The organism is Mesocryomonas fontinalis, assembly GCF_055730125.2.
The window spans coordinates 788,914-845,022 of record NZ_JBUZWG020000001.1 but is presented as its reverse complement, the minus strand read 5'-3'; the positions used below and the strand labels follow the sequence as shown (position 1 = coordinate 845,022).

Here is a 56,109-nt window from a genome sequence, read left to right as displayed (position 1 = left end):
GGTGCCGGAGATGACGCGCTGACGAAGCGGAGGCATGAACGCCTGTAGGTGCGACGAGAAGACCGCCGATGCAGACCGGTCCGAACTGTGCCATTCTGACGGCAGTGCCATCGTTGCTCAGCGTCGCTTCCGCTCCGGTTCGGTTCGCATCTGCCCGCAAATCGGAATTACAAACGATGCGATTCGCATGGGATCCTGGCAAGGCTCAGCGCAACCTTGCCAAGCACCACGTGTCCTTCGCCCTGGCGGAGCGCGTGTTCGACGATCCTTTGCATATGGTCGCATTCGACCGTGTCGTCGACGGCGAGGAGCGCTGGCATGCGATTGGCATCGTCGGCAGCGTTCTTGTCCTCCTCGTCGTTCATACATACCCTGATGGCGACGACGGAAATTCTGTCAGGATCATCGGCGCACGAAAGGCCACACCGCAGGAAAGGAGGATGTATGAGCAAGGATCTAACTGAGGGCGAGCGTGCCGAGATCGATGCGCTCAAAGCGCTCCCCGATGAGGAGATCGACACGCACGACATCCCGGAAACACTGTCGGAGAATTGGCTTCTAGGTCGGCGCTCCCCCACCGGGCATGCGCCTCAGCAGACGGTGATGATTCAGCTCGAACCCGATATCGTCGCCTGGTTCCGCGCCCATGCCTCCAAGGGGGGATACCAAGCCGAAATCAGCCGCGTGCTCCGCGGCTATGTCGATGAAGCCACGAAGCGGTAGAGAGCGAGGCTCTCGATTGTATCCAATCCCTGGATACAATCTCACCAGCGTCCCAACTCACCGGCGCCCCAGCGCCTCGCCGAACCGCACCGCCTCGCCGGTGCCGGCGGCGGTGATTTCCCCCTCCCACATCACCCGCCGCCCGCGGACCACGGTGCCGACCGGCCAGCCGGTGACGGTCTTGCCGTCATAGGGCGTCCACTGCGACTTCGAGCCGATCCAGGCGTTCTCGATGGTCTGCTGGCGCTTCAGGTCGACGACGGTGAAGTCGGCGTCGTAGCCGCAGGCGATCCGGCCTTTGTTGGCGATGCCGAAGATGCGCTGCGGGCCGGCGGAGGTGAGGTCGACGAAGCGCTGCAGCGACAGGCGGCCGTTGGCGACGTGGTCGAGCATGATCGGCACCAGCGTCTGCACGCCGGTCATGCCCGACGGCGAGGCCGGATAGGGCTTGGCCTTTTCCTCAAGCGTATGCGGTGCGTGGTCGGAGCCGAGGACGTCGATCACGCCCTGTACGATGCCATGCCAGATGCGGTCGCGGTGCTCGGCGGAACGCACCGGCGGGTTCATCTGCAGGAGGGTGCCGAGCCGGGCATAGTCGTCGGCGGTCATCGTGAGGTGGTGCGGCGTCGCCTCGGCGGTGGCGACGTCCTTGTGCGTCTGCAGGTAGTCGATCTCCGCGGCGGTCGAGATGTGGAGGACGTGGATGCGCGCGCCGACTTCCTCGGCGATCCCGACGAGGCGCTGCGTGCAGAGGAGCGCCGCCTCGGCGTCGCGCCAGACCGGGTGCGAGGACGGGTCGCCGGGAACCCGGAAATCCATCCGCTCGCGCAGCCGGAACTCGTCCTCGGAGTGGAAGGCGGCGCGCCGGCGGGTGCGCTTCAGGATCTCGCGCACGCCCGAATCGTCCTCGACCAGCAGCGAGCCGGTGGAGGAGCCCATGAACACCTTGATGCCGGCAGCGCCAGGCAGGCGCTCGAGCTCGGCGACATCCTTCGCGTTCTCCCGCGTGCCGCCGACCCAGAAGGCGAAGTCGCAGTGCATGCGGTGATGGCCCCGCGCCACCTTGTCGGCGAGCGCTGCCTCGCTCGTCGTCAGCGGGTCGGTGTTCGGCATCTCGAACACGGCTGTGACGCCGCCGAGCACGGCCGCGCGCGAGCCCGATCCGAGATCTTCCTTGTGGGTCGGGCCGGGCTCGCGGAAATGTACCTGGCTGTCGATGACGCCGGGCAGAATGTGCAGACCGGTGCAGTCGACGACCTCGCCGGCCGAGGCGGCGTCGATCGACCCGATGAAGGCGATGCGGCCGGCGGTGACGCCGACGTCTCTGATGCCTTCGCCGTCCTGGTTGACGACGGTGCCGCCCTTGAGAACGAGATCGTAGAGGGGGGTGGTGGACAAGAGGCGGCTCCTCGCTTGTTCCTGCATGGCTTGCGGCTTACGTAACCCTGACGCCCCTGACAAGCGACCGAAAGCGAACGGCATGTCCTATATCAGCCTGACCGACCGGTCCGTCCTCGACGTGACGGGCGAGGACGCCGAGAGCTTTCTGCAGAACCTCGTCACCTCCGACCTCGATCTGCTCGGCCCCGGCGAGGCGCGCCCTTCCGCCCTGTTGACGCCGCAGGGGAAGATCCTGTTCGATTTCCTCGTCAGCCGCATCGAGGGCGGCCTCCGGCTCGACGTGTCGGCCGCGGCCCGCGATGCCCTCGCCAAGCGACTGGCGCTCTACAAGCTGCGGGCCAAGGTGACGGTCACCGCCAGTCCGGACCGGGTCTTCGCCGTCGTCGATCGCCATCTCGAGAGTGATTTGCCGATCGACCGGCGGTTTTCCGACGGGACCGTCGGCCGGGCCTATGGCGCGCCGCCGCCCGGCAGCGAGGAGGCGCCCGCCGCGGCCTTCGAGGGGCTGCGGATCCGCGCCGGCATCGCCGAGGCGGAGAAGGACTTTCCGGCCTCGGACGTTTTCCCGCACGACGTGCTGCTGGACCAGAACGGCGGCGTCTCGTTCAAGAAGGGCTGCTATGTCGGCCAGGAGGTCGTCTCGCGCATGCAGCACCGCGGCACAGCGCGGCGGCGCATCGTGCTGGTGCAGGCGGACGGACACCTCTCGCCGGGCGCGACCCTGATGGCCGGCGACAAGCTGCTCGGCACCGTGCTGTCGGCGATTCCGGGCCTTGCCGGCGACGGTGGCGACGGCATGGCGCTGGTGCGGATCGACCGGCTGGCCCTCGCCCTTGCCCAGGATACCGTGCTGTCGGTCGACGGGGTGCCGGTGGACGTTACCATCCCCGCCTGGGCCGGCTACGCGCTGCCCGAGGTCACGGCGGTGGCGGAGGACGGCGAATGAGCCGCACCAAGGCGGCCGCACCGCCGCGCGTCTGGCAGCGGATGCTGTCGGGGCGGCGGCTCGACCTCCTCGACCCCTCGCCGCTCGACGTCGAGATCGAGGACATCGCGCATGGCCTAGCCCGCGTCGCCCGATGGAACGGCCAGACGTCGGGCGAGCACGCCTTCTCGGTGGCGCAGCATTCGCTGATCGTCGAGGCGGTGGTGGCGGCGAGCGAGCCCGACCCGCGCTGGCGGATGGCGGCGCTCCTGCACGACGGGCCCGAATACGTCATCGGCGACATGATCTCGCCGTTCAAGAGCGTGATGGGCGGCAACTACAGGCTGGTGGAGAAGCGCCTGCAGACGGCGATCCACCGGCGTTTCGGCTTGCCCGCGGACCTCCCGAAACCGGTGGAGAAGGCGATCAAGGCCGCCGACCGTCTGTCGGCCTATCGCGAGGCGACGCTGCTGGCGGGCTTCAAGCCGGCGGAGGCTGCCGCCTTCTTCGGCGCGCCGACCAGCGACGTGACGGACGCCGCGGTGTTCCAGCCCTGGCCCGCCGGCGAGGTGGAACGGCTGTTCATCGCGCGGTTCGAGGAACTCGACCGCCTGCTCCACCCTTCCACTCTCCCCAGGAACACGCCCGAAAGTCCGGCATGACCTATCTCGTCGTCTCCTCCCTTGCCGAACTGCCGGCGACCGTCGCCGCGCATGGCGCCCGCGATCTCATCACGCTGATCAACGTCAACACCGTGGTCGAGCGTCCCGCCGAGGTCGCGGCCGAGCGGCACCTCTTCCTCGGCATGAACGACATCGTCGCCGAGCTCGACGGCATGGTCGCGCCCGCCGAGACGCATCTCGACGAGCTCCTCGCCTTCGGCGCGCGCTGGGACCGCCAGACGCCGCTCGCCATCCACTGCTGGGCCGGCATCAGCCGATCGACCGCCGCCGCCTATATCCTCGCCCTCGCGATCAATCCCGAGCTCGACGAGGCCGCTCTGGCGAACGAGCTGCGGCGCCGCGCGCCCTCGGCGACGCCCAACGCCCGGCTGGTCGCGCTGGCCGATGAGAAGCTCGGCCGCGGCGGGCGCATGGTCGCCGCCATCAAGGCGATCGGCCGCGGCGCCGACGCCTTCGCCGGCACGCCCTTCGTGCTGCCGCTGACGCTCGAGACGAGCAGTGGCGACGCGGTTCTCGCGACGTCAGTATAAGAGAGCTCGGGTAGAAGCCGCACCCTTTGGCGCCCCCCTTTGGCCTGCCGGCCATCTCCCCCTTGGGTGGGGAGATCGGCAAGTCAGCTAGCGCTGCACGCCTCGTTCTCCCCCTTGAGGGGGAGATGCCGGCAGGCAGAGGGGGGTGAGCTGCCGCGCCCCCTGTGACTGATTGCGAGCCCCCTGATCGAGGTTTTCGCCGTCGGCGGTAATGATCGTCCGTGCGTCTTGAGGACGATCAGTCCTTCGGCAGGTATACGTTCTCCGCCCCCGGAAACGACCGGTCCTTCACCGCAGCGGCATAGGCCGCTACCGCGTCCGTCACCCCTTGCCCCAGGTCGCCGAATTTCCGGACGAAGCGGGGCACCCGCGGGGAGAAGCCGAGCATGTCTTCCAGCACCAGGATCTGGCCGTCGCACTCGGCCGAGGCGCCGATGCCGATGGTGGGGACCGCGACGGCGGCGGTGAGTTCGACGCTCAGCGGCTCGACGACGCCCTCGACCACGACGGCAAAGGCGCCGGCCTCGGCGACGGCGACGGCATCGGCCTTGATCGCGTCCCAGCCGGCGCGGTCGCGGCCTTGCGTCTTGAAGCCACCGAACGTGTTCACCGCCTGCGGCGTCAGCCCGATATGCGCCATTACCGGAATGCCGCGGCTGGTGAGGAAGGCGATGGTCTCGGCCATCAGGACGCCGCCCTCGAGCTTCACCGCGCCGCAGCCGGTCTCGGCCATCAGCCTTGCCGCGTTGCGAAAGGCGACGGCGGGGCTTTCCTCATAGCTGCCGAAGGGCAGATCGACGACGACCAACGCTGTCGAGGAGCCGCGCACGACGCTCGCGCCATGCAGGATCATCATTTCCAGCGTCGCGCCCACCGTCGAGTCCATGCCGTGCTCGACCATGGCGAGGCTGTCGCCGACCAGCAGGAAGTCGGCATGCGGATCGACCAGCCGCGCCGTCAGCGCGCTGTAGGCCGTCAGCGCGACGATCGGATCGCCGCCCTTCCGGGCGAGGATGCCGGGGGCGGTCATCCGCTTGAGGCTGGTCTGGGCGCTCATCGGCGATCTCCTGATGCAAGCGGGGTGCCGTTGATTTCGCGCTGGTCGATGAGGAGGACCTCTCCGAAACGGACGGTGACGAGCACCACGACCGGTGCGCTGGCGAGCGCATCGGCATCGATGCGATCGACCGTTCCGAGCGTCGCGGAGGTGCGGAGGTCGACGGATCGGACGGTGGCGCGGGGCTCGTCCGAGATGATCTCGCGCACCGTCGCCACCACCTTGCGCGGATCCCCCTCGCCGGCCGCGACCATCGCCTCCGCCTTATCCAGCGCCTGCGAGATCACTGCGGCCGCCGCACGGTCTTCCGGCGACAGGCGGACATTGCGCGACGACGCGGCAAGGCCGTCCGCCTCGCGCACGGTCTCGACGCCGACAATCTCGACCGGCAGCGAGAGGTCGTGCACCATCCGGCTGACGACCGCGAGCTGCTGGAAATCCTTCTTGCCGAAGAAGGCGCGATCAGGCTGGGCGATGTTCAGGAGCTTTGCGACGACGGTCGCGACGCCTTGGAAATGGCCGGGACGGTCGATGCCGATGAGAATCGACGACAGCGACGAGACGTCGATCGTGGTCTGCATCGGCTCGGGGTACATTTCCGCGACATCCGGCGCGAAGACCAGGTCAACACCGTGCGCGCGGCATAGCGCTAGGTCGGCTTCGAGGTCGCGCGGATAGCTGGCGAGGTCCTCGTTCGGGCCGAACTGCGTCGGATTGACGAAGATGCTGACGACGACGAGATCACACGCCGCCTTGGCCCGGTCCACCAGCGCCATGTGGCCACCGTGCAGATAGCCCATGGTCGGCACCAGGCCGATCGAGCGTCCGACGCGCCGCTCCGGTCCGAGCGCCTGGCGGAGGTCGGAAATCGTACGGATCAGTTTCAAGGTGCCCACCTGCCCATGTCTTGCGCACGCTTTGCCACTTTTACCGGCGGAGGTCACGGAAAAATGGCGGTCTCCGGTGCGGGTCGCAAGGTGATATGCGCGGGATGCATGGGGTGGCGGCTGTGGTGTAGCCGCGTCAGTCCCTAACGTGGCGCCACTTTTGAGGATCGTCCTCCTGGACTTGATCCGGGATGACGAAGGGCCAGGCGGACCGGCTCGCTCTACCCGTCTCTACCTGCTGCAATAGCCCCTCACCCTAGCAGCCCCTTGGCGATCGCGGCGATCATCGCCTCGCGGGCTGCCGGCTCGTCGAGGCCGCGGGGCGACCAGACGTGGCGGGCGAGGAAATAGCGCGTCAGGCGAAAGCCGTCGGCGAGCGCCGCTTCATCGGCACGGGCGCCGAGGGTGCCGAGGAAGGCCGGCAAGGCCAGCATCTTGTCGTGCCAGGGCGCGCCTGCCTCGGCGCTGACGGCGCGGCCGGATTTCGGCGAGACGTAGACGAGGTTCTCGCGCACGCCGGTGGCAACGCAGGTGTCGAGATCGAGCCCGAAACCGAGCTCTTCGAGCAGCGCGATCTCGAAGCGGAGCACCAGCTCGCCGACGGTCAGCGGGTCACTGAAGTGCGAGACGATGATCTTCAGGCCGTCATAGAGCCGCGGATGCGGGTCGCGTTCCGGCAGCAGGCGGATGTAGGCGGCGAGCAACTGGATGCCGTGCAGGCCGACCGGGCTCTCCATCAGCCGGGCAGCCCGCAGCTCGACCGGCTCCAGCGTCATCGTGCCCATGTGCTCGTCGAGCCGGGCGCGGCAGGTCACCTCGACCTGGTTGCCGGGCTGCAGCACCGGCTGCTGCTTGCGCGAGCGGCCGCCGCGGACGATGCCCATCTGCCGGCCGCGGTCGCGCGTGACCAGCTCGACCATCGCCGAGGTCTCACCGTGCCGGCGCACGCCGAGCACGATGCCCTCCTCGCGCCATTCCATCAGCCGGCCTCCGCAACGAAGCGAGGCCTGGCGAGCGACGGAGCCTGTCGGACGGGCGGCACAGCGCCTGCCTCAGCTGGAGAAGTCGAGGCCCATCTCGCGGTAGCGCTCGGGATCGTCGCCCCAGTTCTGCCGGACCTTCACAAACAGGAAGAGGTGGCAGGTCTCCTCGGCGGCTTCCGAGATCTCGCGGCGGGCGGACTGGCCGATCGCCTTGATGGTCTCGCCCTTGTGGCCGATGACGATCTTCTTCTGGCTCTCGCGCTCGACGAAGATGGTCTGCTCGATGCGGATCGAGCCATCCTCGCGCTTCTTCCAGAGCTCGGTCTCGACATGGCTCGCATAGGGCAGTTCCTGGTGCAGGCGCAGGAACAGCTTTTCGCGGGTGATCTCGGCGGCGAGCTGGCGGATCGGCAGGTCGGTGATCTGGTCCTCGGGATAGTACCAGGGGCCGGCCGGCAGGCGCTGGGCGAGCCAGGCCATCAGGTCGGGGCAGCCGGAGCCCTTCAGCGCCGAGATCATGAACACCTTCTCGAAGGCGATACCGCGCTCGGTGATGTCCTTGGTGAGGCCGAGCAGCCTGTCGCGCTGGATGAGGTCGACCTTGTTGAGAAGAAGCACGACCGGCAGCGGGCTCTCCTTCAGGCGCTCGAGGATCGCCTCGACCTCCTCGGTGAGGCCGCGTTCGACGTCGATGATGGCCAGCACGACGTCGGCGTCGCGCGCGCCGGTCCAGGCGGTCTTGACCATCGCGCGGTCGAGCCGGCGCTTCGGCGCAAAGACGCCGGGGGTGTCGACGAAGACGATCTGCGTCTTGTCCTCGATGGCGATGCCGCGCACCAGCGCCCGCGTCGTTTGGACCTTGTGGGTGACGATCGAGACCTTGGTGCCGACCAGCTTGTTGACCAGCGTCGACTTGCCGGCATTCGGCGCGCCGAGCAGCGAGACGAAGCCCGAGCGGGTGCCGGCCTCGACGGCCGCGGCATTGGCCGCCTCGGCCCGCGTCTCGACGGCAGGGCTCGCGCCCGTCTCGGGGATCCCAGCCGTCTTGGCTGTCTCGGGCTCAGGCTCAGGGTTAACCCGCTTGGGCTCGATCTCGGGGATATCCCCGTTGGGGGTCTCGTCGCTCAACTTTCGTCCTTCCAGATACCTTCGCGCAGCAGGACCGCGCTTGCCGCCTCCTGCTCCGCCAGCCGCTTGGAGCGGCCGGTGCCCTCGGCGGGCTGAACATTCTCGATCACCGCGCGCACGGTGAAGACCGGGTCGTGGTCGGGGCCGGTCCGCTCGACGATCTCGTAGCGCGGCGCCACCGTGGTGCGGGTGTGCACCCATTCCTGCAGGGCGGTCTTGGCGTCTCGGCGCGCTGAAACCGCGCTGCCGAGCTTGTCGCCCCAGAGCCGGTGGATGAAGTCGCGCGCATCCGCCAGCCCGTTGCCGAGATAGATCGCGGCGATCAGCGATTCTATCACATCGGCGCGGATGTTGCGGCTCTTCTCGTCCTTGACCTTCTTCACGTCGCCGCCGTGGCGGATGAAGTCGGCCAGGCCGATCTCGTCGGCGATCTCGGCGCAGGCCTCGGCCGAGACCAACGAGTTCAGCCGCAGCGACATCTCGCCTTCGCTGGCTTTCGGAAACATCTCGAACAGCTTTTCGGCGATGACCAGCCCAAGGACGCGGTCGCCGAGGAATTCGAGCCGCTCGTAGCTCGACGCCGTCCCGCCGCCGCGCAGGCTCGAATGGGTCACCGCCCGCTCGAGCCGCTTGCGGTCGGAAAGCTTGACCCCGATGCGGCGTTCGAGTTCGTCGAGCGAGCGGTCCGGCCTTAGCTTAGCCATGTCGCGACGCGGTCCAGCCGAAGCTCCGTCGGCCAGCGCCAGATCTTCAGGGGCGACTCGCCGCCGCCGATCGAGAAGAAGATCACCTGCGCCTTGCCGACGAGGTTCTCGGCGGGCACGTAGCCGACGTCGAAGCGGCTATCCAGCGAGTTGTCGCGGTTGTCGCCCATCATGAAGTAATGGTCCGGCGGCACCACGAACTCGCGCGTATTGTCGCCGGAGGAGTTCGGGTTGAGGTCGAGCGTCAGGTAGGTCACGCCGTTCGGCAGCGTCTCGCGGAACTGCGGCACCTTGCTGCCGTCCTCGGCGGTGAAGTCGCCCTCCGGCACGCGCGGCACGGCGACATCGTTGATGAAGAGGACGCCGTCCCGCACCTGGATACGGTCGCCCGGCAGGCCGATCAGACGCTTGATGTAGTCGGTCTCTTCCTCGTGCGGCTTGCGGAACACGACGACGTCGCCGCGGGTCGGCGTGAAGGCGAGCACCCGGCCCTCGGTCGGCAGGTAGCCGACATAGGGTGGCAGCGAAGGCAGCGAATACTTGCTGTAGCCGTAGCTCCACTTGGAGACGAAGAGGTAGTCGCCCTCGACCAGCGTTGGCATCATCGAGCCCGACGGGATCGAGAACGGCTGGAACAGCACGGTGCGGATCACCAGCGCCAGCAGCAGCGCCTGCACGATGACCTTGACCGTTTCGCCGAAACCGCCGCTTGCCTTTGCTTCGGCCCGATCGCCCATGCCCGTTCCTTCAGAGATCGCGAAAACGCAGTGTGTGTGGAAATTCGCGGCCGGGACCGCAGCGGCCTTACTAGCGGCTAAGCCCCGCCGGAGCAATTGGCCCGGGCGAACAAAGACCGAACCCGAGCCCGGACGCCCGTCGGCAGCGGCTCGTCAGGGCAAGGCGCCGTCGGCCGATGCCATGGCGGGGCGGGCCTCGATGATCACGAAAGCCTGGGCGAGCGGGTAGTCGTCGGTGATGGTCACGTGGATGTAGGGCTGATGGCCAGCCGGCATCAGCCTGGCGAGGCGCGCGGCGGCACCGCCGGTCAGCGCCATGGTCGGCGCGCCGCTCGGCAGGTTGACGACGCCCATGTCGCGCCAGAACACGCCTTGCGCGAGGCCGGTTCCCAGCGCCTTGGCGCAGGCCTCCTTGGCGGCGAAGCGCTTGGCATAGGAGGCCGCGCGCTGGTTGCGCCGCTCGGACTTCGCCTTCTCGATCGGCGTATAGATGCGGTCGATGAAGCGGGCGCCATGGCGCTCCAGCGTCTTCTCGATGCGGCGGATGTCGATGAGGTCGCTGCCGACGCCGATGATCATGACGCCTCCCCGGCCGCGCCGGCCCGGCTGGCATGCGCCGCCTCGACCCGCTGCAGGAGCTGGCGCGCGCGGCGCTGCTGGAAGCTGCGCGCGGTAGCGAAGACGAGGCCGTAGCCCGCCAGCGCAAAGCCGATGCCGAGCGGCAGCGAGCCGATCAGCATGGGCTTCAGCACCGGCTCCCAGATCGCTGCGATATTCATGTGCTCCAGCGCATGGCCGAGCGATTCCGGCGGCGGGCCGCCGAGTTCCGGCGCCCGGACGAAGTAGCGGCCGAGCTCGTAGGTCGAAGCCCAGATGAACGGGTAGGTCAAGGGATTGCCGCAGACCGTGCAGCCCAGCACCACCGCGGCGAGATTGCCGGCGACGAGGTAGGCGATGGCGAAGGCCAGGATGATGTGGAAGCCGAGGAAAGGCGTAAACGAGGCGAAGATGCCCGCGGCAAAGCCGGCGGCGATCGCATGCGGCGTCGCCCGCAGCCGCAGCACGCGCTTCTGCAGGTACCGCAGCGCACGGCCCCATGACCGGCGCGGCCACAGGCTACGCATCTTGGCGATGAAGCCGAGCTTTTCCCGCCGGCGAAACAGCATGTCGATCCTTCAGTGCGCCGGCCCGGCGAGGGTTGCAGGCTCTAGAATGGGGCTTCCCGGCATGGTGCGGAAGGCGTGACGGCCGCCGTGGTCAGCGGAAAAATCGGCAGCCCGATCAGAGCGAGCGGCTACCCGGTTTGATCGGCGGAATTGCGGCGAGCTCCGGCGGCAGGGCGTCGGCGGGATAGGCGGGAACTGCGACTTCCGCCAACGCGATCAGCGGCACGCCGACATCGGCCTTCCCCGCCGAGCGGTCGATCAGGCAAGCCGCCGCCACCACCTCGGCGCCGAGCTCGCGCATGCAGACGATGGTCTCGCGGATCGACAGGCCGGTGGTGACGATGTCCTCGACGATCACCACGCGCGCCCCCGGCTCCACCTCGAAGCGACGCAGGCGGAACTGGCCGTTCTCGCGCTCGACCCAGATCGCCGGCACCTTGAGGTGGCGCGACGTCTCGTAGGCCGGGATCAGTCCACCGACGGCGGGGCCGACGACGTAGTCGATGTCCCCCGGCACCTCGGCCTTAATCCGCGCCGCCAGTGCCCGGCAGAGCTTCTCGGTCAGGTCGGCATGCATGAAGACGCGCGCCTTCTGCAGGAAGATCGGGCTGCGCAGCCCCGAGGTCAGGATGAAATGGCCTTCGAGATAGGCGCCAGCCTTGCGGAAGACGTCGAGGACGTCCTGGCTGGTCATCGCGGTGTCGGTCATCTCGGTTTCCATCGGGGCAGGAAGGGAAAGGGGCTCAGCCGTTCATCCGCACGGCTTCGGACACGCAGGTCTTGGCGCGCAGCTGGTTGAGCGTGCGGGTCAGGTGCTGGAGGTCCCACACCTCGAGGTCGATGACCATGGTGGTGATGTCCGGCGCCGTCTTGACGGTCGAAAGGCTGTGGATATTGGCGTCGTTGGCGGCGATCGTCTCGGCGATCTCGGCAAGCGTGCCCGGCTCGTTCGAGACGGCGACGAGGATGCGGGCGGGGAAGCGGACGTTCATCTCCGCGTCGATCTCCCAGCGCACGTCGACCCAGCGGTCCGGCTCGTCGTCGAAAGCCATCAGCGCCGGCGCCTGGATCGGGTAGATGGTGATGCCCTTGCCGGGCTCGAGGATGCCGACGATGCGGTCGCCGGGCACAGCGCCGTCCGGCCCGAACTGCACCGGCGTATCGATGCCGGCGCCGCGGATCGGGATCGCCAGGCCGCGCTTCTCTGCCTCGGCGATGCTCGGAATGCGGAACATCATGCCGATGCCGGTGCGCAGGTTGAACCAGCCCTCCTCGTCGGTCCGCTTGGAGATCTTGGTGACGCGGCTGTCCTGGAAGTCCGGATGCACCGCCTTCAGCACGTCGGCGGCCGCAAGCTCGCCGCGCCCGACGGCGGCCATCGCGTCGTCCACGTCCTTCTGCCCGAGCTTGCCGAGATAGGGCTTCAACCCCTCGCGGCTGAACGTCTTGCCGGAGCGGGTGAAGCTGCGCGCCAGCATCTGCTGGCCGAGACCTGCATACTGCCGGCGGATGGCAAGCCGCGTCGCACGCCGGATCGCCGAGCGCGCCTTGCCGGTGACGGCGACGGTTTCCCAGGCGGCGGGCGGCGTTGCGCCCTTGGAGCGGATGATCTCGACCTCGTCGCCATTGGTCAGCTCGGTCACCACCGGCATGATGCGGCCGTCGATCTTGGCGCCGACGCAGGTATCGCCGACGTCGGTGTGCACGGCATAGGCGAAGTCGATGGGCGTCGCGCCACGCGGCAAGGCGATCAGGCGGCCTTTCGGGGTGAAGCAGAACACCTGGTCCTGGAACAGCTCGAGCTTGGTGTGCTCGAGGAACTCTTCCGGGTTGTCGCCCTCGGCCAGGAGATCGATGGTGCGGCGGAGCCAGCCATAGGCATTGCTCTCGGCCGACAGCACGACGCGGCCGTCATGGCCCTCCTCGGCGAAAGCGCCATCCTTGTAGAGCGCGTGCGCGGCGACGCCCTGCTCGGCGATCTGGTGCATCTCCTTGGTGCGGATCTGCAGCTCGACGCGCTGGCGCGACGGTCCGACGATCGTCGTGTGGATCGAGCGGTAGTCGTTCTGCTTGGGGATTGAGATGTAGTCCTTGAACCGGCCGGGCACGAGCGGCCAGGTGCGGTGGACGATGCCGAGCGTGCGGTAGCAGTCGTCCTCGGTCGGGACGAGCACCCGGAAACCGAAGATGTCGGACAGCTGCTCCAGCGAAAGCGCCTTGCGCTGCATCTTGGAGAACACCGAATAGGGCTTCTTCTGCCGTCCCTTGACGATGGCGTCGATGCCCTTTTCGCGCAGCCGGTCGGCCAGATCGCTCTCGATCTTGGCGATGGTGCCGGCATGCTTCTCGCGCAATTCAGCGAGGCGCATGGTGATGGTCTGGTAGGCCTCGCCGTTGACATAGCGGAAGGACAGGTCCTCCAGCTCCTCGCGCATGTCCTGCATGCCCATGCGCCCGGCGAGCGGGGCATAGATGTCCATCGTCTCCTGGGCGATTCGCTCCTGCTTGTCGGAACGCATGTGGCCGAGCGTGCGCATGTTGTGCAGCCGGTCGGCGAGCTTGACGAGAAGCACCCGGATGTCGTCGGCGATGGCCAGCAGCAGCTTGCGCAGGTTCTCCGCCTGCTCGGCCTTCTTGGAGACGAGGTCGAGCCGCTTCAGCTTGGTCAGGCCCTCGACCAGCTGGCCGATCTTGGCGCCGAAAAGGTGATCGATTTCCTTGCGGGTGGCGTCGGTGTCCTCGATCGTGTCGTGCAGCAGCGCGACGGCGATGGTCGCCTCGTCGAGGCGCATGTTGGTGAGGATCGCCGCCACTTCGAGCGGATGCGAGAAGTAGGGGTCGCCCGAGGCGCGCTTCTGCGCACCATGCTTCTGCATGGCGTAGACATAGGCGCGGTTGAGAAGCGCCTCATCGACGTCGGGCTTGTAGCTCGCCACCCGCTCGACGAGTTCATATTGTCGCATCATGGGATCAGGAACCGGCCTCTCGGGAGATCATCGGCCAAAAGAAAGGGCGCCTCGCAGCCCGCGAAGCGCCCTTTGCATATAAGTACGTAAAGCGTCCGGCCGAAAGGCCGGACTGCGCTGCGGCATCAGAAATCGTCGTTCTTTTCCGGGGCGATGAGGCCTTCGATGCCGGCGAGGAGTTCGTCCTCGTTCATCCGGTCGAACGAGACGTTGTCGTCGCTGTCGTCGCCGCTCTTGTCGTCGATGGCGCCGGCCGGCGGTGCCTGCGGCTCCGGCTCGTCGACCTCGACATGCTTCTGCAGCGAGTGGATCAGGTCTTCCTTGAGGTCGCCCGGCGACAGCGTCTCGTCGGCGATCTCGCGCAGCGCGACGACGGGATTCTTGTCGTTGTCGCGATCGATGGTGATCTGCTGGCCCTGCGCGATCTGGCGGGCGCGATGACTGGCAAGCAGGACAAGCTCGAAACGATTTTCGATCTTATCGACGCAATCTTCCACGGTGACGCGGGCCATGCCTGTCTCCTAACAACGACTTTGCAAGCTATGAAGTGCGCTCCATATCCGTTTCAGCCCAATGGCACAAGGGCGCAACGGGCAAGGTTTCGGACGGGGCAGCGGCTTTGGGAAACAAAACCCGCGTCGGCAAGGCTTATCCACCGCTACCGCACCGTTCTGCTTCTACCCATATGCCCCGTTGGCAATTGCCAGCCGCGTACGTATCGTGGGCACAGCCCCGACCGAGCCAGCGTTGCAGCGGACGACTTCGGGCGACAGCTTTTCAAGCAGCTCGTTTCAGTCTCCGTTCGAAAGAGGTTCATGTTCGATTCCCGCGAAAAGATCGCGCTCTTCATCGACGGCGCCAATCTCTACGCCGCCTCCCGGAGCCTTGGCTTCGACATCGACTACAAGAAGCTGCTCTCCGCCTTCCAGAAGCGCGGCTACCTCCTGCGCGCCTACTACTATACGGCGCTGCTCGAGGATCAGGAGTACTCGTCGATCCGCCCGCTGATCGATTGGCTCGACTATAACGGCTACACCCTCGTCACCAAGCCGGCGAAGGAGTTCACCGACGCCAGCGGCCGGCGCAAGGTGAAGGGCAATATGGACATCGAGCTGGCGGTCGATGCGATGGAGCTCTCAGATACCGTCGACCACTTCGTGCTGTTCTCGGGCGACGGCGACTTCCGCTCGCTGGTCGAGGCGTTGCAGCGCAAGGGCCGAAAGGTGTCCGTGGTCTCGACGCTGTCGACCAATCCGCCGATGATCGCCGATGACCTGCGCCGCCAGGCCGACCATTTCATCGACCTCGTCAGCCTGCGCGCCGAGATCGGTCGCAGCCCGGCCGAGCGCGAGGCACGGCTCGCACGGCGCGCCGAGGCGGATACGGATACGGATGCCGACGAAGATTATTGAGCCGTCGCGCGACTGCCCGCTCTGCCCTCGCCTCGTCGCCTTCCGCGAGGAGTGGCGACTGCGCGAGCCCGAATGGCACAACGCGCCCGTCCCCACATTCTTTCCCGCCGGAGGACCCGATGCGGTGGAGCTCCTCGTCGTCGGGCTGGCGCCTGGCGTGCGCGGCGCCAACAGGACGGGGCGGCCTTTCACCGGCGATTTCGCCGGCGACCTCCTCTACAAGACGCTGAACAGCTTCGGCTTTGCCAACGATCGTTTCGCGGCCCGCCCGGATGACGGGCTGGAGCTCCACGGGACGGCGATCATCAACGCCGTGCGCTGCGTGCCGCCGCAGAACAAGCCGGTGCCGCTCGAGATCAACACCTGCCGGCAGTTCCTGACGCCGACCATACTCGGCCTGCCGAACCTCCGTGCGATCGTCACCCTCGGCCGCATCGCCCACGAGTCGACCGTGCGGGCGCTGGGGCAGAAGCTGAAAGCTGCGCCGTTCTCGCATGGTGGAACGCACGAGATCGGCGGCATCCGCTTGACGTCGAGCTATCACTGCTCGCGCTACAACACCAACACCGGGGTCCTGACGGAGACGATGTTCTTCGACGTCTTCCGCGGCGTCGCCGAGCACCTTCGCCGCTGAACAGAGCCAGGGCCCTCGGGGCGATCGGCGCTAGCGGGGCGATCGACGGCGGCGCGGCTATCGGCGGCTGGCGAGATAGTCCGAGACATCCGCCGCATTCCGGTCCGGCGGGAAGACCGGATAGAACACCTTCTCGATCATCCCGTCCCTTGCAACGAGCGTCAGCCGCTTGAGCAGGACTTCGCCATCGGCTTCGAACGTCGGAAGGTCCAGCATCTCGGTCAGCTCGCCGTTCGCATCCGACAGCAAGGGGAACGGCAGATGCAGGCGTTCGGCCGCCTCCTTCTGGTAGGCGGTGGTCTGGGTGGAAACGCCGAAGACCCCAGCGACGCCGAGCGCCCGAAGCTCGGCGAAGAGATCGCGGAAGCCGCAGGCCTGCGGGGTACAGCCGCGGGCGCCCGGAATCTCGTCCCATCCGCCGGGCAGAGGATGGCCGGGCCGGCCGGTCATCGGATAGGCGAAAACCACCAGGATCCCGCGTATCTGGGCGAGATCGACGGCGCCCCCTTGCGTCGCGGGCAAGGCGACATGCGGCAGGCGCATGCCCGGCAGGTGCTGTGCGGCACCGTCGTCGTGCGCCGGCGGCAATCCTTCCGGCAGTCGTGTGTATTCAATGGACATCGCAAGCCTCCCAGCATCGCCCGTTCCATGGAACGCAGAAAGCCTGGCAAACGCAAGCCGGCAATCGATCGGGATGACCTGACCGGGGGCCTGGTCAGGCGGTCAGCGGAAACTCCCCGCTCAGCGGTTGTCCTTGAGGAGCCGCTCTTTCTGGCGGTTCCAGTCCTTCTGCTTCTCGGCCTCGCGCTTGTCGGGCGCGTTCTTGCCCTTGGCGACCGCGAGTTCGAGCTTGGCCATGCCGCGGTCGTTGAAATAGATCTTCAGCGGCACCAGCGTCATGCCGTCGCGCTGGATCGCGCCCGCCAGCCGGTTCAGCTGCACGGCGCGCACCAGAAGCTTCCGGCGGCGGCGCGGCTCGTGGTTGTTGCGGTTGGCCTGGAGATATTCCGGTACGTAGGAGTTGATCAGCCACAGCTCGCCGCCCTCCTCCGTCGCGTAGGATTCGGCGATGGTCGACCGGCCGAGGCGCAGCGACTTGACCTCGGTGCCGGTCAACACGATGCCGGTCTCGAGCGTGTCGATGATCGCGTAGTTGTGCCGCGCCTTGCGGTTTTCCGCGACGATGCCTGAATTGGTTCTGAGCGGTATCGATGCCATCGGCGTTCGGACGGTCCTGTGCGCCCGCCGTCAGTCGCGGCGGGCATCTTCTGTGATGATCCCCAGAGATGAGGACTTTCGGCGTCGGTTCAAGCGAGCGAAGTTCTGGCGAGCGACCGCTGGTCTCGCCCGGGCCGCCCTAGTTCAGCAGGCCGGCATGGCGGAGCGCGCTGTCGATCGCCTCCTCGGTCGACTTGTCGATGGTCGTCAGCGGCGAGCGCAGATGGTTCGCCATGTGCCCGAGCCGCGACAGCGCATACTTCGGGCCGCCCGGGTTCGGCTCGATGAACATCGCCTTGTGCAGCGGCATCAGCCGGTCCTGGATCTCCAGCGCCGCGGCGAAATCGCCGGACAGGCTGGCGGTCTGGAAGTCGGCGCAGAGGCGCGGCGCGACGTTGGCCGTCACCGAGATGCAGCCGGACCCGCCATGCGCGTTGAAGCCGAGCGCGGTCGCATCCTCGCCGGAGAGCTGGATGAAATCCTTGCCGCAGAGCATGCGCTGCTCGGAGACACGGTCGAGCTTGGCCGTCGCATCCTTGACGCCGACGATGTTCGGAAAGTCGGCCGCCAGCCGCGCCATGGTCTCGACGGTCATGTCGATCACCGAGCGCGGCGGGATGTTGTAGATGAAGATCGGCAGCGAGACCGCCTTGGCGATCGCCGAGAAGTGGGCGTAGAGGCCCTTCTGGCTCGGCTTGTTGTAGTAGGGCGTGACGACCAGCAGGCCGTCGGCCCCGGCCTTCTCGGCGAACTGCGCGAGGTCGATCGCCTCGGCCGTGTTGTTCGAACCGGCGCCCGCGATCACCGGCACGCGCTTGGCCGACACCTCGACGCAGAGCTCGACGATGTGCTTGTGCTCGGCATGCGTCAGCGTCGGGCTCTCGCCCGTGGTGCCGACCGGGACGAGGCCATGCGAGCCCTCGCCGATCTGCCATTCGACGAAGGCGCGGAACGCCGCCTCATCGATTGCGCCGTCCGCAGTGAAGGGCGTGACCAACGCCGGCATTGAACCCTTGAACATACCCACTCCCGCCGTCCGTCGTGCGGCCGAAGCCGCGCCGGACGTCCTGCCCGTTTGTCGCTGAGATAACGTCATCGTGCGATTGGTTGGCGGGCCTTGGAAAAGGCCGCATCCTCCCGCACGAAGCCCCGTACCTTAGTGAACAGGCGATGGGGAGACAAGCCGACGCGCTGACGGCCGAGGAAAACCGTCCTGCGTTTCACCGGAGCCTTTACGATTGTTTCATCGTGTCCGTGAGAGATTTACCAACCATAACATTACTCCCCCGGGGATGGGGCCGATCTTGACGGGATCGCCCTTCGAAAGGTTGCCATGACCGCGCAGGCATTCGCCAAGAGCTTGATCCTCAAGGGGCTGATGCTCACGCTGCTCTGCGAGGCGGCGACCGCCCAGACCTTGCCGCCGGCCGGTCCGATGCCGACGCTGCGCCCGATGGCGCGCGACAGCGGCGTCGCGATGGATCCATCGCGCTTCGGCGGGACCCCTGCCCGCGCCCAGAACCCGGTGCTTGCGCCGCGTCCATCATCGTCGTCGCCGGAGAATGTCGACACCAGCGCCAGCGCCTTCACCGCCTCGATCTCGGCGATCTCGGCCCGCCCGAGCGACATCCGCGCCATCAACGGCGAGTTGAAGGACGGCCTCACCGCCGTCTCGTCGGGCGATCTGCGCAAGGCACGTTCGATCCGCGAGGGCATGCCCGCGCGTGCGCTCGACCGCCAGATCCTGACCTGGGCGATCGCGCTGAACGGCGGCAAGGACGTGCCGGCCGCCGACATCGCCCGCGCCTCGGCCGAGCTCAAGGGCTGGCCGGGCATGAAGAAGCTGCGCGCCAATTCCGAGCGCGCGCTCTACCGCGAGCAGCCGTCGGCCTCGAACGTCATCAACGCCTTCGCCGGCAGCCAGCCTGAAACGCCGGAAGGCGCCATGGCGATCGCCCGCGCGCTGATCGAGACCGGCCGTCCGGGCGAGGCCAAGAAGGTCATCGCCCGCATCTGGCAGACCGAGCGTCTCGACCGCAACCTCGAGGGGCGGATCATGACGCAGTTCGGGCCGCTGCTGACCCGGACCGACCACAAGCGCCGCATGGACATGCTGCTCTACAAGGAGTGGATCTCCGACGCCGAGCGGATGAAGACGCTGGCCAATTCCGAGCGGCTGTTCGCCGCCCGCGCCGCGGCCGTTCGCGGCGATGCCAATGCCGGAAAGCTGCTCGCCGCCGTGCCGGCCGCACAGCGTTCCGACCCCGGCTACATCTACGCCACCGTCGAGGTGCTGCGGAAGCAAGGCAAGGTCGAGCAGGCTGCCGCCACGATGCTGTCGGCGCCGCAGGATAGCGCCTCGCTGGTCGATCCCGATGCCTGGTGGAACGAGCGTCGCATCGTCGCCCGCGATCTCCTCGACCTCAACCGGCCGAAGGATGCCTACCGGGTCGCCAGCGCGCATTCCGCGGAGAATCCGGCCGACGCGGCGGAAGCCGAGTTCCACGCCGGCTGGATCGCCCTCAGCTTCCTCAAGGACACCCGCACCGCCGGCAAGCATTTCGCCCGAATCGCGGAAATGTCGAACCGGCCGCTGTCGCAGTCGCGCGCCTACTACTGGCTCGGCCGCACCGCCGAGGCGGCAGGCTCCGGCAATGCCGCGAAGTATTACGGCCGCGCGGCGAGCTACCCCAGCACCTATTACGGCCAGCTCGCCACCGCCAAGATCGGCGCGCGCCCGCAGCAGGTGTCCTACCCGAAGCCATCGGGCGCCGAGCGCTCGCGTTTCGAGAGCCGCGAGCCGGTGCGGGCGATCAAGCGACTGGAGCAGCTCGACCTCGAGAGCCGCGCCAACGTTCTCTACCGCGCGCTGGCCGACGAGCTGGACAGCCCGGGCGAGCTGGCGATGCTGGCCGCGATGGCCGAGCGGCGCGGCGACTACTACATGGCGCTGAAGGTCGGCAAGCAAGCGAACAACCGCGGCGTCGACGCGCCGGCGCTCGCCTTCCCGATCGGCGTCATCCCGCAGACCGCCAACATCTCGGCGTCGGGCAAGGCGCTGGCCTATGCGATCGCGCGGCAGGAGAGCGAGTTCAACCCGGGCGCCCGCTCCGGCGCCGGCGCGCTCGGCCTGCTCCAGCTGATGCCGGGCACGGCGAAGTCCGTCGCCGCCAAGGCTGGCCTCGGATTCTCGCTGGCCCGGCTGACCTCGGATCCCGGCTACAACGCGACGCTCGGCGCCCGCTTCCTCGGCGAACAGATCGACACGTTCTCCGGCTCGTATGTGCTGACGTTCATCGCCTACAATGCCGGCCCGCGCCGCGCCCGCGAATGGGTCGAGCGCTTCGGCGACCCGCGCGGCAAGTCGGTCGACGAGGTCGTCGACTGGGTCGAGCGCATCCCCTTCACCGAGACGCGCAACTACGTCCAGCGGGTGATGGAGAACTACCAGGTCTACAAGATGCGGCTCGGCGCCGATGCCAGCATCGAGCGGGATCTGGTGATGGGACGGCGGGGGTAGAGCGCCACCCGGGAAGCGGGACGGGTATACCGTACTCCGCGAGACCGCTCAGGCGGTCGGGCCGGCCGGCCACAGCCAGTAGACGGCAGCGCCGGCGCAGAGAAGCCAGAGCACGACGATGGCGGCAAGGCCCGCACGGCTCTTTGGCCGTCCCTCGCGCCGCGGCTGTCGCGCGGAACTCGGCCATCAGCGGGGCCGGCACGAGACGTACGGCGAGCATGACGCCGAGCGGCACGATCAGGAGATCGTCGAGATAGCCGAGGACCGGGATGAAATCCGGGATCATGTCGATCGGCGACAGCGCGTAGGCCGCCACGGCCCCGGCGGCGATCTTGGCGGCGACGGGCGTGCGCTTGTCGCGCGCAGCGATCCACAGCGCCACAACGTCCCGCTTCAGGCGTTTCGCCCAATCCTTCGCCCTCGACAGAAACGTCATGCCAAGCCCATTGCCTCCGTGTCACGACCCGCTGCACAGAGGCGCAGGCGCCGCGGCCGTCGCGCCTATCCGAACTTGTTGCTCTTCGGGAAACCGTTCGGCACCAGCCGGCCCGCCAGCGCCCGGTCCGTCCGCCATTCGAACAGCTCCTCCGCCGTGCGGGTGAAGCTGCGGCCGCCGGCGCCTTGCCAGGCGAGGCCGTCGGCAAGGGTGAAGACGCGGAGGTCTGAGAGGCCGCCCTCCTTGTAGCGCTGCAGGCGGACGCCCTTGCCGCGGACCATGGCGGGCACCTGGACCAGCGGGAAGACGATCATCTTGCGGTTCTCGCCGACGACCGCGACCGTATCGCCTTCGGCCGGCGGTGCCATGACGAGGGTCGCCGTGTCCGTGAGGTTCAAAAGCTGCTTGCCCTTGCGGGTCGAGGACAGCATGTCGCCTTCCGCCACCACGAAGCCGTAGCCGTCGGACGAGACCATCAGCCGGTTGCGGTTGGCGACCGAGACGAAGCCGAGCGCGATGTCGGCGGCATCCTCCAACTCGAAGGCGAGGCGGATCGGCTCGCCTTGCCCGCGCCCGCCCGCCAGCTTGTCGGCGCCGATCGTGTAGGCGCGTCCGTCGGTCGACAGGAACACGATCTTGTCCGTCGTCTGCGCGGGGAAGCCGAGCTTCAGCCCGTCGCCTTCCTTGAAGGTCAGCGTCGACAAGTCGGTGACGTGCCCCTTCAGGCTGCGCAAGAAGCCCTTCTTCGAGAGGACGACGGTGACCGGCTCGCGCTCGATGAAGGCGACGTTGAGATCGTCGAGATTGTGCACCGGCGCATCGGCGAAGGTGGTGCGGCGCTTGCCGAGCTTGGTGCGCTTGGAGAAGGTCTTGCCGACCTCGCGCACTTCCCCGGCGATCGCCGACCACTGCTGCTCGGGCGAGGCGAGCAGGGCTTCCTTCGCCGCCTTCTCCTCGGCCAGCGTGTCGTATTCCCGCTTCAGCTCGAATTCCTCGAGCTTGCGCAGCGAGCGCAGGCGCATGTTGAGGATCGCCTCGGCCTGGACCTCGGTCAGCGTGAACGTCTGGATCAGCACCGGCTTCGGCTCGTCCTCGGTCCGGATGATGCGGATGACCTCGTCGAGGTTGAGGAAGGCGATGAGGTAGCCGGAGAGGATCTCCAGCCGCCGCTCGATCTGGTCGAGCCGGAAGCGGGCACGGCGCAGCAGCACCTCGCGCTGGTGCGCCAGCCATTCGACCAGCACGTCGCGGAGGCTCATCACCCGCGGGATCTTGCCGCCCGAGAGGACGTTCATGTTGAGCGGAATGCGGGCCTCGAGATCGGTGAGGCGGAACAGCGATTCCATCAAGAGCTCGGGCGGCACGCCGCGGCTCTTCGGCTCGATCACCACCCGCACGTCTTCCGCCGACTCGTCGCGGATGTCGCCGAGCAGCGGCAGCTTCTTGGCCATCAGCAGGTCGGCGATCTTCTCGATCAGCCGCGACTTCTGCACCTGGTAGGGGATCTCGGTGACGACGATGACGTAGCCGCCCCTCCCCTGATCTTCCTTCTCCCAGCGGGCGCGCACGCGAAACGAGCCGCGGCCGGTGGCATAAGCCTCGCGGATCGAGGCTCGGCTGTCGACGATGATGCCGCCGGTCGGGAAGTCCGGACCCTCGACGAAGCGCATGAGGTCGTCGATGTCAGCATCGGGCTTGTCGATCAGCCGAAGCGCGGCCTCGCAGAGTTCGGCGGCGTTGTGCGGCGGGATCGAGGTCGCCATGCCGACGGCGATGCCGGCCGAGCCGTTGGCGAGGAGGTTCGGGAAGGCCCCCGGCAGCACGATCGGCTCCTGGTCCTCCTCGTTGTAGGTCGGGCGGAAGTCGACGGCATTCTCGTCGATGCCGCGCAGCAGCAGCATGGCGACGTCGGTCATCCGCGCTTCGGTGTAGCGCATGGCCGCCGCGCTATCGCCGTCGATGTTGCCGAAATTGCCCTGGCCGTCGATCAGCGGGTAGCGGATCGCGAAATCCTGGCTGAGCCGCACCAGTGCGTCGTAGATCGAGGCATCGCCGTGCGGGTGGAACTTGCCCATCACGTCGCCGACGATGCGCGCCGACTTCTTGTACCCCTGGCCGGGATCGAGACGGAGTACGCGCATGGCGTGGACGATGCGGCGGTGTACCGGCTTCAGCCCGTCGCGCACATCCGGCAGCGCGCGGCCCATGATCGTCGACAGCGCATAGGCAAGGTACCGCTCCTCGAGAGCGACCTTCAGGTCGACCGGTTCGATATCGCCGCCGCCCACTGGCGGATCCGCTGCCTTGCCCATGCCATCGCCTTTAGAGCAGCAGCCTGACAAGAACAAGAACGGAACAGCGGATATCCACCGTCGGTTGCCGCCGATCCGGTTCGAAAGAATTAGCCATGCAAACGGATCACGGCTTGACCGTTCGTAGGCCGTCCGGTGAAGCAGCAGTTCCGGAGTTCGACAACCCACGATGGCCGCAGTGGCCGCGATGGCCGGGAAGGCGATTTCGCCCTACAACCTTGCCGCCTGCCGGCAGACAGCCATTTCCCGTGCCAATGCCGCCACTCCGACACGATCGGCGCCCAAAAGCCCTTCCAACCCAACCGATGTAGAGGTTCTCCATGATCGCCACCCATTCCAAGCGGCTCATCGCCAGCCTCGCGCTGGTGCTCGCGGGCTCGACCAGCGTCCTCGCCGCCGACGCGCAGGCGTTCGCCGACCGGCTGCAGGCGATCGCCGCCAAGACCGGCGCTCCCGTCAACTTCGCCGGCGCCGAGTCGGTCGGCGACAACGTGGTGCTGAAGGGCGTGACACTCGGCGCCGGCGCGGATGCCGCCAATGTCGGCGACATCACCTTCGAGAGCGTCACCGGCTCGTCCGCCGAGGGCTGGACCGTCGCGCGCGTGCCGTTCGCCGACTTCAAGAAGGCCGAGGGCAGCAAGGAAGCATCGATCACCGGCATGGTCGTCGAGGGCTTGCAGCTCGCCGGCAGCGAGGGCGTTTCGAAACTGCCGGGGGAAGCGCAGTACTATTTCGACAGCGCGTCGATCCAGTCGGTCAAGGTCACCGAGGGCGGCAACAACCTATTCTCGCTGAGCGGCACCGACATCACCAATTCGGTGACCGCGGGCAGCGGCGAGATCGCCTCGTCGTTCACCCTCGGCGACTTCATGATCGATTTCGCCGGGATGCCGGCTGACGACACGACCCGCGCGATGCAGGCGATCGGTTATTCGCAGCTCAGCGGCAACGGCTCGAGCGACAGTTCCTGGGATCCGAAGACCGGCGAGCTGAGCCTCGATCCGCTCGAGCTGACCGTCGAGAATGCCGGCAAGCTGTCCTTCGCCTTCCAGCTGAACGGCTACACTTCGGCCTTCTCGAAGTCGCTGCAGCAGATCCAGGAGCAGATGGCGGCAGATCCCGCGGGCGCGCAGAACTCCGGCATGGCGATCATCGGCCTCGTCTCGCAGCTCAGCATCGCCTCGATGCAGCTCGATTTCACCGACGATTCGCTGACCAACAAGCTCCTGGACTACTACGCCAAGCAGAACGGGCAGACCAAGGAGCAGCTGATCGACGGGATCAGCGGGATGATGCCGGCCGTGCTCGCTTCGCTTCAGAACCCGGAATTCCAGAACGAGGTGACGACCGCCGTCACCACCTTCCTCAAGGACCCGAAGTCGCTGACGATCTCGGTCGATCCGGATGCACCGGTCGCCGCCACGCAGATCATGGGCGCCGCCATGGGCGCGCCGCAGACGCTGCCGACCGTGCTGTCGCTCGGCGTCGTCGCCAACGGCGTCGACGAGTAACCGTCCGACGCAAACCTGAAATGAAGAAGGCCGCCGCGGTGATCCGCGGCGGCCTTCTTCATTCTAGTGGGTCCGGCGCGGCGGCCGGTTGTCAGGGGACGAGACCGACGCCCGGAACTCGCTGCGCGTCCCCGCTCCGACGGTCGCTCGCCTCGGTAGAATAGAACTCGCGCTTCTGCCGGTACATCTCGAGATCGGCCCGCTTGACCGCCTCCTCCAGCCGCTCGCCGGCCTTGGCGGTCGCCGCGCCAATGGCGAAGGAGAGCGTACTGCCGGCGTAGAACTGGTTGTTGACGGCGACGAGGTTCCCGATGTTCTCGATCATCGTCTGCCCGTCGTTCTCGTCGCAGCCGGGCATCAGGATGGCGAACTCGTCGCCGCCGATGCGGCAGGCATGCTGCGGCTTCTTCACCAGTTCGTTCAGCACCTCGCCGGCGCGGCGCAACATGGCGTCGCCGGCGGCATGCCCGAGCTCGTCGTTCACCGTCTTCAGCCCGTTCATGTCGGCAATGAGGACGGTGACCGGATAAGGCCCGATGCGTTCGAGACGGTTCATCTCGTCGACGAAGAAGGAGCGGTTGAAGAGCTTGGTCAGCACCTCGTGCTTGCCGAGATATTCGAGATAGGCCTCGGCTTTCTTGCGCGCGGTAATGTCGGTCAGCGCGATCTGCACCTGCGACCAGTCGCGCTCACGCCCCGGCAGCACCGAGAACTGCATGTGGAGGCATAGCTCCTCGCCGTCCAGCGAGTAGTTCACCACCTCGCGCTGCTGGAACAGCTTGCCTTGCCAGAGGTCGACCAGCTGTTCCTTAAAGTGTTGCGTCATCGCGTCGCGAAACACCTCGCCGAGGCGCTTGTAGAGCGTCGCCTTGTCGGGCGCGCGAAACAGCTCGAGCGTGTGGCGGTTGACGTCGATGACGCGGATTTCGCTGAGGCAGCGGGTGATGAATTCCGGGTGCACGTCGACGAAGGTGCGGAAGTCGCTCACACCCTGGTCGCGGACGCCCTCGATCAGGCTCTTCACCGAGGAGAAGTCCTCGACCCAGAGCGACACCGGCGAGTGGTCGAACAGGCCGCGCGCGTAATTCTTGCTGAGGTCGGCGAGACGGCGCGCCTCCTCCCGCTCGGTGACATCCTCGGTGGCGATGAGGATGCGGCGCCAGTCGTCCTCGTGGCCGGACAGGATCTGGCCTTTCAGCTGGATGTCGAGGCGGCGTCCCGCGAGGGTATAGTTGACGGCCCGGCTGATGAACTCGGTCTCGCCGTTCCAGAGCTGCTGGAGCTCCTGGATGTGAACCTCCGGATGCTCGTCGGCAAACACCCGTGCCAGGTTCTCCACGAGGTGCGGCAGGTCGCGCGCGCCGAACAGCTGAAGCGTGCGCCGGTTCACCGTGACGACCTCGATCAGCCCCATGCAGCGCCGGACGCGGTCGAGATCCTCGCCGAGGAAGGCCGCGAGATCCTCGACGCCCTCCTGGCGCCAGGTGTCGAACAGCGCGCGGACCTTGGAAAAGTCCTCCAGCCACAGCGGCACCGGCGTCATCTCCATGAAGCTGAGGTCGGGTGCTGCGGGCACCCCCTTTCCTTCATCCTGCCGGAATGCCGTCATGCCCCTGTCCATCACCCGCTGTTATCGCCGTTGTGCGCCGCAGCAAGACGCACTGAACAACTATCATCCTTATTATTAAGGAAGCAGCCACACCTTTTTGCGTTCGCTGGACATCTCTCCTCCTGGCGACGTTGACGCCGACTCTCTCCCGCCGGAGCGGGCGTCGCCTACTTCGCCGGTGCCGTCACGCGCAGGCCGAGCTCGCGCATCTGGGTGGGCGAGGCCTCGTTCGGCGCGTTCATCAGAAGGTCGTAAGCCTGCTGGTTCATCGGGAACATGGTGATTTCCCGGAGGTTCTTGACGCCGCAGAGCAGCATGACGATGCGGTCGACGCCGGCCGCCATGCCGCCATGCGGCGGGGCACCGTACTGGAAGGCGCGGTAGAGGCCGCCGAAGCGCTCCTCGACCTCGGCACGGCTGTAGCCGGCGATCTCGAACGCCTTGACCATGGTCTCGGTCTGCTGGTTGCGGATGCCGCCCGACGCGATCTCGAAGCCGTTGCATACGATGTCGTACTGGAAGGCTTTCAGGCTCAACGGCTCCTGCGTCTCCAGCGCCTCCATGCCGCCCTGAGGCATCGAGAACGGGTTGTGCGCGAAGTCGACCTTCTTGTTGTCCTCGTCCCATTCGTAGAATGGGAAGTCGATGATCCAGGCGAGCTTGTACTGGTCGCGGTCGACAAGGTTCAGCTCTTCGCCGACCTGCGTGCGCGCCGCGCCCGCAAAGCTTGCAAAGGTCTTCGGCTTGCCGGCGACGAAGAAGCAGGCGTCGCCCGCGGCAAGGCCGAGCTGGGTACGCAGCGCCTCGGTGCGCTCCTCGCCGATGTTCTTGGCGAGCGGGCCGGCGCCGTTGATCTTGCCCTCTTCCTCGCGCCAGAAGATATAGCCGAGGCCCGGCTGGCCCTGGCCTTGCGCCCAGGAGTTCATCCGGTCGCAGAAGGCACGGGAGCCGCCGGTCTTGGCCGGGATCGCCCAGATCTCGACCTCGGGATCGGCGGCGATCATGCCGGCGAAGACCTTGAAGCCGGAGCCGGCGAAATGCTCGGTGACCGCCGACATCTCGATCGGGTTGCGTAGGTCCGGCTTGTCGGAGCCGTACTTGCGGATGGCCTCGGCATAGGGGATGCGCTCGAAGGTCTGCGTCACCGGCTTGCCGTCGGCGAAATCCTCGAACACGCCGCGGATCACCGGCTCCATGGTCTGGAAGATGTCCTCCTGCTCGACGAAGCTCATCTCGACGTCGAGCTGGTAGAACTCGCCCGGCAGACGGTCGGCGCGCGGGTCCTCGTCGCGGAAGCAAGGCGCGATCTGGAAGTAGCGGTCGAAGCCCGACATCATGATCAGCTGCTTGTACTGCTGCGGCGCCTGCGGCAGCGCGTAGAACTTGCCCTGATGGATGCGGCTCGGCACCAGGAAATCGCGCGCGCCCTCGGGCGAGGAGGCGGTGAGGATCGGCGTCGAGAACTCGGTGAAGGCCTGCTCCGTCATCCGCCGGCGCATCGCCGCGATGATCTGGGTGCGGCGCATGATGTTCTTGTGCAGCGTCTCGCGGCGGAGGTCGAGGAAGCGGTACTTCAGGCGCACATCTTCCGGGTAATCCTGGTCGCCGAACACCGGCAGCGGCAGTTCCTTCGAGGTCGACAGCACCTCGATGTCCTCGGCGAACAGCTCGACCTGGCCCGTCGGGAGCTTGGCGTTGGTGGTCTCCGGGCTGCGCGCCTTGACCGTGCCGGTCACCCGCACAACCCATTCGGCGCGGATCGTTTCGGCAACGGCGAAGGCCGGCGAATCGGGATCGACGACGATCTGGGTCAGGCCGTAATGGTCGCGCAGATCGATGAACAGCAGGCCGCCATGGTCGCGGACGCGGTGAGCCCAGCCGGAAAGCCGGACCGTCTGGCCGACATTCTCCTCGCGGAGGGCGGCGCAGGTGTGGCTGCGGTAGCGGTGCATGGCGTGTTCTTCCTGGCTTTTGCCGAACGGGGGCGCCATTGCGCCGCCGCTGGCGGACCCGATCGGGGCTTATCCTGATTTCGGCGGAAAAGCGCACGGCACCCCCGCGCTGTCAAGATTCGCGCGGCCGGCATGCAGCGGGATGGCCGCGCGGAATCGGTTCGCCTTTGCCCGGACTTCGGCTATGCAAGGATCATGGAGCCTATTACCACGACCGAGGGCCTTGCTGAGGCCTGCCGCATCCTTGCCGAAGCCCCCTTCGTCACCGTCGACACCGAGTTCATCCGGGAGACGACGTTCTGGCCGGAGCTCTGCCTGATCCAGATGGCGTCCGACACGCTGGCCGTGATCGTCGACCCGCTGGCGCCCGGCATCGATCTCGCGCCGTTCTTCGAGCTGATGCGGGACGAGCGCGTCATCAAGGTGTTCCACGCCGCCCGGCAGGATCTCGAAATCGTCTACAAGCTCGGCGGCCTGCTGCCGAAGCCGCTGTTCGACACCCAGATCGCGGCGATGGTGTGCGGCTTCGGCGAATCGATCGCCTACGACCAGCTGGTGGCGCGCACCAGCGATGGTCGGATCGACAAGACCTCCCGCTTCACCGACTGGCGCCGCCGGCCGCTGTCCGAGCAGCAGCTGCACTATGCGCTCGCCGACGTCACCTATCTCCGCGACGTCTACAAGGTGCTCGTCGCCCGCATCATCGCCGAGGGCCGCGAGCGCTGGGCCGACGAGGAGATGGCGGTGCTGTCGAACCCCGAGACCTACGACCTCCACCCGGACGATGCCTGGCGCCGCCTGAAGCTGCGGGTCCGCAAGCCGATCGAGCTCGCGGTTCTGAAGGAGGTCGCCGCCTGGCGCGAGCGCGAGGCGCGCAGCCGCGACCAGCCGCGCGGCCGCATCCTGAAGGACGACACGATCTTCGAGATCGCCCAGCAGCAGCCGCGCGACGAGCAGACGCTCGCCCGCCTGCGCACCATTCCCAAGGGTTTCGAGCGCTCGTCGAACGGCAAGGAGATCCTCGCCGCGATCGAGCGGGCGATGGCGATCCCGAAAGCCGACCTGCCGCCGCTGCCGAAGATGCCGAACCTGCCGGAAGGCACGGCCGCCGCGGTCGAGTTCCTGAAGGTGCTGCTGAAGATCGTCGTCGAGCAGGAGGGCGTCGCCGGCAAGATGATCGCCTCGGGCGACGACCTCGAGCACCTGGCAGCCAAGGGCGCCGACGCCGACATCCCCGCCATGTCCGGCTGGCGCCGCAAGATCTTCGGCGATCGCGCGCTGGAACTGCTCGACGGCAAGGCGGCGCTCTGCTTCCGCGACCGCAAGGTGGCGGTGGTGGCGCTGAAGTAGGATTGCGATCGCCGACGTAGCATGGGTGGTGGCATCGCTGGACGGAGTTTAGCTGTGCGGTTCGCCGTTGCGGCAGCTGCCCCCCCTCCAGTCGTCATCCTCGCCCGCAGGGCGGGGACCCATGCCAAGGCGTTGGCGCTGGCACTCCGGTACCGAAGCAAACACGGTACAACACACGGCATGGGTCCCCGCGCTATGCGCGAGGATGACGATGGGCGGGCGGAGCAGCACGCTTAGCAACCGCCGCCGCTAAACCACCAGGCGCTTACTCCCGCCAGCTCACCCCGTCGCCCGCCCGGCACCCCTTCGGCGCCGTCGTCTGCGGAAACCGCAGCCGCAGCTGCGCGCACCCCCAGACGTTCATCGGCCCCGGCATCAGCTCGCTCAACATCGTTCCGGTATCGTCGTGCGGGTTCGCGCCGCGCGTGACGTACCAGTACCATTGCGCGGTCATGAAAACCGCGACGCCGATCCCCACACCTACGGCGAGCGACAGGAATTTCAGCACGTCGCCCTCCCCCTAACTAGCGCAGGACGTCGAGCCGCAGCGTGCGCTCGACGACCTTGGCGAAGTGGTCGAGGCGCGCCTCGGGACGCTCGCCGGTGAGGCCGGCAAGGTCTTCCGGCAGCATCAGCGCGAAGCCGCCGCGCGGATCCTGGGTCCAGTTCAGCCGCGGCAGAAGGCCGGGCATCGAGGCGGTGAGCAGGTAGGTGACGCGGAACAGCGCGGCGAGGACGCGGGCGCGCTGCAGCAGCCGTGGCGTCAGGAGGTTCTCGATCTCCTGCATGCCCGGCGGGCCGAAATTGCCCTCGTGCCGGTAGTAGTTGGTAAGGCCGAGGAAGGCGCGGCCCTGGTGGTCGATCGCCGGGAACGCCGCGTGGGCGATGATCGACAGGCTCTGCTTGCCGCGATAGTCGGGATGCGCCCGCCAGCCGATGTCGGCAAGAAGGCACGCCGCCTCGCGCAGGCGCTCTTCCTGCGGAGTCTCGTCGATGCCGAGCGTCTCGAAGCTGCGACGGCTCCAGTCGACCAGTTCCACGGAATGGCGCGGCGAGCGCGAGCGCAGTATCGCCAGCTCCAGCGCCGCCTCGATCAGCGGATCCTTGGAGCGCTCGGCATCCGGCAGCAGCGAGTGCAGGAAACCCTCGCGCACGCCCAGCGCCGACAGGATGATGCTCGACGGCTTCACGTACTTGATGACGCTCTGCAGGGTCACCGCGCCGAAGGCCAGCAGCGCGCGACGGCTGCGCGAGACGGCGGCGATGCCCGGCAGCGCCTCCGGATCGCCCTTGGCGACGGCCTCGAGGAAGCCGGTCCAGTCGGCGCTCGGGATCTCGTAACCGTGCATGACGTGCAGCGGGTAGCGGGCCTGCTCCATGTGGAGTTTCGCAAGGTTGCGCCAGGTCCCGCCGACGGCGAAGAACGGGCGGCCCTCGCCGGCCCCGGCCAGCGCCGAGTTGCCGACCTCCTTGTCGGCGATGCGGCGGGCCTTGGCGATGTCGTTGCCCGAGAGGTCCTGCAGGCGAAGGCCACCGAGCGGCAGCGTCAGGCCCTTGCCGATCGCGCCATTGGCGACGTCGACAAGCTCGAGGCTGCCGCCGCCGAGATCACCGGCAATGCCATCCGGCGCGTGGAACCCGGCGATGACGCCCTCGGCGGCGAAATGCGCCTCGTCGGCACCCGAGAGGATGCGGATCGGGCAGCCGATCGCCGCTTCCGCCGCGGCGATGAAGTCCGGCCCGTTGGTCGCCTCGCGCGCGGCGGCGGTGGCGATCGGATAGAGCGCGGTAACGCCCGCCTGTGCCGCCAGCGCGCGGAAGCGCGACAGCGCCGAGAGGGCGCTTGCGACCGACTTCTCGTCCAGCCGCTTGCTCTGCGCCAGGCCCTTGCCGAGCCCCGACAAGACCTTTTCATTGAACAGCACCGTCAGCGAACGGGTGTTGCCCTCGTAGATCACGAGCCGCACGGAGTTCGAGCCGATGTCGACCACGCCCACGGGCTCACGCCCTGCAAGCCGGCCCTGGACGGGGGTATCAGTCAAATCGGGAATGTTCCGCACGCTGTCTGGCAATCAATCTCGGGGCGTCCGACTTCAAGGCCTTGCCGCGCCCGGAAAGGCTCGGATTGGTCATGAAGTAACGCTGGGTGTTGAAGGGCTGCTCGCCATCGGCGACGGCGATGCGGCGGGAGGTTCCATCGGACAGGACCGACCAGCTCTGCTGGTTGTCGAGGATGTTGCCCAGCATGATCTGCGACAGGATCTGGCTGTGCACCGTTGGATTGGTGATCGGCACCATGGTCTCGACCCGGCGGTCAAGGTTGCGCGGCATCATGTCGGCCGAGCCCATATAGACGAGCGCCTGTTCTGACGGCAAGCCGTAGCCGTTGCCGAAGCAGAAGATGCGGCTGTGCTCGAGGAAGCGGCCGACGATCGACTTGACGCGGATGTTGTCGGAAAGGCCGGGCACGCGGGGCCGCAGGCAGCATATGCCGCGCACGATGAGGTCGATCTCGACGCCGGCCTGGCTCGCCCGGTAGAGCGCGTCGATGATCTTGGCATCGACCAGCGAGTTCATCTTCATCCAGATCTGGCCGGTCCGCCCCGCCTTCACATGCGCGACCTCGGCGGCGATGCCGTCGAGGATGCGCTTGCGCATGTTCAGCGGCGAGACCGCGAGCTTGTGCAGGTCCTGCGGCTCGGCATAGCCGGTGATGTAGTTGAACACGAGGAGGACGTCGTGCGCGATGTCGGCGTCCGTCGTGAAGTAGGAGAGGTCGGTGTAGATCTTCGCCGTGATCGGGTGGTAGTTGCCGGTGCCGATGTGGACGAAGTTGACAAGCTTGCCCTCCTCACGGCGTACGACGAGCGAGAGCTTCGCGTGCGTTTTCTTCTCGATGAAGCCGAAGACGACCTGCACGCCGGCGCGTTCGAGATCGCGCGCCCATTTGATGTTCGCCTCCTCGTCGAAACGCGCCTTCAGCTCGACCAGCGCCGTCACCGACTTGCCGGATTCGGCCGCATCGATCAGCGCCCGGACGATCGGGCTGTCGTTCGAGGTGCGGTATAGCGTCTGCTTGATGGCGATGACGTTCGGGTCGAGCGCCGCCTGGCGGAGGAACTGCGCCACCACGTCGAACGACTCGTAGGGGTGGTGGACGATGATGTCCTTCTCGCGAATGGCCGCGAAGCAGTCGCCATTGTGCTCGCGGATGCGCTCGGGAAAGCGCGGGATATACGGCGTGAACTTCAGGTCCTCGCGCGGGCAGCGGACGATCTGCGACACAGAATCCAGCGCCAGCATGCCGTCCATCACCGAGACGCGGTTGTCCGGCACCTCCAGCTGGTTGGCGACGAAGGCCCGCAGGTCCTCCGGCATGATGCTGTCGAACTCGATACGGATCACCTGGCCGCGGCGGCGACGCTTCAGGGCGGACTCGAACAGCCGCACCAGGTCCTCCGCCTCCTCCTCGACCTCGATGTCGCTATCGCGGATCAGCCGGAAGGTGCCGGCGCCGCGCACGCGGTAGCCGGGGAACAGCCGGCCGATGAACAGCGCGACGACGCTTTCCAGCGGCACGAAGCGCAGGCCGAGCTCGGACGGCGGCAGTTCGACGAAGCGCGGCAGCGCCACCGGCAGGCGCAGGAGCGCGTTCATCCGCTGCGAGTCGCGCTCGCGCACCAGCGCCAACGCGATCGAGAAGCCGAGATTCGGGATGAAGGGGAACGGGTGCGCCGGGTCGATCGACAGCGGCGTCAGCACCGGGAAGATGGAGTCGGCGAAGTGCTGCTCCAGCCAGGCGCGGTCGTCCTTCTTCAGATCTCCGGCGCCGACGATCATGATCTTCTCGGCGCGCAGTTCCTTGACGAGATCGGCCAGCGACGCCTGCTGCTCCTCCTGCAGCCGGCCGACCTCCAGCAGGATATGGTCGAGCTGCTCCTGCGGGGTCAGGCCGTCATCGCTGCGCAGCGTGATCTTCTCGCGCACCTGCGCGGCAATCGCGGCGACGCGAACCATGAAGAACTCGTCGAGATTGCCGGCCGAGATCGACAGGAAGCGCACGCGCTCCAGCAGCGGATGGGCGGTATTCTGCGACTCGTCGAGCACCCGCCGGTTGAACTGCAACCAAGAGATCTCGCGGTTGATGAAGCGGTCGGCCGGCAGCGCCTCGTCCTGCGCCGAGACGATGGTCTCGATCAGCGGCAGCGCATCGGCGGAATTGGCTTCCAGCCGCTCGGCGATCCGCGCGACCGAGTTCGGCTTGGCGCGCGGCCGCTCAGCTGCCGCCTTCTCCGGCTCCGGCACGGTCACGGCGGCCAGCACCTCGATCGGGCTCGGGGTCTCGGCCGCGTCGTCCTCCTGGCGGATCTCGGCGGAGGCAGCCCGGGCCGGCGCGGCCGGCTTCTCGGCCTTCGGCGCCTTCGGCACGGCGGCAATGCGCTTGGCGGTGGCGACCACCTTGGCCTTGGCGCGCGCGGAGGCCCGCGGCTTGCCGGCGAGCGCTGGCTTCACCGCTGCCGGTTTCACGGCGGGCGTCGCGGCCCTCGGGCGACGGATGCGGGGCCGCGGGACAGGGGGCGTCACAAGATCGTCCAAGACTCAGTCCTCCATTCGCGGAATGTCGCGGGGCAGCGCAACGGCATCGTGCCCCCCCTCGCCCGCCCGGTCCAACGGCGTCTCGGCGAGGGAGGGCCGGCCTGCGGCGAACTCCGCGCGGTCGAGCACACGCTGCACCAAGGCCCGCGAGATCTTCTCGCGCGACGCCAGCGCCTCGCGGTCGATCGCGGCCACCAGCCGGCTTGCCGCCTCCAGCGAACGCTCCATCCGCAGCACCAGGAATTGCACCAGCCGCGGATCGACGGCGATCTGCCGGTCGGAGAACAGCTTGGTCAGGACGCCCGACAGGAGCGCCTCGTCGGGCGTGCCGGTCATCACGGTGGTGGCGGCCCGCAGGCGCGAGCGGAGATCTGCAAGCTGCAGGTCCATCGCCGGCGCCAGCGTTCGAGCTGTCGCCAGCACCGTGCCGCCGCCGAGGCGGGCGGCATTGACCGCCTTGAAGATCTCGATCTCCGGCAGCGCGCCGCTGTCGATATCGTCGATCACCACGGCGAAGCGGTGCGACAGTTCCGTCGGCAACGGGACAGCGCCGGTCATCTCCTGCCAGGCGGCGGCAAGATGCGACTTGCCCGAGCCGGGCGGGCCGACGACCAGCAGCACCGGGTGATGCCAGTTCGGCCAGCTGTCGATCGCGGCGACCGCCAGCCGGTTGGCGTCGGTGACGATGAGATCGTCCCGGGCCAGCGAGGCGCGGTGCGGCAGATCGAAGGGGAGCTGGGCGGGGTTCACGCTGGGGTCGATCCTCGGGACACGCGGCGGGCTCGCTGCGAAGGCTTGGCTAACACGGCCCTTTGTCACAAAAAAGCGCATCCCGTGCGCTCATTCAGGGGCAGCATCCCAAGGCTAACCGTCGGCGCCCCCACCGCCAAGCGGAGATCCCACGATTTGCCCGCTATTCCTTCGGCACCGGACGGAAACCCGATTCCAGCATCTCCTGCATCGGCTTTCCCTCGACCGTCTCGATCCGGGTGCCGGGCTGGCCGATGGTGCGGCCGTAATAGAGCTCGCTCTGCAGGTACTTGGTGATCGCGAAGCGGACGAGGACGCCGATGGCCGCCGCTGCGGGAACCGCGATCAGCAAGCCGACGAAGCCGAAAAGCGCGCCGAAGGCGAACAGCGCGAACATCAGCCAGACCGGGTGCAGCCCGACCGAGGCGCCGACGAGCTTCGGCTGCAGGATGTTGCCCTCGATGAACTGGCCGGTCATGAACACCGCGACCGTCGCGGCGATCCAGCCATAGTCCGGCCAGAACTGGACCAGCGCCACGCCGACCGCGAGCACTAGACCGAGGGTGGAGCCGACATAGGGGATGAACGAGATCATGCCGGCGAACAGGCCGATCAGCAGCCCGAAATTCAGCCCAATCAGCGACAGGCCGATGGCGTAGTAGCTGCCGAGGATGAGGCAGAGGCTCCCTTGCCCTCGGATGAAGCCCGCCACCGCGCGGTCGATCTCGCGGGCGAGGCGCCTGACGGTGTCGACGTGCTGGCGCGGGGTCCAAGCATCGATCTTCCCGATCATCCGGTCCCAGTCGAGCAGCAGGTAGAAGGCGACCACCGGCGTCACCACGAAGATCGAGATGAAGTTCACCACCGCGAGGCTCGACGTCCACAGCGAGCCGGCGAGCGTCGTCAGGAACGCCGAGCCCTGGGCTACCAGCTTGGCGAAATCGTCACGCATCGACTGCTCGTCGCCGGCGAACATCCAGGCGAGCGGTCCGCTCCGGGCCTGCGCGGCGAGCGACTGCAGCTTGTCGAGATATTCCGGCAGGCGCTGCAGGAAGGATCCGATCTGCCCGCCGACGACCGGCACCACAATCAGGATCACCGCGGTGAAGACGACGACGAAGAGCACGAGAATGACGACGCTCGCCATCATCCGCGACAGGCCGCGCCGCTCCAGCCAGTCGGCGACCGGATCGAGGAAATAGGCAATGGACATGCCGAAGACGAACGGCAGGAGGATGCTGGAAAACACCACCAGCAAGGCGATGGCGAAAAGAAAGGCCAGGCCCCAGAACATTAGCTGACGTCGCAGCAGCCGTCCCCGATCCGTTGTCATCTCAGGCGACTCCGCTGCTATTCTTCAGTTACAGGCCTGTCGCACGCTGCGGCAGCAAGGGAGATAGTCAGCCAAACACCTTGCGGTCAAGGGTTCCGCGCGCCGCGCCCGGTGACGGCCCGGCACAACCCGACGGCACCCGGACATCCGCCAAATGGCGGGGCTCCCTCTTGCCCGCTTGGGGCGATCCGTGTCAGTTCGCGGGCTTCCAGGGGAATGACGGCGATGAGCGAAAAGACCAACAACCTGACCTACCGCGATGCCGGCGTCGACATCGATGCGGGCAATGAGCTGGTGCAGCGGATCAAGCCGCACGTGCGCTCAACCCGCCGGCCCGGTGCCGACGGCGAGATCGGCGGCTTCGGCGGCCTGTTCGACCTCAAGGCCGCGGGCTTCACCGACCCGGTGCTGGTGGCGGCGAACGACGGCGTCGGCACCAAGCTGAAGATCGCCATCGACACCGGCATCCACGACACCATCGGCATCGACCTCGTCGCGATGTGCGTCAACGATCTCGTGGTGCAAGGCGCCGAGCCGCTGTTCTTCCTCGACTACTTCGCCACCGGCAAGCTCGACCCGGCGCAAGGCGAGGCCATCGTCAAGGGCATCGCCGAGGGCTGCCGCCAGGCCGGCTGCGCGCTGATCGGCGGCGAGACCGCCGAAATGCCCGGCCTCTACGCCGAGAAGGACTACGACCTCGCGGGCTTCGCCGTCGGCGCTGCCGAGCGCGGCCAGCTGCTGCCGAGCGCCGAACTGGCCGTCGGCGACATGATCCTCGGCCTCGCCTCGTCGGGCGTCCATTCCAACGGCTATTCGCTGGTGCGGCGGATCGTCGAGCTGTCGGGCGCCGCCTACAATGCCCCCGCTCCGTTCGATACCGAGAAGGCGAGCCTTGCCGAGGCGCTGATTGCCCCGACCCGGATCTACGTGAAGCCGCTGCTCGCCGCGATCCGCCAGTCCGGCGGCATCAAGGCGCTCGCCCACATCACCGGCGGCGGCTTCGTCGAGAACATCCCGCGCGTCTTGCCGGAGCACCTGGCCGCCGACATCGACCTCTTCGCCATCGACACGCCGCCGGTGTTCCGCTGGCTCGCCAAGGCCGGCGGCGTCGAAGCGCATGAGATGCTGCGGACCTTCAACTGCGGCATCGGCATGATCGTCGTCGTCTCGGAGGCGGAAGCGGCGACGGTGTCGGCGATCCTGCAGAGCGAGGGCGAAGAGGTGGTGCCGCTCGGCCGCATCCTCTCCCGCGATGACGCCGCCGTCACCTTCAACGGCGACCTCGCGCTGTGATCCAGGCGCGCGCTGTGACGCCGACATGAGTCATCCCCGCAAGCGCGTCGTCGTGCTCCTGTCCGGGCGTGGCTCCAACATGGTCGCCCTTCTCGCGGCGACGAAGGCGGCCGACTACCCGGGCGAGATCGTCGCCGTCTTCTCCGACCGCGGTGACGCCGGCGGTCTCGAGACGGCGCGCGCCGCGGGCATCCATGCCGAGGCAGTGCCGCGCAAGGGGCATCCCGACAAGGCTTCGCACGAGGCCGCAATGATAGCGGCGATCGAGGCGGCACGTCCGGACGTGATCTGCCTCGCCGGCTACATGCGGCTGCTTTCGGCCGGGTTCGTCGACCGCTTCGCCGGCCGGATGATCAATATCCACCCCTCTTTGCTGCCGCTGTTTCCCGGACTCGAGACCCACCGCCGGGCGATCGAGGCAGGCGTCAAGCTGCATGGCTGCACCGTCCACTTCGTCACCTTCGTCATGGATGGCGGCCCGATCATCGCCCAGACCGCCGTGCCGGTGGAGCCATCAGACACGCCGGAGACGCTCGCCGCACGGGTGCTGGTCGCCGAGCACGCGCTGTATCCGCAAGCGCTCGCGATGGTCCTCGATGGCAGAGTTGTGATGGTGGATGATAAGGCTGTATTAACTTCTTAGCCGACAAGGGTGCCCTTTACGTATCGTCAGCCTTGTCTGGAACGATCGGAACCCTGAACATGCAATGGCGCATTGCGCTCGGACGCCTGCGAGACCGCCTCAGCATTCGCGAGCAATCGGCAGCGCTGACTGTATTGCTGGCGCTGGCGACCGTCGCGATCATGACGCTGGCGACCGCCAACGTGGTGCGCCGGCATGCGGTGGATACAGCCAATGCCGATCTCCGCCAGCTCTCGCAGACCATGGCGCGGCAACTCGACCGGCAGATGTTCGAGCGCTATCGCGAGATCACCAACCTCGCCAACCTCGCCCCCCTCACCGCAGCCTGGACCGACGATGCCGGCGCGATCGGCCGCTTCCTCGACGAGACGCAGGCGACGCTGCCGAACTACGCCTGGATCGGCTATGCCACCGCCGACGGGACCGTCCGGGCCGCCACCCAGCGGATGCTGGAGGGCGTCTCGGTGGCCGAGCGGCCTTGGTTCAAGGCCGGCCTCTCCGGTCCCATCACCCAGGATGTCCATCAGGCCAAGCTGCTGGAGAAGCTCCTTCCGGCGGCAACGGACGGCGAGCCCTTCCGGTTTGTCGACGTCGCCGCGCCCGTGCGAAACGCCAGCGGCGGGGTCGGCGGTGTCCTCGGCGCGCATCTCAGCTGGACATGGGCGCGCGACATGCGCGACACGCTCCTGTCTGACATCGATCCGGCTCTCAAGACCGAGCTGTGGCTTACCTCGGCGGACGGCACCATTCTCCTCGGCCCACACCTCGTCAAACCGGCCCTGACGCCGCAGCAGATCGCCGACACCGCCGAAGGCGCGACGATCGGCTCGGTCGAGCCCTCGCCGGAGGGAGACGATCTCGTCGCCATCGTCGGCACACGCGGCCTTCGCTCCTATGACGGGCTTGGCTGGCGCGTCGTCGCACGGCGCCCGGTCACCGCGGCGCTGACGCATGCCAACGGCACGATCCTCATCATCTTCGTCATCGGCATCATCGCGGCCCTTGCCAGCTCGCTGGCCGCCGCCACGATCGCCGGACGGGTGACCCGCCCGCTGTCGCTTCTGGCCGACAATGCCGACAGGATCGGCCGCGATCCGAACATCGGCCTGATCCACCGGCAGTCAGGGTCGCTGGACATCGTCCGCCTGACCAACTCCTTGCGCTCGCTGGTGCGCCGGATCGATTTCGCCGAGGCGCATCTCAGCGCCGCCAAGCTGGAGGCCGATCGGTCGGAAGAGGCGATCGCCGAGCTGCGAACGCTGGCCAATACCGATCCGATGACCAGCCTCCTCAACCGCCGCGGCTTTCGGGAGTTCTCGACGAAGGCCGGCGTTTTCGGCGGACGCGAACGGAGCCAACTCGGCGTGCTGATGATCGACATCGATCATTTCAAGCGGATCAACGACCTCTACGGCCATGCCGCCGGCGATACGGTCATCGTCGAGATCGCCCAGCTGCTCGCCGGCTCGCTGCGCGCCAGCGACCGCATCGCGCGCTTCGGCGGCGAGGAGTTCGTCGTCTCGCTGCGCGATGTCGACGAGGCCGTCATCGGCACTTGGGCGGAGCGGATCCGCCGGCAGATCGAGGAGGCGGTGATTGTCTGGGAGGGCCAGTCGCTGAAGGTGACGGTCAGCATCGGCGCGACCGCGATGGCGCCGGACGATCGCGAGATCGAGGATGTCATCCACCGTGCCGACCTCGCGCTCTACGACGCCAAGTCGAACGGCCGCAACCGCGTCAGCTTCCAGTCGTCCCTGTGAGCTGCGGGAGCCAAGACGAGTTCGACCGTACTCGTTGATTTGCATTCCGCCGATTCCACGCAACGGCTCCGGCCCATCGGCTCAAACAAAGAATCATCAGGCTGAGAGATTGATTCAAATGCTTACCGAACCGGTCGGGAAACTTCCCATAAACATCTGATTAACCTTTGGATCTTGCCCCCGCATCGTCGCGCCGGAAATTGCCCGTTCCCAGCACATCCACCAAAAGGCCGGCTAGACCCGAACCCAGACCTGCGTGTCGTGGAAGGCTGCCCCGCCGGAGGGCGCGACCGGGTCGGAGCCGACCAGCGTGTTGATGCCCTCGCCGCCCTCGAAGTCCGAGTTTGCCCACAGCCCCTCGTGCACCAGCACGCCGGGCCTCACGGTATCGGAGACCGCGACCGGCAAGCGGATCTCGCCCCGGCGGTTGCCGATGGTGACCAGCGCATCGGTTTCGACGCCGAGGGTGGCGGCATCGTCCGGGTGCATCAGGAGTTCCGGCCGCCTTTCGCGCGAGCGCGAGCCGGCGGTCTCGGCAAAGCTGGAATTCAGGAACTGGCGTGCCGGCGAGGTCGCGAGCTTGAACGGATGGGCGTCGTCGCTCGCCTCTTCGAGGCCGGCATGGTCGGGCCATTCCGGCAGGCGGGCGACCGGACCTTGCGGGCCCATCGACGCCGGCGGCCGGTTCGGCGAGGAAGCGTTCGCCCAATCCGGCCGGAAATGGAACTTACGGTCCGGCCAACCGAAGCCGTTGAGGTAGTGCGCTTCCTCGAAGGCCGGCTGCGCGTCGAGCCAGCGGCCGGCCTCGAGATCCTCGAGCGTCCCGCGCCCGCTGCGCTGCAGCAGGTCCTCGATCAGCTCGCGCTCGGTCAGGCCGAACCCCAGACGATCGCCGACGCCGAGGCGCTTGCCGAGCTCCTCGACGACGAAGTGGTTGCTGCGCACCGTCACCGGCGGCTCGACCAGCTTCGGGCCGAGCAGGATGTGGCTCTGCCCGCCGGCGCGGTAGATGTCGTCGTGCTCGAGGAACATCGTCGCGGGGATCACGAGGTCGGCCAGCTTTGCCGTGTCGGTCATGAACTGCTCGTGCACGCAGACGAACAGGTCCTCGCGCCGGAAGCCCTCGATCACCAGCCGCTGCTCCGGCGCGACGTTGGCGGGGTTGGTGTTCTGGACGATCATCGCCGTCACCGGCGGACCGCCTTGCAACGCGCCGGGATCGCCGACGAGGATCTTGCCGATGCGCGACTGGTCGAGCGAGCGGACGGACGGATCCTTCATCGCCGAGCCCATGATGAGGCTTTTGTCGAACTGGAAGATATCCGAGTTGGTGTGGAACGCGCCGCCGCCGCGGTGCTGCCAGTGGCCGAACACCGCCGGCACCGACAGCGCCGCGTGCATGGCCGGTGCGCCGTTGCGCTGGCGGGTGAAACCGTAGCCGAGCCTGAAGAAGGTGCGCGGCGTCCGGCCGATCAGCGCGCCGAAGGCCTCGATCTCGGCGACGGAAAGCCCGGTGATCCCTGCTGCCCATTCCGGCGTCCGAGTGGCGAGATGCGCCTCTAGCCCGGCCGGATCGTCGGTGTATTCGGCCATATAGGCGCGGTCGGCGGTGCCGTCGCGAAAGCCGATGTGCATCAGCGCCGCGGCCAGCGCGCCGTCGCTGCCCGGCCGCAGCTTCAGCGCCATGTCGGCCTGCTTCATGGTCGCATTGTCGTAGATGTCGATGACGACGATCGCCGCCTTGCGCTCCTTGCGGGCGCGGATGGCGTGGGTCATCACGTTGACCTGCGTCGCCACCGCATTGGTGCCCCAGATCACCACGCAGTCGGCCTCGGCCATCTCGCGCGGGTCGACGCCGGCGAGCTTGCCCGTGCCGGCATGCCAGCCGCTCCAGGCCATGTTGGTGCAGATCGAATCGAACTGGTTGGAGTAGCGCTTGGCGTGGCGCAGTCGGTGGATGCCGTCGCGCTGCACCTGGCCCATGGTGCCGGCGTAGTAGTACGGCCAGACGCTCTCGGCGCCATGCCGGGCCTCGGCCTTGACGAAGGCTTCCGCCACCTGGTCGAGCGCAGCGTCCCAGGAGATCTCGCGCCAGCCGCCCTCGCCCTTCGCCCCGGTGCGCTGCAGCGGCTTCAGCAGGCGGTCGGGATGGTTGATCCGCTCGCCATACCGCGCGACCTTCGCGCAGATGACGCCGGCCGTGTAGCTATTGCCGGTGGCGCCACGGACGCGGCCGATGCTGTTGCCGATCAGCTCGACGTCGAGCGCGCAGGTCGACGGACAGTCATGCGGGCAGGCGCTGTGGCCGGTGCGAAGGGGGGTCAGGTCGTTCATGCCGGCAGTATAGGCGCGGTTCCGGCGCGCCGTCATGCGAATTGGCGACCGTTGCCCCAGCAAAAAGGGCCGAAGCTTTCGCTCCGGCCCTTCTCGATGTAGCCGTCGGCCGATCAGCCCGCTGCGGCGTAGCGGCTGATCTCCTCGGGGGTTAGCGCGGGATAGTCGGTGTAGCCCTTCTCGTCGCCGCCGTAGAAGGTCGCCTGGTCCCAGGGCAGCAGCGGCGCGCCGAGCTGCATGCGGACCGGCAGATCCGGATTGGAGATGAACAGCTTGCCGTAGCAGACGAGATCCACCTTGCCCTCGTCGACACGCTCGACGCCGAGCTCGGCATCGTAGTTGTTGTTGCCCATGTAGGTGCCGTGGAAGCGCTGGCGCAGGGCGTCGTAGTCGAACTTGTCCTTGTCGCGGTCGCCGCCGGTCTGGCCCTCGATGACGTGGAGATAGACCGGATGGCGCTTGTCGATCTCTTCGACATAGGCGTTGAACACGGCCTGCTGGTTGCTCTCGAACGAGCCGCCCATCACCGTCACCGGCGAGATGCGGACGCCCACATGCTCGGCATCCCAGGCGCCGATCACCGCATCCAGAACCTCGAGCGGGAAACGCATGCGGTTCTCGATCGAGCCGCCGTACTGGTCGGTCCGGAGGTTGGTGCCGTCGCGCAGGAACTGGTCGAGCAGGTAGCCATTGGCCGAATGCAGCTCGACGCCGTCGAAGCCGGCAGCCTTGGAGTTCTTCGTCGCCTTGACGTAGTCCTCGATCACCCGCGGCAGCTCGCTCTCCTCGAGCGCCCGCGGCGTCTCGTGGTCCTTGAAGCCCTCGACGGTGAAGGCCTTGCCGTCCGGCTTGACGGCCGAAGGGGCCACCGGCGCGGCATGGCCGGGCTGAAGGTCGGGGTGCGAGATGCGGCCGACGTGCCAGAGCTGCAGGAAGATCTTGCCGCCGGCAGCGTGCACGGCATCGGTCACCTTTTTCCAGCCGGCGACCTGCGCATCGTTGAAGATGCCCGGCGTATAGGCATAGCCACGACCCTCGGGCGAGATGTTGGTAGCCTCGGAAATGATCAGGCCGGCGCCGGCGCGCTGGCGGTAGTACTCGACGTGACGGTCGAGCAGGTTGCCCTCCTCGTCGGAGCGGCTGCGCGTCAGCGGCGCCATCACCAGACGGTTGGCCAGATGGTTCGGGCCGAGGTCGAAGGCATCGAAGAGCTTAGATTTTGCCATGACGGGCAATTCCTTTCGGGGGGTAACACTGTGTATGTCGCATGTAATGCGCATACGCCGCGCTGCAACGTGGCCCTCGCTGCAGCGCGTTCAAGGGGTGTGAACGCTGCGTTGCCGCCGGCTTCAGGAGAACCCGCATGAATTACCGCCACGCCTTCCACGCCGGAAATTTTGCCGATGTCGTGAAGCATGCGCTGCTGGTTTCGATCGTCGAATACCTGAAGCGCAAGGACAAGAAATTCCGGGTCATCGACACCCATGCCGGCCGCGGCCGCTACGACCTGTCGAGCGAGGAGGCGCAGCGCACCGGCGAGCATCGGGAGGGTATCGCGCGGCTGCTCGCCTCGCCCGCGGCCGAGGCGCCCGAGCTCCAGGCCTATCTCGACATCGTGCGGGCGGACGGCGCCGGCTCCTATCCCGGCTCGCCGCTGATCGCCCGCCGCCTGATGCGGCGCCAGGACCGGCTCTCGGCCTATGAGCTGCACCCGTTCGAGGCCGAGGCGCTGAAGGAGGTGTTCGCCGGCGATGTCCAGACCAAGGTGATCGCCCTCGATGCCTGGCTGGCGCTCGGGGCTCACCTGCCGCCGAAGGAGAAGCGCGGACTGGTGCTGATCGACCCGCCCTTCGAGAAGACCAGCGAGATCGACGACATCGTCGCCGGGGTCACCACTGCCTACAAGCGCTGGCCGGGCGGCATCTACGCCATCTGGTACCCGATCAAGCGGAAAGCCGAGCGCGCCCGGCTGCATGCGGGCCTCAAGGCCAGCGGCATTCCCGACATCGTCGCCGCCGACTTCTTTCGCGAGCCGTTCACGCCGACCGAAACCCTCGTCGGATCCGGCCTCGTGGTGATCAATCCGCCCTATACCTTCTCCGAGGAGGCGGCCCGCGTCATGGCAATTCTGAAACAGGTGCTCGGCAAAGAAGGCCGTGGCAGCTTCGAGATGGTTGCGATATCTTCAGAGCAATCCTAAACCGGTGGGATACCGAGCCAGCGGCGCCGACTCCGCGAAGGACCACAGCCATGCGTGACCGTCTTCTCAGCCTGTTGATGGGCGCAGCCCTTGCGACCACCGCTACCTTGCCTGCCTGGAGCGCCGACTATTACGGCCCCGCCCCGACGCAGCAGATCTACAGCGACGCCCTGGTCCCGACCTGCGACAACCCGAAAGTGCTGGCCGAGGTCGAGGACCAGTTCGAGCACGGCGCCGTCGAGATGCTGCAGACCGGCTATGTCATCGAGGAATTCAGCGACATGGCCGAGAAGGCCTACTTCCCGCTGAGCGAGGACCGGCCGATCGAGCGCCGCTACTGCCAGGGCGAAGCGATGATTTCCGACGGCCAGCGGCGGACGGTCTACTACACCGTCTCCCATCCGCTCGGTTACGCTTCGATCGGCTGGAAGGCCGAAGGCTGCGTGCTCGGCCTCGACAAGTGGCTGATCTACGGCGCCAACTGCCAGTCGCTCCGCCGTTTCTGACGAAAGCGCCCGCCGCGCGCGGGCTTCGACACGCACGCAGTTGTTCGAAAGCGCTGCGTCCAGACTGACGGGAGCCCGCATGCGGCTGTTCTATGCACCTGCCTCGCCCTTCGCCGCCAAGGTGCGGATGGCTGCTGCCCATTGCGGCATCGCGCTGACGCTGGTCCCGACCGATACGGGCGCCGAGCCCGCCGATCTCCTGGCGGTCAACCCGCTCGGCAAGATCCCGGCCCTCGTCGCCGAGGACGGCGCCCCGCTCTACGACAGCAGTGTCATCTGCGACTATTTCGACCGGCTCAGCGACCATCGCCTGGTGCCGCAGGACGGCCCGCAATGGCTGCTGGTCAAGCGGATCGCGGCGACCGCCGACGGTGTCGCCGACAGCGCGCTGCTCACCGTCTACGAGGCGCGCATGCGGCCGGAGGAGATGCGGCATCAGCCCTGGGTCGACCGCCAGCTCGGCAAGCTCTGGCGCGGCCTGGCCGTGCTGGAATCCAACATCGCCTCGCTCGGCAATGAACCAAACCTCGCCCATTTCGCCCTGGCGAGCCTCCTCGGCTACCTCGACCTGCGCTTCAAGGGCCAGTGGGAAGACAAGCACCCGCAACTCGTCGCCTGGATCGAGGCGTTTCCGGTGATTTTCCCGGAGTACGAGGCGCTGAAGCCGCAGGGTTGAGGGCGGGATCGACGTGAAACCAGCGTGGGCGACTCCGTCAGCTGCGCTGTGTCTCGGCTCATCCCCGCCGGGAGTACTCAGCCCCTAGCCGGGTTGAGTGCCGATGCTGAAGGTGAGCCCTCGTCCTCTGCCCATGCAGCAGCGACAACGGTGCGGCGTGGGTCCCCGCCCTGCGGGCGAGGATGACGACCGGTGTAGTGGGATTCCCGCCTCCGCTTCGCCGCCGAACCGCTCAGCGCTTTCCGTCAGAATGTTAATCTCCCGCCAGCCTTCCAGCTCGCTCGCCAACCTTCTAGCCCACTCGCCAGCCTTCCAGCCCGCTCGTCAGCCTGCCCGCCTTGCCAGCCCGCCAGCAACAAGCCGGCGCCTACCCAACCGGTCGTCATCCTCGCGCGCAGCGCGGGGACCCATGCCGATACGCCGGGGCGCATGCTGACGATGTCATTTGTTGTGCCCGCATGCGGCATCCGCAGTGCCATGGCGTCCGTTTCTGAAATCGGGATGAGGTCCCGCCGCGGGACGTGCCCCAGCATCAGTCGCGCACGGCTACCGCTAAAACTTCAGCGCCACGCCCGCGCGGATCGAATGCTCGTCGAAGCCGGTCGAGGTCGAGACCGGGCCGAGATCATAGGTCTTGCTGCCGAAATCGGAGTAGCGGTACTCGACGCGCGAGGTAACGTTGCCGCCGACCTTCGCCTCGACGCCGGCGCCGACGGTGTAGCCGAGATGCGTGTTGCTGTCCTCGGCGCCACCGGACGAGAGCTCGGCACCCTCAACCGCGACGCCGCCGGTGGCGAAGAACAGGAACGGGTCGTAGGCGACGCCGACGCGCGCGCGCAGCGACCCGAAGGCGTTGGCATCGGCCGAGAGCGGCGCGCCGGTCACCGCATCATAGCCGCCGGCATCCAGTCCGGAGGCGCCGAGATCGGCCTCGATGCCGTAGACGAACTGGTTGGTCTGCAGATTGTAGCCGGTATAGATGCCGCCGACGAAGCCTTCGCCGTCGAAGTCGGCGCCGCCGGCATGGTCGAGATGGGCGAAGTTGTAGCCGACAAAGCCGCCGGCATAGGGCCCGGACCAGATGAAGGACGGCGCGGAGGCCGGCGGCACGGCGGGATCGGCCACAGCGAGTTCGGTCACTGCGAGATCGGCCGAAACGCCTGGCGACGGGAGAACCGGCGCCGAGATGAGCAAGAGCGCCGCCAGAGCGAGGGAGCGTCGAAACGATGGCATGATCGACACTCCTTCCTGGGTGACGTCACAAATAAAATGGCGCTGCCGACGAGATCGCGCAAGCGCCGCTTGGGAAGAAGGTTAGCCACGCGTCGCGCCGCCGGACTAGTGGCCTGCTGCCGCATATCCGCCATAATCGAACCATGGCGGCTGTGCTCCCGCCTTTCTTTCGCCACTATGGCGGAACGGCCACATCGACCTTTTGGGGACCGGCGGTTTTGACGCTGCATTCTCGCCGCAGCGTTCGCATATAAGGGGACGACGAATCCCGCAGCGGCCAGCGCCTCGAAGCGCACGGGGCGCAGGATATTCCCACCGAGTCCGGGCGCCCGCGGCGCTCCCAACGAAGCAGACATGACCGACGCCGACGCCTCCCCCCTCGACACCGATCTCGACGACGACTTCGACCTCGACAGCGAGGCTGAGGGCGACGCCGCGCCCGACTCGCTGCCCTCGCCGACGGCTGCCCTTCTCGCCGCGATCGAGTGGGACGATGCCGGCACGCCGGAGGCGCAGGGCCTCGTCGGCGCAGAGCTGATCGCGGCCTTCGTCAAGCGCCTGCCGAATGGTCCGGGCGTCTACCGCATGTTCGGCGCGAGCGAGGACGTGCTCTACGTCGGCAAGGCGAAGTCGCTGAAGAAGCGCGTGACGAGCTACACCCGCACCGGCCTCCACACCAACCGCATCGCCCGGATGATCCGCGAGACGCGGCACATGGAGTTCGTGACGACGCGCACCGAGACCGAGGCGCTGCTGCTCGAGGCCAACCTCATCAAGCGCATGCGGCCGCGCTACAACGTGCTGATGCGGGACGACAAGTCGTTCCCCTACATCGTCGTCAGCGGCGGCCACGAAGCCCCGGCGATCATGAAGCACCGCGGCGCGCGCTCGCGACAGGGCAGCTATTTCGGCCCGTTCGCCTCGGCCGGCGCGGTCGGCCGCACCATCAACTCCCTGCAGCGCGCCTTCCTGCTGCGCACCTGCACGGACTCGGTCTACGAAAGCCGCACCCGGCCGTGCCTGCTCTACCAGATCAAGCGCTGCTCCGGCCCCTGCACCGGGGAGATCGCCATCCCCGACTATGCGAACCTCGTCGAGGAGGCGAAGGCGTTTCTGTCGGGCAAGTCGACCCAGGTGAAGCAGAACATGGCCGTCGCGATGCAGGAAGCTGCCGAGGACATGGAGTTCGAGCGCGCCGCGATCTACCGCGACCGGCTGACCTCGCTCAGCCAGATCCAGGCGCACCAGGGCATCAACCCGCAGAACACCGAGGAAGCCGACGTCTTCGCCATCCACCAGGAGGGCGGGCTGACCTGCATCCAGGTATTCTTCTTCCGCACCGGGCAGAACTGGGGCAACCGCGCCTATTTCCCGAAGGCGGACTCCTCGCTCGAGCCGCAGGAAGTGCTCGGCGCCTTCCTCGCGCAGTTCTACGACGACAAACCGGCCCCGCGCATGATCCTCCTGCCGATCGAGGTCGAGGACCGCGTCCTCCTGGCCGAGGCGCTTGGGGTGCGGGCGCAGCGGCGGGTGGTGATCGGCGTGCCCGCGCGCGGCGAGAAGAAGGACCTCGTCGACCATGCCACCGCCAATGCGCGCGAGGCGCTGGGGCGTCGTTTGGCCGAGACGTCCTCGCAGGGCCGGCTGCTGAAAGGCCTTGCCGAGACTTTCGGCCTTGCGCAGGTGCCGCGGCGGATCGAGGTCTACGACAACTCGCACATCATGGGCACGGCCGCGGTCGGGGCCATGGTCGTCGCCGGGCCGCTGGGCTTTGCCAAGAGCCAGTACCGTAAGTTCAACATCAAGGGCACCGACATCACCCCGGGCGACGACTTCGGCATGATGCGCGAAGTGATGACACGGCGCTTCTCCCGCCTGAAGAAGGAGCACGCCGAAGGGCCGCAGCCTGCCGCCGCCCCGGCCGAGACGGACGAGGACGCGGAAGAGGCGGAGATGCCAGCCTGGCCGGACCTGGTGCTGATCGACGGCGGCAAGGGGCAGATCTCCGCGGTGAAGGCGATCCTCGAGGAGCTCGGCATCGCCGACAAGGTCACCACGATCGGCATCGCCAAGGGTGTCGACCGCGACGCCGGGCGCGAGCGCTTCATCACCGCGGGTCGCGAGCCGTTCTCGCTACCGCCGCGCGATCCCGTGCTCTACTTCGTCCAGCGGCTGCGCGACGAGGCGCACCGCTTCGCCATCGGCACCCACCGCGCCAAGCGCAAAAAGGAGCTGGTGAAGAACCCGCTCGACGAGATCGCCGGCATCGGACCTTCCCGGAAAAGAGCGCTGCTGCACCATTTCGGCACCGCCAAGGAAGTCGGGCGGGCGGCGCTCGGCGATCTCAGAAAGGTCGAGGGGATCTCCGAGGCGATGGCCAAGCTCGTCTACGATCATTTCCACGACAGGGGATAGAAAGCCGTCCGTGCCGGTTTCGCGTGAACTCGGCGGTTGACGCGGCTCCCCCGTCGCTGTTCAAGAGGCGCAGCCCCAAACTATCGGACCGGACTCACCATGGCATCTCGGGCGCTCAGCCTCCCCAACATGTTGACCTATGCCCGCATCGTCGCGGTGCCGCTCGTCGTCATCTGCTTCTTCTGGGGCGGCAGCTTCGTCGCCAACGACAATGCGCGCTGGTGGGCCTTCGGCATCTTCGTCGTCGCCAGCATCACCGACTTCTTCGACGGTTACCTCGCCCGCGCCTGGCAGCAGACCTCGACCATCGGCCGCATGCTGGACCCGATCGCCGACAAGCTGCTTGTCGCCGCTTGCCTGCTGTTGCTCTCGGCCGACGGCACCATCGTCGGCTGGACGCTCTGGGCGGCGATCGTCATCCTCTGCCGCGAGATCCTGGTCTCGGGTCTCCGCGAATATCTGGCGGGCCTCAAGGTCAGCGTGCCCGTCACGCAGCTCGCCAAGTGGAAGACCACGGTGCAGATGGTGGCGGTCGCCTTCCTGCTGTCGGGCCCCGCCGGCGACAAGATCATGCCCTACATCACCGAGACTGGACTGGTGCTGCTGTGGATCTCGGCGGTGTTGACGCTCTACACCGGCTACGACTATTTCCGCGCCGGCGTGCGCCATATCCCGGACTGAGGCGTTTCAGACCTGAGCGACAACGCCAACACACTGGGGAGCACGTCGATGAAACTCGTCTATTTCGCCTGGGTCCGCGAGCGGATTGGCCTCCCCGAGGAAGACGTTGTTCTGCCCGCCGGCATCGTTACCGTCGATGACCTGCTGCACTGGTTGAAGGGCCGCGGCGAGGGCTACGAGGAAGCGCTGCAGGCGCCGGAGGTGATCCGCGTGGCGATCAACCAGGAACATGTCGACCATTCCGAGCCGATCGCCGGCGCCACCGAGATCGCCTTCTTCCCGCCGATGACCGGAGGCTGAGCCTTGGGCTGCTGGCCTGTCGTCGACATAAGGTCGGGCCGCATCGACCTCGGCGCCGAAACCGCCTCGATAGAGGCCGCAGCCCTCGGGGCGATGGGCGGCCTCGTCACCTTCATCGGCTACTGCCGTGACGAAGGCGGCCGGCTCGCGAGCCTCGAACTCGAGCATTATCCCGGCATGGCGTCGCGCGAGCTGACGGCAGTCGCCGAGGAGGCCTGTCGTCGCTGGCCGCTTCTCGCCTGCCGCGCCATCCACCGCCACGGCATGGTCGCGCCCGGCGAAGAGATCGTCCTCGTCGCCTGCGCTTCGGCGCATCGCGAGGCGGCGTTCGATGCCGCAAGTTTCCTAATGGACTACCTCAAGACCCGCGCGCCGTTCTGGAAGCGCGAACATCTCGCCGACGGCAGCATCGGTGGATGGGTCGAGGCGAAGGCCAGCGACGACGCGGCCGCGGCGCGCTGGGGTCTGTAACCTTCTGGTCCCCGGCAGACTGGCGGTCTTTGGATCTTTGGATCTCGGCATATTCGGATCTTCGGATCTCGGCATCTTCGGATCTTCGGAAGGCTCGAACGCCAAAACGTTCGTCATCCTCGCGCGCAGCGCGGGGACCCATGCCTCTCCCTTGAAAATAACGTCACGGTCGATGGCTCACGCCGCTTCCCGGCCCGAAGCGGCGGCATGGGTCCCCGGCCTGCGGCCGAGGATGACGATCTCAGGGGTTGTCGCCTCCCTGACCGAGCACGTTCTTGCCGATGACCTGCTCCGCTGCAACGAACTGCGCTGCGGCTAAAAACGAAAAAAGGGCGGCCGCCGCAGCAACCGCCCTCTTCTCACATCAGCTCGACCGAAAGACTCAGCCGACGACTTCGGTCTGCGAGAACCAGTAGGCGATCTCTTCCTTGGCGGTCTCGGGGGCGTCGGAGCCGTGCACCGAGTTTTCGCCGATCGACAGGGCATGCGCCTTGCGGATCGTGCCTTCGGCGGCGTCCTTTGGGTTGGTCGCGCCCATGATCTCGCGGTTGCGGGCGATGGCGTTCTCGCCTTCCAGCACCTGGACGACCGTCGGGCCGGCGCACATGGACTCGACGAGCTCGCCGAAGAACGGACGCTCCTTGTGCACGGCGTAGAAGCCTTCGGCCTCGCGCTTGCTCATCCAGACGCGCTTCGAGGCGACGATGCGAAGACCCGACTCTTCGAAGATCTTGGTGATCGCGCCGGTCAGGTTGCGACGGGTCGCATCGGGCTTGATCATGGAGAAGGTGCGTTCGACGGCCATGGGTGGTCCTCAGATTTCCAGGGAAAGGGATGGCGCTCTATAGCCGGGCCGCCTGCAGGCGGCAAGGCGTCCGCGCTGCCTCTCGGCTCAGGCTGCGGCCGAGACCTTGCGGCCCTCGCCGCCGTGGAGGTCGAGGCAGCGCTCGAACCAGTCGGTCACCGCATCGCCCGCCGGCAACACCTGCCAGGGCGAGACGATGCGCAGCCACTGGAAGGCACCGAAGACGATGTAGTCGGCAAACAGCGGCGTCGCGCCGCCGAGGAACTTCTGCCCATCGAGAAGACCGCGCAGTGGCTTCAGCTTGTCGAGAAATCCATCCAGCCGCGCCGCGTCGCCGACGATCACCGCCTCCAGCGGTTTGCCGAAAACCTTCTCGCGACTCTGGCGGAAATAGACCTGGTCGGGCGCGGCGAGGCTGTCGTGGATGTCGAGGAGCGCCCGGCTGGTGGAGACGAAAGGGTGGATGGTCCGCTGCGTCCAGCTTTCGACGAAGCGCGACAGAACCCGACCGCCCTCGCCACCGAACAGCGTCGGCGCATCGGGATAGGCCGCGTCGAGATATTCGGCGATCTTGAAAGAGTCGGCGACGCGGTGCTCGCCGTCGCGCAGGACCGGAACGATCGTCGCGAACCCGTCCTCCACCAGCGGCACCTCGGTGAACGGAACCGGGACGGTCTCGAAGGCCAAGCCCTTGTGCGCCAGCGCCATCCGCGCCTTCCAGCAATGCGGCGAGAAAGGCCGAGCGGCATCGGCGCCGACGAGTTCGTAGAGGAGCATGCCCATGGCTTGACCTTCGCGGTTCGCGGAATAAGGAAAAGAACGGATAGGAACGGATAGGAACGGAAGTCGGTACGGAAACGCCAGCGTACTCCTAGACCCTCGGCGACGCCGCTACCACAGCACATCCGATACCGGCCGCAAGGGCTGCGGCGCCGCCCGCTCGCCCCGCAACTGCTCGAGATCGATCTGGATCGTCCGGCAGATCGACGTCAGCGGAACGTCGTGCGCGCGGTTCTCGAACGGATCCTGCAGATCGCTGCCGACGCGGTCCATCGCCAGCAGCATGAAGCCGACGATGGTCGATGCCAGCGGCGTGTAGATGGTCAGGCTGTCGACGAGGCCGATGGGCAATAGAATGCAGAAGACGTGGACGAAAAGGGTCGGGAAGTAGCCGTACTCGCGCGGCAGCGGCGTGTTCTTGATCCGCTCCATGCCGCCTTGGGCATTGCTCATGTCGACCAGCAGGCTCTCGATATGCACATGCCGGATGGGGTCGATCCAGCCCTCCCCCGCCGCACTCCTGACCAGAGCGGCGGTTTCATTGAGAATCGCGTTCGGGACATTGGCGACGCTCTCCAGCCGCTCGATCTCGTCGGCCGGCAGGAACTCGGTGATTCCCTCCAGTGCCGGTTGACGCCGGAGATGGCAGCGCAGCGCATTGACGTAGGCGATCTGCCGGAGAACGAGCGCCTGGCGCAGATCGTGGCTCTCCGGCCGGTTGTCGACGAGATGAAACGCGGCCCGTCCGAAAGAGCGGGACACGTTGACCATGGCCCCCCAGAGCGTCCGGGCCTCCCACCAGCGGTTATAGGCGTTGTTGTTGCGAAAGCCGAGGAACAGCGCCAACGCCGAGCCGAGCAGCGTCATCGGCAGCGACGGCAGTTCGATGCCGGGATGCGGCACGTAGACATAGGCCAGCGTGACGATCACATCCCACACGAACAGCAGCGCCAGCGGCCATCCGGTGTAGTGGATCATGCGGTCGAGACGCGCGGATTCGGGAAGGACCATGGGTTTTCCGGTGCTGTTGAAGCTCCAGCGAACGGCAGAACTGCGGCTTGGTTGCGGCGCAGCAAAAGCGCGGAGGAAGCCCGGCCTAGCGGAAAGGTGCGGTTCCGACCGCGCCGCCCTGTCGCCCGGGGATTTGCGCGTCGGGCACTGCGGGGAATGACTTTCGCGCGAGCGGGCGGACATGCCATGAAGGACGGCCGGTGCCTTCCGCAGCGGAAATCAGCCTTGGGGGATGGGGTGTATCACGCGCTTTGCCGGATGTTCGCCGGCTACAATGAATGGGCGAATGCCCGCCTCTACGGGGTGGTCGAAACCCTGTCGCCCGACGAGTTCACGGCTGACCGCGGCGTCTTCTTCGGCAGCCTTTCGGGCACGCTGAACCATCTCCTCGCCACCGACCGGATCTGGCTGCGCCGCTTCACCGGCGCCGGCACCGCACCGACATCGCTCGACGCCATCCTCCACGCCGATTTCGCCGCACTCCGCCAGGCCCGTGCGGCGGAAGATGCCCGGATCATCGCCTGGATCGACAGCCTCGACGAGGCCGGGCTCGCCGCAAGCTTCACCTACCGGCCGGTGACCAACCCGCGCGACATCACCCAGCCGCTCGCCCCGGCGCTGGCCCATCTCTTCAACCACCAGACCCATCATCGAGGACAAGCGCACGCGATCCTCACCGGCTTCGGCAAGGCGGTGCCGAGCTTGGACCTGATCCAGTTCCAGCGGGAGGTGGCGGGTTGACGGCGTGCGCCGCAAGAGAGAGCGAACTACTCGTAGCGCTTGAGGCCGAGTGCATCTTCCATCAGTCCGAGATCGCGATCATTGTGGATGATGCGCGCACCAACCGAGAGGCACCAAGTCGCGATGATCACGTCGATCGTGCCGCGGATGGTGATCCCCCGGCGACGCAGGAACCGGTAATTTGCAGCAGATTCCTCGGCAATCGCAGCCCCACAAAGGGTCTGCACCGGGTGGGTATAGAGCAAGGCGGCGGCAGTCCGGACGTCGCGTTCATGCCGGATGCCCTGAAGTACCTCCGCGAGAATGAGATCTCCGACGACGACATCCTCAAAGACCAGCGCCCGTTTAAGGCTGGAGGCAGCCTCGGTCCGCGGCCCATTCAGGTAGTCGATCCAAGCGCTGGTGTCGGGCAGGATCACCTGTTTCGCCGCATGGCGTCGAGGTCACCATCCCACTCAATCTTTCCCTCCAGTTCCAACAGCTTGCGCTGGACACGACGCCGGTCGGCCATCTCGCTCAGTGCCTTGTCGACAACCGCCTGACGCGTCGTCAGCCCCGTCAGTTCCATCAGTTCGCTGACCACCGCCTCGTCGATCTCGATCTTCTCCATGCTCCGTGCCCTCCAGCAAGCCTTCACCCATCATGCGCCCGCCCGCCCCCGGCAACAACGCCCTTCCCCGCCGCCCCCCGCCATGGCAGAAGCCTATCCATGCTGCAGATCACCGACCTTTCCGCGCGCGTCGCCGGACGCCTTCTCATCGACCATGCGACGCTGACGCTGCCGGCGGGGACCAAGGCCGGCCTTATCGGGCGCAACGGCGCGGGCAAGTCGACGCTGTTCCGGGTGATCACAGGCGATCTCGCCTCGGAGAGCGGCAGCGTCTCGCTGCCGCGCAACACCCGCATCGGCCAGGTGGCGCAGGAGGCGCCGGGCACCGAGGAATCGCTGATCGAGATCGTGCTGAAGGCCGACGAGGAGCGCCTCGCGCTGCTGGCCGAAGCCGAGACGGCGACCGACGCCAACCGCATCGCCGACATTCAGATCCGCCTCACCGACATCGAGGCGCATTCGGCCGAGGCGCGGGCGAGCGCCATTCTCTCCGGCCTCGGCTTCGACGCGGCGGCGCAGGCGCGGCCGGCCTCGTCCTTTTCCGGTGGCTGGCGCATGCGCGTGGCGCTCGGCGCCGTGCTGTTCTCGCGACCGGACCTCCTGCTGCTCGACGAGCCGACCAACTATCTCGACCTCGAGGGCACGCTCTGGCTCGAAAACTTCGTCGCCCGCTATCCCTACACCGTCATCATCATCAGCCATGACCGCGACGTCCTGAACAACGCCGTCAACGCCATCGTCCATCTCGACCAGCAGAAGCTCGTCTTCTACCGCGGCAGCTACGACCAGTTCGAGCGCCAGCGGGCCGAGAAGATGGAGCACCTCGTCAAGGCCAAGGTGAAGCAGGACGCCGAGCGTAAGCACATGGAGGCCTTCGTCGAGCGCTTCCGCGCCAAGGCGACCAAGGCGCGGCAAGCGCAGAGCCGGCTGAAGGCGCTGGAGAAGATGAAGCCGCTGGCCTCGGTGATCGAGGAAAACGTCGTGCCCTTCCACTTCGAGCCACCGGAGAAGCGCCCGGCTTCACCGATCATCCGGATGGAGAAGGTCGCCGTCGGCTATGGCGATGCCAAGCCGATCCTCTCCGGGCTGACGCTGCGCATCGACACCGACGACCGCATCGCGCTGCT

53 protein-coding genes and 1 pseudogene (1 of these 54 only partly in view) are annotated in these 56,109 nt (G+C 67.1%); 22 read left to right on the top strand and 32 right to left on the bottom strand.

The window, feature by feature from the left end; translation table 11 throughout:
* The first annotated feature begins 68 nt into the window (after positions 1–68).
* A complete protein-coding gene (locus ACZL02_RS03855; protein WP_472938850.1) occupies positions 69–464 on the top strand; it encodes a BrnT family toxin in 396 nt (131 codons plus the stop codon).
* Positions 445–723, top strand: a complete 279-nt coding sequence (locus ACZL02_RS03850) for a BrnA antitoxin family protein (protein ID WP_472938849.1) — start codon at positions 445–447, stop codon at positions 721–723. Before ACZL02_RS03855 ends, ACZL02_RS03850 begins: the two co-directional genes overlap by 20 nt.
* A 57-nt stretch (positions 724–780) precedes the next feature.
* Here the strand turns inward: ACZL02_RS03850 and ACZL02_RS03845 are convergent, their stop codons facing one another.
* Positions 781–2,121, bottom strand: a complete 1,341-nt coding sequence (locus tag ACZL02_RS03845; protein WP_472938848.1) for a dihydroorotase — start codon at positions 2,119–2,121, stop codon at positions 781–783.
* A gap of 82 nt (positions 2,122–2,203) precedes the next feature.
* On the opposite strand from ACZL02_RS03845, the gene ygfZ reads away from it, so the two are divergent.
* Genes ygfZ through ACZL02_RS03830 form a run of 3 tightly spaced genes read left to right on the top strand, consistent with a single transcriptional unit; the run spans position 2,204 to position 4,262 of the window.
* On the top strand, positions 2,204–3,070 hold the full coding sequence (gene ygfZ, locus ACZL02_RS03840) for a CAF17-like 4Fe-4S cluster assembly/insertion protein YgfZ (RefSeq protein ID WP_472938847.1): 867 nt from the start codon (positions 2,204–2,206) through the stop codon (positions 3,068–3,070).
* On the top strand, positions 3,067–3,711 hold the full coding sequence (locus tag ACZL02_RS03835) for an HD domain-containing protein (protein ID WP_472938846.1): 645 nt from the start codon (positions 3,067–3,069) through the stop codon (positions 3,709–3,711). Before ygfZ ends, ACZL02_RS03835 begins: the two co-directional genes overlap by 4 nt.
* Positions 3,708–4,262: a tyrosine phosphatase family protein gene (locus tag ACZL02_RS03830; RefSeq protein ID WP_472938845.1), complete on the top strand. Its 555-nt coding sequence runs from the start codon at positions 3,708–3,710 to the stop codon at positions 4,260–4,262. The genes ACZL02_RS03835 and ACZL02_RS03830 overlap by 4 nt, the downstream gene beginning before the upstream one ends.
* 238 nt (positions 4,263–4,500) lie before the next feature.
* On the opposite strand, the gene panB is transcribed toward ACZL02_RS03830, so the two are convergent.
* The 11 genes from panB to rpoZ all read right to left on the bottom strand — a co-directional run bounded on the left by panB (position 4,501) and on the right by rpoZ (position 14,402).
* A complete protein-coding gene (gene panB / locus ACZL02_RS03825; RefSeq protein WP_472938844.1) occupies positions 4,501–5,319 on the bottom strand; it encodes a 3-methyl-2-oxobutanoate hydroxymethyltransferase in 819 nt (272 codons plus the stop codon).
* Positions 5,316–6,206 carry a pantoate--beta-alanine ligase gene (panC, locus tag ACZL02_RS03820; protein ID WP_472938843.1) on the bottom strand — a complete coding sequence of 297 codons (891 nt, stop codon included), beginning with the start codon at positions 6,204–6,206 and terminating at the stop codon, positions 5,316–5,318. Before panC ends, panB begins: the two co-directional genes overlap by 4 nt.
* Before the next feature lie 251 nt (positions 6,207–6,457).
* Positions 6,458–7,186 (bottom strand): DNA repair protein RecO, encoded by a 729-nt coding sequence (gene recO, locus ACZL02_RS03815; protein WP_472938842.1) that lies wholly within the window; start codon positions 7,184–7,186, stop codon positions 6,458–6,460.
* A 72-nt stretch (positions 7,187–7,258) separates the two neighbouring features.
* Positions 7,259–8,224, bottom strand: coding sequence for a GTPase Era (gene era / locus ACZL02_RS03810; RefSeq protein ID WP_472939105.1), 966 nt, complete (start codon positions 8,222–8,224; stop codon positions 7,259–7,261).
* Between the two features lie 89 nt (positions 8,225–8,313).
* Positions 8,314–9,021, bottom strand: a complete 708-nt coding sequence (gene rnc / locus ACZL02_RS03805; RefSeq protein ID WP_472938841.1) for a ribonuclease III — start codon at positions 9,019–9,021, stop codon at positions 8,314–8,316.
* Complete coding sequence (gene lepB, locus ACZL02_RS03800) at positions 9,009–9,758, bottom strand: signal peptidase I (protein ID WP_472931526.1); 750 nt, start codon at positions 9,756–9,758, stop codon at positions 9,009–9,011. The genes rnc and lepB overlap by 13 nt, the downstream gene beginning before the upstream one ends.
* A gap of 153 nt (positions 9,759–9,911) precedes the next feature.
* The gene (acpS, locus tag ACZL02_RS03795) at positions 9,912–10,337 is read right to left on the bottom strand and encodes a holo-ACP synthase (RefSeq protein WP_472938840.1); all 426 of its coding nucleotides are present in this window, start codon (positions 10,335–10,337) and stop codon (positions 9,912–9,914) included.
* Complete coding sequence (locus tag ACZL02_RS03790; RefSeq protein WP_472938839.1) at positions 10,334–10,924, bottom strand: DUF2062 domain-containing protein; 591 nt, start codon at positions 10,922–10,924, stop codon at positions 10,334–10,336. Before ACZL02_RS03790 ends, acpS begins: the two co-directional genes overlap by 4 nt.
* 115 nt (positions 10,925–11,039) lie before the next feature.
* Entirely contained in the window at positions 11,040–11,618 is a 579-nt protein-coding gene (gene pyrE / locus ACZL02_RS03785) for an orotate phosphoribosyltransferase (protein ID WP_472939104.1), read from the bottom strand.
* Between the two features lie 49 nt (positions 11,619–11,667).
* Complete coding sequence (locus tag ACZL02_RS03780) at positions 11,668–13,890, bottom strand: RelA/SpoT family protein (protein ID WP_472938838.1); 2,223 nt, start codon at positions 13,888–13,890, stop codon at positions 11,668–11,670.
* Between the two features lie 125 nt (positions 13,891–14,015).
* Positions 14,016–14,402, bottom strand: a complete 387-nt coding sequence (gene rpoZ / locus ACZL02_RS03775) for a DNA-directed RNA polymerase subunit omega (protein ID WP_472931522.1) — start codon at positions 14,400–14,402, stop codon at positions 14,016–14,018.
* Positions 14,403–14,705: 303 nt separating this feature from the next.
* Here rpoZ and ACZL02_RS03770 point away from each other — a divergent pair, with 303 nt between their 5' ends.
* Both ACZL02_RS03770 and ACZL02_RS03765 read left to right on the top strand, forming a co-directional pair.
* The gene (locus ACZL02_RS03770) at positions 14,706–15,302 is read left to right on the top strand and encodes a LabA-like NYN domain-containing protein (RefSeq protein WP_472938837.1); all 597 of its coding nucleotides are present in this window, start codon (positions 14,706–14,708) and stop codon (positions 15,300–15,302) included.
* Positions 15,283–15,936, top strand: a complete 654-nt coding sequence (locus ACZL02_RS03765) for a uracil-DNA glycosylase (RefSeq protein WP_472938836.1) — start codon at positions 15,283–15,285, stop codon at positions 15,934–15,936. The genes ACZL02_RS03770 and ACZL02_RS03765 overlap by 20 nt, the downstream gene beginning before the upstream one ends.
* A 57-nt stretch (positions 15,937–15,993) precedes the next feature.
* Here ACZL02_RS03765 and ACZL02_RS03760 read toward each other — a convergent pair whose 3' ends face one another.
* From ACZL02_RS03760 to dapA, 3 genes are all read right to left on the bottom strand, one after another.
* On the bottom strand, positions 15,994–16,557 hold the full coding sequence (locus ACZL02_RS03760; RefSeq protein WP_472938835.1) for a peroxiredoxin: 564 nt from the start codon (positions 16,555–16,557) through the stop codon (positions 15,994–15,996).
* A gap of 120 nt (positions 16,558–16,677) precedes the next feature.
* The gene (smpB, locus tag ACZL02_RS03755; protein ID WP_472938834.1) at positions 16,678–17,154 is read right to left on the bottom strand and encodes an SsrA-binding protein SmpB; all 477 of its coding nucleotides are present in this window, start codon (positions 17,152–17,154) and stop codon (positions 16,678–16,680) included.
* 139 nt (positions 17,155–17,293) lie between these two features.
* Positions 17,294–18,175: a 4-hydroxy-tetrahydrodipicolinate synthase gene (gene dapA, locus ACZL02_RS03750; RefSeq protein WP_472938833.1), complete on the bottom strand. Its 882-nt coding sequence runs from the start codon at positions 18,173–18,175 to the stop codon at positions 17,294–17,296.
* Positions 18,176–18,487: 312 nt separating this feature from the next.
* On the opposite strand from dapA, the gene ACZL02_RS03745 reads away from it, so the two are divergent.
* Positions 18,488–20,674 carry a lytic transglycosylase domain-containing protein gene (locus tag ACZL02_RS03745; RefSeq protein WP_472938832.1) on the top strand — a complete coding sequence of 729 codons (2,187 nt, stop codon included), beginning with the start codon at positions 18,488–18,490 and terminating at the stop codon, positions 20,672–20,674.
* 48 nt (positions 20,675–20,722) lie between these two features.
* Here ACZL02_RS03745 and ACZL02_RS03740 read toward each other — a convergent pair.
* Together ACZL02_RS03740 and parC are read right to left on the bottom strand one after the other, a co-directional pair.
* Positions 20,723–21,110 (bottom strand): annotated as a pseudogene (locus ACZL02_RS03740) (YkvA family protein).
* A gap of 65 nt (positions 21,111–21,175) precedes the next feature.
* Entirely contained in the window at positions 21,176–23,422 is a 2,247-nt protein-coding gene (parC, locus tag ACZL02_RS03735; RefSeq protein ID WP_472938831.1) for a DNA topoisomerase IV subunit A, read from the bottom strand.
* 320 nt (positions 23,423–23,742) lie between these two features.
* On the opposite strand from parC, the gene ACZL02_RS03730 reads away from it, so the two are divergent.
* Complete coding sequence (locus ACZL02_RS03730) at positions 23,743–24,933, top strand: aq_1923 C-terminal domain (RefSeq protein ID WP_472938830.1); 1,191 nt, start codon at positions 23,743–23,745, stop codon at positions 24,931–24,933.
* A 91-nt stretch (positions 24,934–25,024) separates the two neighbouring features.
* Here ACZL02_RS03730 and ACZL02_RS03725 read toward each other — a convergent pair whose 3' ends face one another.
* Together ACZL02_RS03725 and aspS are read right to left on the bottom strand one after the other, a co-directional pair.
* A complete protein-coding gene (locus tag ACZL02_RS03725) occupies positions 25,025–26,509 on the bottom strand; it encodes a sensor domain-containing diguanylate cyclase (protein ID WP_472938829.1) in 1,485 nt (494 codons plus the stop codon).
* 200 nt (positions 26,510–26,709) lie between these two features.
* Positions 26,710–28,494 carry an aspartate--tRNA ligase gene (aspS, locus tag ACZL02_RS03720; protein ID WP_472938828.1) on the bottom strand — a complete coding sequence of 595 codons (1,785 nt, stop codon included), beginning with the start codon at positions 28,492–28,494 and terminating at the stop codon, positions 26,710–26,712.
* 195 nt (positions 28,495–28,689) lie between these two features.
* Here aspS and rnd point away from each other — a divergent pair, with 195 nt between their 5' ends.
* Positions 28,690–29,844, top strand: coding sequence for a ribonuclease D (gene rnd, locus ACZL02_RS03715; RefSeq protein ID WP_472938827.1), 1,155 nt, complete (start codon positions 28,690–28,692; stop codon positions 29,842–29,844).
* Between the two features lie 265 nt (positions 29,845–30,109).
* Here rnd and ACZL02_RS03710 read toward each other — a convergent pair whose 3' ends face one another.
* From ACZL02_RS03710 to ACZL02_RS03690, 5 genes are all read right to left on the bottom strand, one after another.
* The gene (locus ACZL02_RS03710; protein ID WP_472938826.1) at positions 30,110–30,352 is read right to left on the bottom strand and encodes a hypothetical protein; all 243 of its coding nucleotides are present in this window, start codon (positions 30,350–30,352) and stop codon (positions 30,110–30,112) included.
* A gap of 16 nt (positions 30,353–30,368) precedes the next feature.
* Positions 30,369–31,886 carry a Ppx/GppA family phosphatase gene (locus ACZL02_RS03705; protein ID WP_472938825.1) on the bottom strand — a complete coding sequence of 506 codons (1,518 nt, stop codon included), beginning with the start codon at positions 31,884–31,886 and terminating at the stop codon, positions 30,369–30,371.
* A complete protein-coding gene (locus tag ACZL02_RS03700; protein ID WP_472939103.1) occupies positions 31,879–34,050 on the bottom strand; it encodes an RNA degradosome polyphosphate kinase in 2,172 nt (723 codons plus the stop codon). Before ACZL02_RS03700 ends, ACZL02_RS03705 begins: the two co-directional genes overlap by 8 nt.
* A gap of 393 nt (positions 34,051–34,443) precedes the next feature.
* A complete protein-coding gene (locus tag ACZL02_RS03695) occupies positions 34,444–35,190 on the bottom strand; it encodes a P-loop NTPase family protein (RefSeq protein ID WP_472938824.1) in 747 nt (248 codons plus the stop codon).
* A 163-nt stretch (positions 35,191–35,353) separates the two neighbouring features.
* A complete protein-coding gene (locus ACZL02_RS03690) occupies positions 35,354–36,523 on the bottom strand; it encodes an AI-2E family transporter (RefSeq protein WP_472938823.1) in 1,170 nt (389 codons plus the stop codon).
* Between the two features lie 225 nt (positions 36,524–36,748).
* Between ACZL02_RS03690 and purM the strand changes: the two genes are divergently transcribed.
* Genes purM through ACZL02_RS03675 form a run of 3 tightly spaced genes read left to right on the top strand, consistent with a single transcriptional unit; the run spans position 36,749 to position 40,219 of the window.
* Positions 36,749–37,816 (top strand): phosphoribosylformylglycinamidine cyclo-ligase, encoded by a 1,068-nt coding sequence (purM, locus tag ACZL02_RS03685; RefSeq protein WP_472938822.1) that lies wholly within the window; start codon positions 36,749–36,751, stop codon positions 37,814–37,816.
* Positions 37,817–37,841: 25 nt separating this feature from the next.
* Positions 37,842–38,459 carry a phosphoribosylglycinamide formyltransferase gene (purN, locus tag ACZL02_RS03680; RefSeq protein WP_472938821.1) on the top strand — a complete coding sequence of 206 codons (618 nt, stop codon included), beginning with the start codon at positions 37,842–37,844 and terminating at the stop codon, positions 38,457–38,459.
* A gap of 59 nt (positions 38,460–38,518) precedes the next feature.
* On the top strand, positions 38,519–40,219 hold the full coding sequence (locus ACZL02_RS03675; RefSeq protein ID WP_472938820.1) for a sensor domain-containing diguanylate cyclase: 1,701 nt from the start codon (positions 38,519–38,521) through the stop codon (positions 40,217–40,219).
* A 234-nt stretch (positions 40,220–40,453) separates the two neighbouring features.
* Here ACZL02_RS03675 and ACZL02_RS03670 read toward each other — a convergent pair whose 3' ends face one another.
* Together ACZL02_RS03670 and ACZL02_RS03665 are read right to left on the bottom strand one after the other, a co-directional pair.
* On the bottom strand, positions 40,454–42,553 hold the full coding sequence (locus ACZL02_RS03670; protein ID WP_472939102.1) for a molybdopterin-containing oxidoreductase family protein: 2,100 nt from the start codon (positions 42,551–42,553) through the stop codon (positions 40,454–40,456).
* 113 nt (positions 42,554–42,666) lie between these two features.
* Positions 42,667–43,779 (bottom strand): alkene reductase, encoded by a 1,113-nt coding sequence (locus tag ACZL02_RS03665; protein WP_472938819.1) that lies wholly within the window; start codon positions 43,777–43,779, stop codon positions 42,667–42,669.
* A 137-nt stretch (positions 43,780–43,916) separates the two neighbouring features.
* Between ACZL02_RS03665 and ACZL02_RS03660 the strand changes: the two genes are divergently transcribed.
* From ACZL02_RS03660 to ACZL02_RS03650, 3 genes are all read left to right on the top strand, one after another.
* Positions 43,917–44,753, top strand: a complete 837-nt coding sequence (locus ACZL02_RS03660) for a 23S rRNA (adenine(2030)-N(6))-methyltransferase RlmJ (protein WP_472938818.1) — start codon at positions 43,917–43,919, stop codon at positions 44,751–44,753.
* A 50-nt stretch (positions 44,754–44,803) separates the two neighbouring features.
* Positions 44,804–45,259, top strand: coding sequence for a hypothetical protein (locus ACZL02_RS03655; protein ID WP_472938817.1), 456 nt, complete (start codon positions 44,804–44,806; stop codon positions 45,257–45,259).
* Between the two features lie 79 nt (positions 45,260–45,338).
* Positions 45,339–45,935 (top strand): glutathione S-transferase family protein, encoded by a 597-nt coding sequence (locus ACZL02_RS03650; protein WP_472938816.1) that lies wholly within the window; start codon positions 45,339–45,341, stop codon positions 45,933–45,935.
* A gap of 552 nt (positions 45,936–46,487) precedes the next feature.
* On the opposite strand, the gene ACZL02_RS03645 is transcribed toward ACZL02_RS03650, so the two are convergent.
* Positions 46,488–47,168 carry an outer membrane protein gene (locus tag ACZL02_RS03645; RefSeq protein ID WP_472938815.1) on the bottom strand — a complete coding sequence of 227 codons (681 nt, stop codon included), beginning with the start codon at positions 47,166–47,168 and terminating at the stop codon, positions 46,488–46,490.
* 354 nt (positions 47,169–47,522) lie between these two features.
* Here ACZL02_RS03645 and uvrC point away from each other — a divergent pair, with 354 nt between their 5' ends.
* The 4 genes from uvrC to ACZL02_RS03625 all read left to right on the top strand — a co-directional run bounded on the left by uvrC (position 47,523) and on the right by ACZL02_RS03625 (position 51,035).
* Entirely contained in the window at positions 47,523–49,583 is a 2,061-nt protein-coding gene (gene uvrC / locus ACZL02_RS03640; protein ID WP_472938814.1) for an excinuclease ABC subunit UvrC, read from the top strand.
* Between the two features lie 99 nt (positions 49,584–49,682).
* Positions 49,683–50,264: a CDP-diacylglycerol--glycerol-3-phosphate 3-phosphatidyltransferase gene (pgsA, locus tag ACZL02_RS03635; RefSeq protein ID WP_472938813.1), complete on the top strand. Its 582-nt coding sequence runs from the start codon at positions 49,683–49,685 to the stop codon at positions 50,262–50,264.
* 48 nt (positions 50,265–50,312) lie between these two features.
* Positions 50,313–50,564, top strand: a complete 252-nt coding sequence (gene moaD / locus ACZL02_RS03630; RefSeq protein WP_472938812.1) for a molybdopterin converting factor subunit 1 — start codon at positions 50,313–50,315, stop codon at positions 50,562–50,564.
* A gap of 3 nt (positions 50,565–50,567) precedes the next feature.
* On the top strand, positions 50,568–51,035 hold the full coding sequence (locus tag ACZL02_RS03625) for a molybdenum cofactor biosynthesis protein MoaE (RefSeq protein ID WP_472938811.1): 468 nt from the start codon (positions 50,568–50,570) through the stop codon (positions 51,033–51,035).
* A gap of 382 nt (positions 51,036–51,417) precedes the next feature.
* On the opposite strand, the gene ndk is transcribed toward ACZL02_RS03625, so the two are convergent.
* The 3 genes from ndk to ACZL02_RS03610 all read right to left on the bottom strand — a co-directional run bounded on the left by ndk (position 51,418) and on the right by ACZL02_RS03610 (position 53,631).
* The gene (gene ndk, locus ACZL02_RS03620; RefSeq protein ID WP_472938810.1) at positions 51,418–51,840 is read right to left on the bottom strand and encodes a nucleoside-diphosphate kinase; all 423 of its coding nucleotides are present in this window, start codon (positions 51,838–51,840) and stop codon (positions 51,418–51,420) included.
* A gap of 87 nt (positions 51,841–51,927) precedes the next feature.
* Complete coding sequence (locus ACZL02_RS03615) at positions 51,928–52,623, bottom strand: glutathione S-transferase family protein (RefSeq protein WP_472938809.1); 696 nt, start codon at positions 52,621–52,623, stop codon at positions 51,928–51,930.
* A gap of 108 nt (positions 52,624–52,731) precedes the next feature.
* Entirely contained in the window at positions 52,732–53,631 is a 900-nt protein-coding gene (locus ACZL02_RS03610) for a bestrophin family protein (RefSeq protein ID WP_472938808.1), read from the bottom strand.
* A gap of 258 nt (positions 53,632–53,889) precedes the next feature.
* On the opposite strand from ACZL02_RS03610, the gene ACZL02_RS03605 reads away from it, so the two are divergent.
* Complete coding sequence (locus ACZL02_RS03605; RefSeq protein WP_472939101.1) at positions 53,890–54,372, top strand: DinB family protein; 483 nt, start codon at positions 53,890–53,892, stop codon at positions 54,370–54,372.
* Between the two features lie 26 nt (positions 54,373–54,398).
* Here ACZL02_RS03605 and vapC read toward each other — a convergent pair whose 3' ends face one another.
* Together vapC and ACZL02_RS03595 are read right to left on the bottom strand one after the other, a co-directional pair.
* The gene (vapC, locus tag ACZL02_RS03600; RefSeq protein WP_472938807.1) at positions 54,399–54,791 is read right to left on the bottom strand and encodes a type II toxin-antitoxin system VapC family toxin; all 393 of its coding nucleotides are present in this window, start codon (positions 54,789–54,791) and stop codon (positions 54,399–54,401) included.
* Positions 54,788–54,982, bottom strand: coding sequence for a type II toxin-antitoxin system VapB family antitoxin (locus tag ACZL02_RS03595; RefSeq protein WP_472938806.1), 195 nt, complete (start codon positions 54,980–54,982; stop codon positions 54,788–54,790). Before ACZL02_RS03595 ends, vapC begins: the two co-directional genes overlap by 4 nt.
* Positions 54,983–55,081: 99 nt before the next feature.
* Between ACZL02_RS03595 and ACZL02_RS03590 the strand changes: the two genes are divergently transcribed.
* On the top strand, positions 55,082–56,109 hold the 5' portion of the coding sequence (locus tag ACZL02_RS03590) for an ABC-F family ATP-binding cassette domain-containing protein (protein WP_472938805.1). Its footprint extends 856 nt past the window's final position; 1,028 of the gene's 1,884 nt are visible here — the first part of the coding sequence; its start codon is at positions 55,082–55,084; its stop codon lies off the right edge, out of view.

Coding starts and splice junctions, on each gene's coding strand:
- rpoZ (WP_472931522.1), bottom strand. CDS start 14,402: ATGGCCCGCGTCACCGTGGAAGATTGCGTCGATAAGATCGAAAATCGT.
- ACZL02_RS03660 (WP_472938818.1), top strand. CDS start 43,917: ATGAATTACCGCCACGCCTTCCACGCCGGAAATTTTGCCGATGTCGTG.
- ACZL02_RS03670 (WP_472939102.1), bottom strand. CDS start 42,553: ATGAACGACCTGACCCCCCTTCGCACCGGCCACAGCGCCTGCCCGCAT.
- ACZL02_RS03830 (WP_472938845.1), top strand. CDS start 3,708: ATGACCTATCTCGTCGTCTCCTCCCTTGCCGAACTGCCGGCGACCGTC.
- dapA (WP_472938833.1), bottom strand. CDS start 18,175: ATGTTCAAGGGTTCAATGCCGGCGTTGGTCACGCCCTTCACTGCGGAC.
- rnd (WP_472938827.1), top strand. CDS start 28,690: ATGGAGCCTATTACCACGACCGAGGGCCTTGCTGAGGCCTGCCGCATC.
- ACZL02_RS03675 (WP_472938820.1), top strand. CDS start 38,519: ATGCAATGGCGCATTGCGCTCGGACGCCTGCGAGACCGCCTCAGCATT.
- ACZL02_RS03835 (WP_472938846.1), top strand. CDS start 3,067: ATGAGCCGCACCAAGGCGGCCGCACCGCCGCGCGTCTGGCAGCGGATG.
- ACZL02_RS03655 (WP_472938817.1), top strand. CDS start 44,804: ATGCGTGACCGTCTTCTCAGCCTGTTGATGGGCGCAGCCCTTGCGACC.
- ACZL02_RS03650 (WP_472938816.1), top strand. CDS start 45,339: ATGCGGCTGTTCTATGCACCTGCCTCGCCCTTCGCCGCCAAGGTGCGG.
- ndk (WP_472938810.1), bottom strand. CDS start 51,840: ATGGCCGTCGAACGCACCTTCTCCATGATCAAGCCCGATGCGACCCGT.
- ACZL02_RS03615 (WP_472938809.1), bottom strand. CDS start 52,623: ATGGGCATGCTCCTCTACGAACTCGTCGGCGCCGATGCCGCTCGGCCT.
- recO (WP_472938842.1), bottom strand. CDS start 7,186: ATGGAATGGCGCGAGGAGGGCATCGTGCTCGGCGTGCGCCGGCACGGT.
- ACZL02_RS03645 (WP_472938815.1), bottom strand. CDS start 47,168: ATGCCATCGTTTCGACGCTCCCTCGCTCTGGCGGCGCTCTTGCTCATC.
- ACZL02_RS03730 (WP_472938830.1), top strand. CDS start 23,743: ATGATCGCCACCCATTCCAAGCGGCTCATCGCCAGCCTCGCGCTGGTG.
- lepB (WP_472931526.1), bottom strand. CDS start 9,758: ATGGGCGATCGGGCCGAAGCAAAGGCAAGCGGCGGTTTCGGCGAAACG.
- purM (WP_472938822.1), top strand. CDS start 36,749: ATGAGCGAAAAGACCAACAACCTGACCTACCGCGATGCCGGCGTCGAC.
- purN (WP_472938821.1), top strand. CDS start 37,842: ATGAGTCATCCCCGCAAGCGCGTCGTCGTGCTCCTGTCCGGGCGTGGC.
- ACZL02_RS03765 (WP_472938836.1), top strand. CDS start 15,283: ATGCCGACGAAGATTATTGAGCCGTCGCGCGACTGCCCGCTCTGCCCT.
- ACZL02_RS03745 (WP_472938832.1), top strand. CDS start 18,488: ATGACCGCGCAGGCATTCGCCAAGAGCTTGATCCTCAAGGGGCTGATG.
- ACZL02_RS03610 (WP_472938808.1), bottom strand. CDS start 53,631: ATGGTCCTTCCCGAATCCGCGCGTCTCGACCGCATGATCCACTACACC.
- moaD (WP_472938812.1), top strand. CDS start 50,313: ATGAAACTCGTCTATTTCGCCTGGGTCCGCGAGCGGATTGGCCTCCCC.
- rnc (WP_472938841.1), bottom strand. CDS start 9,021: ATGGCTAAGCTAAGGCCGGACCGCTCGCTCGACGAACTCGAACGCCGC.
- ACZL02_RS03665 (WP_472938819.1), bottom strand. CDS start 43,779: ATGGCAAAATCTAAGCTCTTCGATGCCTTCGACCTCGGCCCGAACCAT.
- pyrE (WP_472939104.1), bottom strand. CDS start 11,618: ATGACCAGCCAGGACGTCCTCGACGTCTTCCGCAAGGCTGGCGCCTAT.
- ACZL02_RS03605 (WP_472939101.1), top strand. CDS start 53,890: ATGTTCGCCGGCTACAATGAATGGGCGAATGCCCGCCTCTACGGGGTG.
- ygfZ (WP_472938847.1), top strand. CDS start 2,204: ATGTCCTATATCAGCCTGACCGACCGGTCCGTCCTCGACGTGACGGGC.
- uvrC (WP_472938814.1), top strand. CDS start 47,523: ATGACCGACGCCGACGCCTCCCCCCTCGACACCGATCTCGACGACGAC.
- parC (WP_472938831.1), bottom strand. CDS start 23,422: ATGGGCAAGGCAGCGGATCCGCCAGTGGGCGGCGGCGATATCGAACCG.
- aspS (WP_472938828.1), bottom strand. CDS start 28,494: ATGCACCGCTACCGCAGCCACACCTGCGCCGCCCTCCGCGAGGAGAAT.
- ACZL02_RS03760 (WP_472938835.1), bottom strand. CDS start 16,557: ATGTCCATTGAATACACACGACTGCCGGAAGGATTGCCGCCGGCGCAC.
- ACZL02_RS03770 (WP_472938837.1), top strand. CDS start 14,706: ATGTTCGATTCCCGCGAAAAGATCGCGCTCTTCATCGACGGCGCCAAT.
- smpB (WP_472938834.1), bottom strand. CDS start 17,154: ATGGCATCGATACCGCTCAGAACCAATTCAGGCATCGTCGCGGAAAAC.
- ACZL02_RS03850 (WP_472938849.1), top strand. CDS start 445: ATGAGCAAGGATCTAACTGAGGGCGAGCGTGCCGAGATCGATGCGCTC.
- ACZL02_RS03790 (WP_472938839.1), bottom strand. CDS start 10,924: ATGCTGTTTCGCCGGCGGGAAAAGCTCGGCTTCATCGCCAAGATGCGT.
- acpS (WP_472938840.1), bottom strand. CDS start 10,337: ATGATCATCGGCGTCGGCAGCGACCTCATCGACATCCGCCGCATCGAG.
- ACZL02_RS03690 (WP_472938823.1), bottom strand. CDS start 36,523: ATGACAACGGATCGGGGACGGCTGCTGCGACGTCAGCTAATGTTCTGG.
- ACZL02_RS03595 (WP_472938806.1), bottom strand. CDS start 54,982: ATGGAGAAGATCGAGATCGACGAGGCGGTGGTCAGCGAACTGATGGAA.
- panB (WP_472938844.1), bottom strand. CDS start 5,319: ATGAGCGCCCAGACCAGCCTCAAGCGGATGACCGCCCCCGGCATCCTC.
- pgsA (WP_472938813.1), top strand. CDS start 49,683: ATGGCATCTCGGGCGCTCAGCCTCCCCAACATGTTGACCTATGCCCGC.
- ACZL02_RS03855 (WP_472938850.1), top strand. CDS start 69: ATGCAGACCGGTCCGAACTGTGCCATTCTGACGGCAGTGCCATCGTTG.
- ACZL02_RS03780 (WP_472938838.1), bottom strand. CDS start 13,890: ATGATGCGACAATATGAACTCGTCGAGCGGGTGGCGAGCTACAAGCCC.